Origin of the sequence: Lyngbya sp. PCC 8106 (assembly GCF_000169095.1) — a bacterium.
Taxonomy (GTDB): domain Bacteria; phylum Cyanobacteriota; class Cyanobacteriia; order Cyanobacteriales; family Microcoleaceae; genus Capilliphycus.
Window position 1 is genome coordinate 1 of the sequence record NZ_AAVU01000052.1, and the last position, 45,336, is coordinate 45,336.

General features: G+C 40.8%; 47 protein-coding genes and 1 tRNA gene. 26 read left to right on the forward strand and 22 right to left on the reverse strand.

Features of this window, described 5'->3' with window-relative positions:
• The first annotated feature begins 253 nt into the window (after window positions 1-253).
• A complete protein-coding gene (locus L8106_RS33225; RefSeq protein ID WP_009787325.1) occupies window positions 254-409 on the forward strand; it encodes a hypothetical protein in 156 nt (51 codons plus the stop codon).
• Between the two features lie 56 nt (window positions 410-465).
• Here L8106_RS33225 and L8106_RS25100 read toward each other — a convergent pair whose 3' ends face one another.
• The 3 genes from L8106_RS25100 to L8106_RS25110 form a co-directional block, all read right to left on the reverse strand.
• Window positions 466-1,842 (reverse strand): TldD/PmbA family protein, encoded by a 1,377-nt coding sequence (locus tag L8106_RS25100; protein WP_009787326.1) that lies wholly within the window; start codon window positions 1,840-1,842, stop codon window positions 466-468.
• A gap of 93 nt (window positions 1,843-1,935) precedes the next feature.
• Window positions 1,936-2,020: transfer RNA gene (locus tag L8106_RS25105), tRNA-Ser, on the reverse strand.
• Window positions 2,021-2,123: 103 nt separating this feature from the next.
• Window positions 2,124-3,056, reverse strand: coding sequence for a TIGR04168 family protein (locus L8106_RS25110; RefSeq protein ID WP_009787327.1), 933 nt, complete (start codon window positions 3,054-3,056; stop codon window positions 2,124-2,126).
• A gap of 182 nt (window positions 3,057-3,238) precedes the next feature.
• On the opposite strand from L8106_RS25110, the gene nadA reads away from it, so the two are divergent.
• The 6 genes from nadA (at window position 3,239) to L8106_RS31035 (ending at window position 8,301) form a co-directional block, all read left to right on the forward strand.
• Complete coding sequence (gene nadA, locus L8106_RS25115) at window positions 3,239-4,207, forward strand: quinolinate synthase NadA (protein ID WP_009787328.1); 969 nt, start codon at window positions 3,239-3,241, stop codon at window positions 4,205-4,207.
• Window positions 4,208-4,312: 105 nt separating this feature from the next.
• A complete protein-coding gene (locus tag L8106_RS29995) occupies window positions 4,313-6,037 on the forward strand; it encodes a DUF4157 domain-containing protein (protein ID WP_009787329.1) in 1,725 nt (574 codons plus the stop codon).
• Between the two features lie 25 nt (window positions 6,038-6,062).
• Window positions 6,063-6,650: a TIGR04282 family arsenosugar biosynthesis glycosyltransferase gene (locus tag L8106_RS25125; protein ID WP_009787330.1), complete on the forward strand. Its 588-nt coding sequence runs from the start codon at window positions 6,063-6,065 to the stop codon at window positions 6,648-6,650.
• 107 nt (window positions 6,651-6,757) lie between these two features.
• Complete coding sequence (locus L8106_RS25130) at window positions 6,758-7,462, forward strand: TIGR04283 family arsenosugar biosynthesis glycosyltransferase (RefSeq protein ID WP_009787331.1); 705 nt, start codon at window positions 6,758-6,760, stop codon at window positions 7,460-7,462.
• Between the two features lie 121 nt (window positions 7,463-7,583).
• The gene (locus L8106_RS25135; RefSeq protein WP_009787332.1) at window positions 7,584-8,075 is read left to right on the forward strand and encodes a photosystem I reaction center protein subunit XI; all 492 of its coding nucleotides are present in this window, start codon (window positions 7,584-7,586) and stop codon (window positions 8,073-8,075) included.
• A 109-nt stretch (window positions 8,076-8,184) separates the two neighbouring features.
• Window positions 8,185-8,301, forward strand: coding sequence for a photosystem I reaction center subunit VIII (locus L8106_RS31035; RefSeq protein ID WP_009787333.1), 117 nt, complete (start codon window positions 8,185-8,187; stop codon window positions 8,299-8,301).
• A gap of 177 nt (window positions 8,302-8,478) precedes the next feature.
• Here L8106_RS31035 and L8106_RS30000 read toward each other — a convergent pair whose 3' ends face one another.
• Window positions 8,479-10,080, reverse strand: coding sequence for a hypothetical protein (locus tag L8106_RS30000; protein WP_009787334.1), 1,602 nt, complete (start codon window positions 10,078-10,080; stop codon window positions 8,479-8,481).
• 148 nt (window positions 10,081-10,228) lie between these two features.
• Window positions 10,229-11,362 (reverse strand): ABC transporter ATP-binding protein, encoded by a 1,134-nt coding sequence (locus L8106_RS25145; protein WP_009787335.1) that lies wholly within the window; start codon window positions 11,360-11,362, stop codon window positions 10,229-10,231.
• 172 nt (window positions 11,363-11,534) lie between these two features.
• On the opposite strand from L8106_RS25145, the gene L8106_RS25150 reads away from it, so the two are divergent.
• Genes L8106_RS25150 through L8106_RS25160 form a run of 3 tightly spaced genes read left to right on the forward strand, consistent with a single transcriptional unit; the run spans window position 11,535 to window position 14,862 of the window.
• Window positions 11,535-13,187: an iron ABC transporter permease gene (locus L8106_RS25150; protein WP_009787336.1), complete on the forward strand. Its 1,653-nt coding sequence runs from the start codon at window positions 11,535-11,537 to the stop codon at window positions 13,185-13,187.
• 48 nt (window positions 13,188-13,235) lie between these two features.
• The gene (locus L8106_RS25155; protein WP_009787337.1) at window positions 13,236-14,009 is read left to right on the forward strand and encodes a DUF4058 family protein; all 774 of its coding nucleotides are present in this window, start codon (window positions 13,236-13,238) and stop codon (window positions 14,007-14,009) included.
• Between the two features lie 28 nt (window positions 14,010-14,037).
• A complete protein-coding gene (locus L8106_RS25160; RefSeq protein ID WP_009787338.1) occupies window positions 14,038-14,862 on the forward strand; it encodes a mannosyl-3-phosphoglycerate phosphatase in 825 nt (274 codons plus the stop codon).
• 3 nt (window positions 14,863-14,865) lie between these two features.
• On the opposite strand, the gene L8106_RS25165 is transcribed toward L8106_RS25160, so the two are convergent.
• The 4 genes from L8106_RS25165 to L8106_RS25180 form a co-directional block, all read right to left on the reverse strand.
• Window positions 14,866-15,489, reverse strand: coding sequence for a cupin (locus L8106_RS25165; protein WP_009787339.1), 624 nt, complete (start codon window positions 15,487-15,489; stop codon window positions 14,866-14,868).
• A 106-nt stretch (window positions 15,490-15,595) separates the two neighbouring features.
• A complete protein-coding gene (locus L8106_RS25170; protein ID WP_009787340.1) occupies window positions 15,596-16,705 on the reverse strand; it encodes an FAD-binding oxidoreductase in 1,110 nt (369 codons plus the stop codon).
• Between the two features lie 147 nt (window positions 16,706-16,852).
• Window positions 16,853-17,308, reverse strand: coding sequence for a photosystem II protein PsbQ (gene psbQ / locus L8106_RS25175; RefSeq protein WP_009787341.1), 456 nt, complete (start codon window positions 17,306-17,308; stop codon window positions 16,853-16,855).
• 139 nt (window positions 17,309-17,447) lie between these two features.
• The gene (locus L8106_RS25180; RefSeq protein ID WP_009787342.1) at window positions 17,448-18,233 is read right to left on the reverse strand and encodes an SDR family oxidoreductase; all 786 of its coding nucleotides are present in this window, start codon (window positions 18,231-18,233) and stop codon (window positions 17,448-17,450) included.
• Window positions 18,234-18,351: 118 nt separating this feature from the next.
• On the opposite strand from L8106_RS25180, the gene L8106_RS25185 reads away from it, so the two are divergent.
• The 3 genes from L8106_RS25185 to L8106_RS25195 all read left to right on the forward strand — a co-directional run bounded on the left by L8106_RS25185 (window position 18,352) and on the right by L8106_RS25195 (window position 20,303).
• Window positions 18,352-18,978 carry a class I SAM-dependent methyltransferase gene (locus L8106_RS25185; RefSeq protein WP_009787343.1) on the forward strand — a complete coding sequence of 209 codons (627 nt, stop codon included), beginning with the start codon at window positions 18,352-18,354 and terminating at the stop codon, window positions 18,976-18,978.
• Between the two features lie 110 nt (window positions 18,979-19,088).
• Window positions 19,089-19,703 carry a CHAP domain-containing protein gene (locus L8106_RS25190; protein WP_009787344.1) on the forward strand — a complete coding sequence of 205 codons (615 nt, stop codon included), beginning with the start codon at window positions 19,089-19,091 and terminating at the stop codon, window positions 19,701-19,703.
• 24 nt (window positions 19,704-19,727) lie between these two features.
• Window positions 19,728-20,303, forward strand: a complete 576-nt coding sequence (locus L8106_RS25195; RefSeq protein WP_009787345.1) for a DUF924 family protein — start codon at window positions 19,728-19,730, stop codon at window positions 20,301-20,303.
• Between the two features lie 21 nt (window positions 20,304-20,324).
• Here the strand turns inward: L8106_RS25195 and hpsL are convergent, their stop codons facing one another.
• The 5 genes from hpsL to ftsH form a co-directional block, all read right to left on the reverse strand.
• Window positions 20,325-21,983: a hormogonium polysaccharide biosynthesis protein HpsL gene (hpsL, locus tag L8106_RS25200; RefSeq protein WP_156803824.1), complete on the reverse strand. Its 1,659-nt coding sequence runs from the start codon at window positions 21,981-21,983 to the stop codon at window positions 20,325-20,327.
• A 43-nt stretch (window positions 21,984-22,026) separates the two neighbouring features.
• Complete coding sequence (locus L8106_RS25205; protein WP_009787347.1) at window positions 22,027-22,242, reverse strand: hypothetical protein; 216 nt, start codon at window positions 22,240-22,242, stop codon at window positions 22,027-22,029.
• Window positions 22,232-22,414, reverse strand: a complete 183-nt coding sequence (locus tag L8106_RS25210; RefSeq protein ID WP_009787348.1) for a hypothetical protein — start codon at window positions 22,412-22,414, stop codon at window positions 22,232-22,234. Before L8106_RS25210 ends, L8106_RS25205 begins: the two co-directional genes overlap by 11 nt.
• A gap of 56 nt (window positions 22,415-22,470) precedes the next feature.
• Window positions 22,471-22,878, reverse strand: a complete 408-nt coding sequence (locus tag L8106_RS25215; RefSeq protein ID WP_009787349.1) for an MAPEG family protein — start codon at window positions 22,876-22,878, stop codon at window positions 22,471-22,473.
• 94 nt (window positions 22,879-22,972) lie between these two features.
• Window positions 22,973-24,895, reverse strand: a complete 1,923-nt coding sequence (ftsH, locus tag L8106_RS25220) for an ATP-dependent zinc metalloprotease FtsH (RefSeq protein WP_039897212.1) — start codon at window positions 24,893-24,895, stop codon at window positions 22,973-22,975.
• A gap of 618 nt (window positions 24,896-25,513) precedes the next feature.
• Here ftsH and L8106_RS25225 point away from each other — a divergent pair.
• From L8106_RS25225 to L8106_RS34645, 5 genes are all read left to right on the forward strand, one after another.
• Window positions 25,514-26,935, forward strand: a complete 1,422-nt coding sequence (locus L8106_RS25225) for a sodium/proline symporter (protein ID WP_009787351.1) — start codon at window positions 25,514-25,516, stop codon at window positions 26,933-26,935.
• 139 nt (window positions 26,936-27,074) lie between these two features.
• Window positions 27,075-27,569 carry a DUF427 domain-containing protein gene (locus L8106_RS25230; RefSeq protein WP_009787352.1) on the forward strand — a complete coding sequence of 165 codons (495 nt, stop codon included), beginning with the start codon at window positions 27,075-27,077 and terminating at the stop codon, window positions 27,567-27,569.
• A gap of 218 nt (window positions 27,570-27,787) precedes the next feature.
• Entirely contained in the window at window positions 27,788-28,714 is a 927-nt protein-coding gene (locus L8106_RS25235; RefSeq protein ID WP_009787353.1) for a hypothetical protein, read from the forward strand.
• A gap of 108 nt (window positions 28,715-28,822) precedes the next feature.
• Window positions 28,823-29,605: a hypothetical protein gene (locus L8106_RS25240; protein WP_009787354.1), complete on the forward strand. Its 783-nt coding sequence runs from the start codon at window positions 28,823-28,825 to the stop codon at window positions 29,603-29,605.
• Between the two features lie 37 nt (window positions 29,606-29,642).
• The gene (locus L8106_RS34645; RefSeq protein WP_369749624.1) at window positions 29,643-29,708 is read left to right on the forward strand and encodes a hypothetical protein; all 66 of its coding nucleotides are present in this window, start codon (window positions 29,643-29,645) and stop codon (window positions 29,706-29,708) included.
• A gap of 77 nt (window positions 29,709-29,785) precedes the next feature.
• Here L8106_RS34645 and L8106_RS25245 read toward each other — a convergent pair whose 3' ends face one another.
• The 5 genes from L8106_RS25245 to L8106_RS25265 form a co-directional block, all read right to left on the reverse strand.
• Window positions 29,786-30,595 carry a TIGR03943 family putative permease subunit gene (locus L8106_RS25245; RefSeq protein ID WP_050779178.1) on the reverse strand — a complete coding sequence of 270 codons (810 nt, stop codon included), beginning with the start codon at window positions 30,593-30,595 and terminating at the stop codon, window positions 29,786-29,788.
• A 48-nt stretch (window positions 30,596-30,643) separates the two neighbouring features.
• Entirely contained in the window at window positions 30,644-31,006 is a 363-nt protein-coding gene (locus L8106_RS25250; protein WP_009787356.1) for a four helix bundle protein, read from the reverse strand.
• A 32-nt stretch (window positions 31,007-31,038) separates the two neighbouring features.
• The gene (locus tag L8106_RS25255) at window positions 31,039-32,139 is read right to left on the reverse strand and encodes a permease (RefSeq protein ID WP_009787357.1); all 1,101 of its coding nucleotides are present in this window, start codon (window positions 32,137-32,139) and stop codon (window positions 31,039-31,041) included.
• Window positions 32,140-32,886: 747 nt separating this feature from the next.
• Window positions 32,887-34,728, reverse strand: coding sequence for an aspartate kinase (locus tag L8106_RS25260; protein ID WP_009787358.1), 1,842 nt, complete (start codon window positions 34,726-34,728; stop codon window positions 32,887-32,889).
• Window positions 34,729-35,073: 345 nt separating this feature from the next.
• Window positions 35,074-36,861 (reverse strand): metallophosphoesterase family protein, encoded by a 1,788-nt coding sequence (locus tag L8106_RS25265; protein WP_156803825.1) that lies wholly within the window; start codon window positions 36,859-36,861, stop codon window positions 35,074-35,076.
• Between the two features lie 204 nt (window positions 36,862-37,065).
• Here L8106_RS25265 and L8106_RS32610 point away from each other — a divergent pair, with 204 nt between their 5' ends.
• The 3 genes from L8106_RS32610 to L8106_RS33235 all read left to right on the forward strand — a co-directional run bounded on the left by L8106_RS32610 (window position 37,066) and on the right by L8106_RS33235 (window position 37,916).
• Window positions 37,066-37,248 carry a hypothetical protein gene (locus tag L8106_RS32610; protein WP_156803826.1) on the forward strand — a complete coding sequence of 61 codons (183 nt, stop codon included), beginning with the start codon at window positions 37,066-37,068 and terminating at the stop codon, window positions 37,246-37,248.
• Window positions 37,249-37,315: 67 nt separating this feature from the next.
• On the forward strand, window positions 37,316-37,474 hold the full coding sequence (locus L8106_RS33230) for a hypothetical protein (protein WP_023067425.1): 159 nt from the start codon (window positions 37,316-37,318) through the stop codon (window positions 37,472-37,474).
• Window positions 37,475-37,571: 97 nt separating this feature from the next.
• Window positions 37,572-37,916, forward strand: a complete 345-nt coding sequence (locus L8106_RS33235) for a hypothetical protein (protein WP_009787361.1) — start codon at window positions 37,572-37,574, stop codon at window positions 37,914-37,916.
• A gap of 12 nt (window positions 37,917-37,928) precedes the next feature.
• Here the strand turns inward: L8106_RS33235 and L8106_RS25275 are convergent, their stop codons facing one another.
• Window positions 37,929-39,224, reverse strand: a complete 1,296-nt coding sequence (locus L8106_RS25275; protein ID WP_009787362.1) for a recombinase family protein — start codon at window positions 39,222-39,224, stop codon at window positions 37,929-37,931.
• 7 nt (window positions 39,225-39,231) lie between these two features.
• A complete protein-coding gene (locus tag L8106_RS25280; protein WP_009787363.1) occupies window positions 39,232-39,594 on the reverse strand; it encodes a VOC family protein in 363 nt (120 codons plus the stop codon).
• A 161-nt stretch (window positions 39,595-39,755) separates the two neighbouring features.
• Between L8106_RS25280 and L8106_RS25285 the strand changes: the two genes are divergently transcribed.
• From L8106_RS25285 to L8106_RS25295, 3 genes are read left to right on the forward strand one after another with little or no spacing between them, the layout of a single operon-like run.
• Window positions 39,756-40,430 (forward strand): hypothetical protein, encoded by a 675-nt coding sequence (locus L8106_RS25285; protein ID WP_009787364.1) that lies wholly within the window; start codon window positions 39,756-39,758, stop codon window positions 40,428-40,430.
• Window positions 40,431-40,485: 55 nt separating this feature from the next.
• Window positions 40,486-42,393, forward strand: a complete 1,908-nt coding sequence (locus tag L8106_RS25290) for a hypothetical protein (RefSeq protein ID WP_009787365.1) — start codon at window positions 40,486-40,488, stop codon at window positions 42,391-42,393.
• Window positions 42,390-43,796, forward strand: coding sequence for a DUF1802 family protein (locus L8106_RS25295; protein ID WP_009787366.1), 1,407 nt, complete (start codon window positions 42,390-42,392; stop codon window positions 43,794-43,796). The genes L8106_RS25290 and L8106_RS25295 overlap by 4 nt, the downstream gene beginning before the upstream one ends.
• A 21-nt stretch (window positions 43,797-43,817) precedes the next feature.
• On the opposite strand, the gene L8106_RS25300 is transcribed toward L8106_RS25295, so the two are convergent.
• Window positions 43,818-44,405 carry a Uma2 family endonuclease gene (locus tag L8106_RS25300; RefSeq protein ID WP_009787367.1) on the reverse strand — a complete coding sequence of 196 codons (588 nt, stop codon included), beginning with the start codon at window positions 44,403-44,405 and terminating at the stop codon, window positions 43,818-43,820.
• A gap of 42 nt (window positions 44,406-44,447) precedes the next feature.
• Here L8106_RS25300 and L8106_RS33955 point away from each other — a divergent pair, with 42 nt between their 5' ends.
• Together L8106_RS33955 and L8106_RS25310 are read left to right on the forward strand one after the other, a co-directional pair.
• Window positions 44,448-44,723, forward strand: a complete 276-nt coding sequence (locus L8106_RS33955; RefSeq protein ID WP_232228568.1) for a hypothetical protein — start codon at window positions 44,448-44,450, stop codon at window positions 44,721-44,723.
• A 129-nt stretch (window positions 44,724-44,852) separates the two neighbouring features.
• A partial coding sequence (locus L8106_RS25310) for an ATP-dependent metallopeptidase FtsH/Yme1/Tma family protein (RefSeq protein ID WP_009787369.1) occupies window positions 44,853-45,336 on the forward strand: 484 nt, incomplete at its 3' end.

Here is a 45,336-nt window from a genome sequence, read left to right on the forward strand (position 1 = left end):
TCCCCCCCGGCAATTTTTAACTCGGGAATCGAGTCAACTGCAAGCCCCTGCTTGAAAAGCCGGGGAACGGTTTACTGAGAATGAAACGGCCCCCTGACAACCTGGGGGCTTTTTTTATAACAAACTATATCTAAAAGCTGTAGCTAAAGTTACAAAGTTTGAAGTTTTTGAGCGACAGTCCTCCCATCATTTAGAAGAAAGGCTATACTAGAAGTAATGACATACCACAACAAAAAAGTAAAAACTGTCCACCATGAACAAAAACTCCAACAAGAACTCAAACCAACTGGCTCAAACTCACCGAGCCAATATTCAGAAGCGTTTAGAACACCGTCTCGAAGTTGCCAGAGCCAATGGCGATCAGAACTTAGTCCAGCTTTTAGAAGCCGAGAAACAAAAGCTTCTTTGAAAACAATAGGCGGGTTAACTCACGCACCCGCTTCAAATTGCGATTTAAAATGACGATTATCGACCGCCAACCACAACATCTTTCATCCTAACGTGCGGCCCCCCGACACTGACCGGGAGAGGCATTTGACCGCTTTTCCCACAACCGCCATTAGAATAGCTTAAATCATTACCGATCGCTTCAATATCCTTGAGCGTTTGAAACACATTCCCCGTCAAGGTAACATCGCTTACAGGTTCGGCTAACTGACCATTACGAATCATATAGCCTTCGGCTGCCGCAAAGGTAAACATTTCACCGTTCGTTTGGCCGCCTAACATTCGCACTGCATAAACCCCTTCATCGATATCGGCGATCATCTCCTCAAATGAATGATCACCTGCTTCGATCGCAGTATTCGTCATTCTGACAATGGGGGGATAAGTCGCATTCAAAGCCCGAGCATTTCCGGTGGGAGATTCTTGAAGTTTACCTGCGGTTTCACGATTGTGCAACCGTTGAGTTAAGACCCCATTTTGAATCAAATATTTCCGTTGGGCGGGAACTCCTTCGTCATCGTAAAGAATTGAACCCGGTAAGTCAGCAATTGTGGCATCATCAATCACATTTAGCTGTTCAATTGCCATTGGTTTACCCAGTTGCAATAACTCCTGCATTCGAGGGTTTTCATAAACAAAATCTGCTTCTGAAAGATGACCAAAAGCTTCGTGAATAAATACACCTGCTAAATAAGGATCGAGAACAACCGTATATTGACCGCCTTTAACAGACTGGGCTTCTAACTGACGAATGGCTCGTTCAGCCGCACTTTTAACTTGATCTTCGATGCCGATTAAAGCGTTATAATCCGAGCGAGAATTAATCGATTCAAAGCCTTGTCTGACAGTACCATTGCTTGTGGCGATCGCTCCAAATCGACCATTAACATCCAGCCGTTCTTGGGTGATACAACTGCCTTGAGAATTGACAAAATAAGTGGTACTAAAGCGATCACTGTAACTAACAGCAGTGGTTTGAATGCGAGAGTCAAAATCTAAAAGAAGTTTATTATAATTTTCGATGAGTTGACGTTTTTCTTGGAGAGAAATTCCTCTGGGATCGCGACCTAACTTAACTGAGACTTGATCCTCAATCGCTTCAATCTCCGCCAGTTGAGTTGTTTGTTGACCGACTAAATAGGCTTGAGAAATCGCTTCTGTAATGCGAGTATCAAGTTCAGATAAACCATTAAAGGTGACAAAACTCCAACCCCCTTTGTGACAAGCGCGAACTCCACCCGCTAGGGAAAAGCTACGATTGACTGAATCTAGCTGAGAACCCCGAAAGGAAATTGATGTGGTTTCGCTTTGTTGGAGTCGAATTTCGAGATAGTCTACGCGATCGCGATGGGTTTTGATCTGATCTCGTAATTGTTCTTCGATAGCCGTATTCACCTGTTCCAGTCCTTACGAAAGTGTTACATCCTTTACGATAACGTGTTGGGTTCCCAGGAATAAAATCTCGTCTTTTAGCAAGACCTCAAAGAACGGAGAGGGGGGGATTCGAACCCCCGGAGACTTTCGCCTCACTCGATTTCAAGTCGAGCGCATTCGACCACTCTGCCACCTCTCCAATTGATATTTTGTTTTGAGCTAGAGATCAGGAATTTGAGATTTCGTTTTCGAGTTGAAAAACGTTCTCAGCCCTTATCTCTAATTTCAAAGCTAATTTAAGATTATACCATAGGTGCAGCTTCGACAACAGGCTGAGGTTGACGATACAAAATTTCGGCTTCGGCGATCTGGAAATGGGGGTCAACCCATACTAATTTCGCTTCAGAGACCTGACCTTCTTCGAGTCTGACTAGAGAAAAGTTGCGTTGCTTCTGGCTGTCTCTGTCTTCAATACGGTTGACTCGGGCGGCATTGAGATACACAGTTCCCTCTGAACCCACGTCAACACATTTCCGCAGACGAGTTTTGGTATGGCGGAGGTTATGGTGCATATGACCAAAGGTGACTAACGGAATTTGTTTTCCTAAAGCCCGAGTTTGAGCGATCGCGGTGGCAAAATCAGGATCACCGTAATCTCCTCCGATGGGCTTCCAATCACGGCCACAGGGGTCTTCTGGTGTCTCTCCGAGTCCGGTGGGGCCTGTATGACCTAAGAAAATCACTGTATTCTGAGTTGAACTTTGGGCGGCTTCGACCATGCGACGGGTTGAGTCTGCAAAACTATTGACTCCAAACCATTCTTGATAAAATTGTCCATATCTCCATTCTGGCCCTCCCCAAGTAAAGGGGCGACTGCCGACAACTGTTAACCCAAGTTCGGGGAAATCTCGCTTTCCGTAACCGACATGGGCTTCTCCCAACAGATCCATTTGCTGCTGTACCCAATTTTCCTGTTCGGGGTCATAGGGACAATGTTTGCGTCCCCAGTCGGTCATCGTATACCAAGCGTCATGGTTGCCAAAAACGGCGGCTTTTGGTATGTCTAAGTCTGCGATCGCTCGGACGACTTCAACGGCTTCGTTACCATAATCCCCCACAAACAGCACTAAATCAACGCCTAACTGTTTGAGGGCGATTTTGTCTTCTTCCTCCCATTGGTTGTGTACATCACCAACGACAGCAATCTTAATCGCTTTTTTACAATTTTGATTCATCTGTTACTCTCTTGCCTCTCTTGATCTAGGATAGGCAATTCCAGACCTTTTTTGAACTGTATTTTTGAATTGTGGTGTCGATCGCAACAGACAAGTCACCTCGATCTACGGCATATTTTGGTGAAATCAACTATAATTAGAAGTTACGTTTTGTTAACTCATTGAATGAAAAGGACGCATTTATGTTTACAACCACAGTCTATCAACAAGCAAAACCCCAAACCACCCCAGATGACTTGTTTACCGCTATCAATGATCTCAAGCGAGAGTTAAACGCGGTTGTCCTCGCCCACTACTATCAAGATCCTGACATTCAGGATGCTGCTGATTATATCGGAGATTCTCTCGGTTTGTCTCGCCAAGCTGCCGAAACCAGCGCGGATGTGATCGTATTTGCGGGGGTTCATTTTATGGCTGAAACGGCTAAAATTCTCAACCCCGAAAAATTAGTATTATTACCGGATTTAGAAGCAGGATGTTCACTGGCGGATACTTGTCCACCGTCAGAATTTGCCCAGTTTAAAGCAGCACATCCTGATCACATTGTTGTGTCTTATATTAACTGTAGTGCAGCCATTAAAGCGATGAGTGATATTATCTGCACCAGTTCAAATGCAGTTGATATTGTGCGACAAATTCCTGAAGATCAACCGATTATTTTTGCCCCAGATCGCAATTTAGGTCGTTATGTAATGACCGAAACGGGTCGAGATTTAGTCTTGTGGCAAGGGGCTTGTATGGTGCATGAAAACTTCTCAGAAAAGAAGATTGTTCAGCTAAAAATCGAATACCCTCAAGCTGAAGTGATTGCCCATCCTGAATGTGAAGAACCTGTTCTGCGTCATGCGGATTATATTGGTTCAACGACAGCATTGTTGAAATATGCCAAGCAAAGCGACAGTTCAGAATTTATTGTCGCCACTGAACCGGGAATTATTCACCAAATGCAAAAAGAAGCCCGTGATAAACAGTTTATTCCTGCACCTCCGATGAATAGTTGTGCTTGCAATGAATGTCCGCATATGCGTTTGAATACGCTAGAAAAACTTTATCTAGCGATGAAAAATAGAACGCCAGAAATTACCCTTCCTGAAAATATAAGGGTTGCTGCTTTAAAACCTATTCAACGAATGTTAGCAATGAGTCATTAAAGTGATCAGAAAGTTATAGAAAAGTTATAGGGTGGGCAATGCCCACTCTAAATCTAATCTAAATGTAAAATTCACTTCAGTAATTGTTTCTTATTGAAGACTAAGATGAGAACAGTGATAGCCGAGAGTTTTTCACTGGAACAGTTACAGGAATTTTTAATGACTTATCAGCAGTCGAACCCGAATTCAAAAGGTAGCCGTTGCTTTTTTCAGTGGACAGTTATTCGCCAATCTCCTCAACAGCAAAAACAAGGACAAGAAACTGATCATTCTGTAGCTGTTCCCATATTCGCGACTCTAGAAAATACAACGGGTATACCGGATGATCTCAAAGCAGGTATTGAACATCTTTGCGGCTTTTCTATTGATGATGTAAAAGTTCATTATAATTCTGCTAAACCTGCGGCATTGCAAGCATTAGCCTATACTCAAGATCAAGATATCTATATTGGGCCAGGTCAGGAACAACATTTACCCCATGAAGTTTGGCACGTTGTTCAACAAATGCAGGGTCGAGTTCAGTCTACTTTGCAAGTTGAAAATACATTAGTCAATGATAATGAACTGCTGGAAAAAGAAGCAGATATCATGGGAAAAAAAGCAGATCAATTTATTGTTGATTTAGAGAATAGCTTAAGTTTTCCAAAGCCTGTTAAAGAATTAGAAAATATTGTTCAAAGAAAGATCGGTCTAGAAATCGAAGTTCCGATGGATTTACAGAAGGGAAATCTCAAAACAGAACAGGAAAGAAAAGAAGTCTCTCCCTTTAAAACCAAAAGCCGAGAATTACCTTTTATTCCGACGAATGATCGGCACATTAAAAAGGGTAAATCTGATCTTATAAATGGTAACTCTTGGAAACTAACGCCTGATGGTTACGAGGATAGTTGGTATTGTGAATATATTACTGATGCGGTTAATGAGACGCAAAACCCACAAGAATTAACTCATATTGTTGAAGATTTAGAAAACTGGATCAGTGATAATTTAGTGAATTTGCAAACCGGGGAATATATTCAACTCCCTGAAGATTATGTTGTCGGATGGCATCCTTTGCAAAAGGGTAATGATATTTTAGGATCATTTCATGTGACGGCGGGTTTGAGGATTGATCGCATTTTTGAGATGTTACAAAAGCTTGCTGAAATGATCGAAATTACAGATATTAAAAATGAGGAAGATTATCAGGGATTAGTCATCGGAAAAGCCGATCAAGTTGTGATTAGTCAGGCGGTTAATCAAACTCAAACTCTGAATGCGTCTTTAGAATATAAAGGTCTTGTTGCTTTGATGGGATGTTATGTTGGGGGTCAATATCGATTTGTTAACCATGAAAATCCTGAAATGAGTTTACACCCTAAAATTAGAACAGGTAAAATGTTAGTACCTGTGTTAAGCCGGACTAATCTGGGAAAGATTCGACAAGAGGTGAATATTGACAAGCAAGAAGATTTTTTAAATCATATTTTAATCGCAGCAGGAATGACTACCAAACAAGCCAATATACCTCTTTTTCCTCATAGTTTGACGGCCGGAAAAGAAACAGGTCGAAGTATAGATGCTAATCCAGAAATCAGTATTTCTGAGTGGGTGAATGGAGTGTTTAACGGTGAAGATCAACAATGGTCTGATCAAGATTTTTCGATGGAATCTGTTGGCCCAGAATGGGAAACGACTTCTCCTGAAAGAGTTTCTGTAACTCACCGCAAGCAAGGTGCCGTTTTGGAAATTCGCAGTTTTGACTCTAATAACCTTCCTGTTGATCAATGGGGAGACTTTACAACTGAGGTCGTTTTGTTGTTTACTAAGTTGAATGAATTGCGTCAATAGGTGATTTTGATTTGACCTGGGATTAATGCAACATCTGATTATTTTTACTCGCTATCCGGAACCGGGAACAACAAAAACCCGATTAATTCCAGCTTTGGGGGCAGAAGGTGCGGCTAAATTTCATCGCCAAATGACTGAAAAAACAGTTAAAATGGTGAGAGAATTTGCTGCATCTTATCCGGTTTCTACTGAAATTCGTTATACAGGCGGAAATCTGGAATTGATGCAAGCATGGTTAGGTGTAGATTTACGGTACAATTTGCAGGGAAGTGGAGATTTAGGTGATCGCCTACGAGAGTCATTTCGAGAAGCTTTTGAGTTAAAAAAAACGGCGGTAATGGCGATTGGAACTGACTGTCTGGATTTGAGTCTTGAGATTTTGTCTGAGGCATTTGATCAGCTAAAACAACAAGATATTATTTTAGGGCCGGCGGATGATGGTGGTTATTATTTAATTGGATTGAGTCGATTAGTTCCAGAATTATTTGCCGGGATTAGTTGGGGAAGTTCTGAGGTTTTTCAGCAAACATTAACGGTTTGTCAACAGTTAGATTTATTAGTTGAATTTCTACCGCAGTTAGCTGATATTGATCGTCCTGAAGATTTAAAATAATCTTTTATCTATCTCTCATCTGAGTTGAGGGCATTTCTCAGTCAGAATAATTAAAACAACAAACAGAAACGTTATGGGTGTTCCACTTTGAACCCTCAAAAGACCTAATGAATGAAGCAAAGATTTCTATCATTATTCCTGTTTTAAATGAGGAAGAAACTCTTAAATCTGTCTTGTCAAAACTGCCTAATTATGCTGATATTGAAGTGATTATCGTAGATGGGGGCAGTGTAGATAATACTGTAAAAGTCGCCCAGATATTCAGGCAAAATACAGAGATTGAAGTGCAAATTTTAGAAACAGTTCGAGGACGCGCCCATCAGATGAATATGGGGGCAAAATTAGCAACAGGGGAGATTTTACTATTTTTACACGCCGACACACAATTGCCCGAGAGGTTTGAGAAGTGGGTGCGTCAGGTACTTGACCAAGCAAAAGTGATTGCAGGGGCGTTTGAACTGAAAATAACGGCATCTGTGACGGGGTTGCGTTGGGTGGAACAGGGTGTAAAATGGCGATCGCGCTTTCTACAAATGCCTTACGGAGATCAGGCGATTTTTTTGAAAGCTAGCACTTTTTGGGACGTGGGTGGCTTTCGGGAACTACCTCTGATGGAAGATTTTGAACTGGTTGGTCAGTTACGGCGACGGGGGAAAATTGCCCTTGTCCCTGTAGCGGTGACGACTTCGGGGCGACGTTGGCAAAAGTTAGGGGTATTGAGGACAACGTTGATCAATCAAATGATTATTATCGCCTATTTGTTGGGTATTTCTCCTCGCAGACTCGCGAATTGGTACAGAAGTAAACATTAATGAACAAAGATGTGAACTTTTTTAACGCTCCTGTTGATTTGTGCGACTAGATGACTCATGGATGCGTAAAATATGAGCTTAAGTTTACTACAAATTGTCAAGCATACAGGAGAAAATCAATATGAGTGCGGCTACTGACGCCAGAGATACAGGGTTTGTTCAACCCTATAAAGGTGATCCCTTCACTGGACACCTATCTACACCTATCAGTGATTCTGATTTTACACGGGCATTTATCGGTAATTTACCCGCCTATCGCAAGGGCCTTTCTCCCCTACTTCGGGGCTTGGAAATTGGTATGGCTCATGGCTATTTTCTGATTGGCCCCTGGGTTAAACTTGGGCCATTACGCGATAGTACAACTGCGAACTTGGGTGGATTAATTTCCGGAATTGCTCTGATTTTAATTGCAACTGCTTGTCTGTCGGCTTATGGGTTAGTTTCCTTCCAGAAAAAATCTGAAGGTGCTGATTTCTTACAGACTTCTGAAGGTTGGAGTCAATTTGCGGGGGGTTTCTTTATTGGTGGAATGGGTAGTGCTTTTGTTGCCTTCTTCCTCTTAGAAAATTTCTCGGTTGTTGATGACATTTTCCGAGGAATTGTTAACAACTAATTTCCTTCTGAGTTGAATTTTATCACTTGACTTACCTTGAACACAGGTGAAAGCAACTCAGAGCGAATTTCGGTTACAATCTTGCTACTGTGAAATAGGAGAATTTAAGATGACAGGTTCATACGCTGCTGCATATCTGCCCTGGATTTTGATTCCAGTTGTTTGCTGGTTAATGCCCGTTGTAATTATGGGTTTGCTGTTCATTCACATTGAAAGCGAAGCCTAAAACTATCGCTTGAGTAAACTGAAAAATCCTCCACTAAACAACAGTTGGGGGATTTTTTGATGTATACCATCAAGAGAAATAAGAAAAACCACTATAGGGTACATCAAAGACTAGATATCTTTACTTCAATCTAATAAAGAATAACTGTTTGATGCGCCCTATTTTCAACTCAATAATCTAATGGGAGAACGTGTTATGACGCCATTTTCCGAGATGAGATTCTGCAATATTGGCTAGACGTCTTAAGTCGATCATTTCTTGTCGTAAATTGTTGATTGTTTTTTCTTGTTCTTCTGCTTTTTGTTTTAATGCTCCATAACTTTCTCCTGAGTCATTGAACTCAATGTTTGTATTTAAGTGATTAGAAATAGTCTGAGGTTGGTGATGTATTTGAGTCTGACTTGGAGAATGTTCTACAGAAACAACCGCATGAGATTTTGTAGTTGCTGAAGCTAGACTCTGAGCGAGTTGGGTTTCAAGTTCAGGAATGCGGGTGAGTTGATGTTCTAAGTCAGTTATTGAGACATTTTGATGTTCTAATTGATGTCTTAACTCAGAAACTGTAGCTTTCTGTTGTTCTAATTGTTGTTCAAGCTGTTTTTGTAACTGTTGATAATCTTCAGTGGGAACAGTTTCAGCCAGTTGCAGTTCTAACAATTGAACATTTTCTAATTGCTGTTCTAACTGTTTTTCTAAGTTTTGAACAGTTTTGAGTTGTTGTTCCAACTGTTTTTGTAACTGTTGATAATCTTTAGTGGGAACAGTTTCAGCCAGTTGTGTTTCCAACTGTTTTTCTAAGTTTTGAACAGTTTTGAGTTGTTGTTCCAACTGTTTTTGTAACTGTTGATAATCTTTAGTGGGAACAGTTTCAGCCAGTTGTGTTTCCAACTGTTTTTCTAAGTTTTGAACAGTTTTGAGTTGTTGTTCGAGCTGTTTTTGTAACTGTTGATAATCTTTAGTGGGAACAGTTTCAGCCAGTTGCAGTTCTAACAATTGAACATTTTCTAATTGCTGTTCCAACTGTTTTTCTAAATTTTGAACAGTTTTGAGTTGTTGTTCGAGCTGTTTTTGTAACTGTTGATAATCTTCAGTGGGAACAGTTTCAGCCAGTTGTGTTTCCAACTGTTTTTCTAAGTTTTGAACAGTTTTGAGTTGTTGTTCGAGCTGTTTTTGTAACTGTTGATAATCTTTAGTGGGAACAGTTTCAGCCAGTTGCAGTTCTAACAATTGAACATTTTCTAATTGCTGTTCTAACTGTTTTTCTAAATTTTGAACAGTTTTGAGTTGTTGTTCCAACTGTTTTTCTAACTGTTGATAATCTTTAGTGGGAACAGTTTCAGCCAGTTGTGTTTCTAACTGAGAGAGTTTAGCGAGTTGTTGTTCTAAATTTTGAATAGTGTTTGCTTGTTCCTCTGATTGATGTTGAAGCGTTTGATAGCGTTCTTGGAGTTGAACAAGATGATCAGTATCTTGATGTTGAGAGGGTTGAATTGCTACACTTTCGACTTGGGGATCAACAGAATTTTGCTCTGAACTGGTGACTGAGTTGATGATTTTTGCGTCTGCTTTTGTGGCTAATGTAATAGTTGTTTCGTTACCACTTTCCGAAACATCAAACTGACCTCTAGCAATGCGCTCAACGAACTCAGATCTTGATAAACCAAGCTGTCTAGCAATGTCACCCAACCGCTTCGCTCCAGTAGGAGTCAAAGATACCCCAACTTTTACCTTGCTTTCAGAATACAAGGTTGGAACACCACGTTTTTTCTTTCTTGACATTGCTTTCTCCTCAGCATTTTAACGTTAATACTGTATTAAAAGTATAGTTGCTGATTGGGATCAAAGATTTCTAAGATTTGTAACGTTATGCTCCTTGTTGATTAAAACTTCTGATTGAGATCATAAAAAAATGATTTTGATGCTATTGTCACCTCTTGACGCGAACAAAAGGTTTCCAATTTGATTGAGTTGATTTTGACTTCGCAGGAAACACTTGTACAGCATCGTTAGCAACAGAGACATGAACTCGCGTTCCAATTGATAAAGCGGCGCCCGCTCTCGTTCTAGCGACTAATTCTCGTCCAGAGGGAACTTGTAAACTATAATGAAGTTCTCGCCCTAAAAATTGACGATCTCTTATGATTACAGGTGCGTCTTTATCCGGTTCGAGAATAAAATCTTCCTGACGCACCATCAGTTCAACCTGATCGAAATTGTTGCTATTGCCATTAAATGCACGTTCAATTATATTACCATCAATGGCAATACATCCGAGTTCTGTTTCCCACAGATCCCCCCGACGTTGAGCGGGAATAAAGTTAGCCTGAGTCACAAATTCAGCCACAAACCGAGAAGCAGGTTGTTGATAAATTTCTTCAGGAGTGCCACATTGTTCGAGACATCCAGAACGCATTACCGCCACCCAGTCAGAAATAGACAGCGCTTCTTCTTGGTCATGGGTGACAAATATTGCAGAAGTTCCTGCTGCTTTGATAATATCTCGCAACTCTTGGCGAAGTCGATGACGAACCTGAACATCAAGGTTACTCAAGGGTTCATCGAGAAGTACCAAAGCTGGACGAGGGGCTAAGGCTCGGGCTAACGCGACCCGTTGCTGTTGACCCCCAGAGAGTTCGTGAGGGTAACGGTTTCCCAACCCCGACAACCCGACCAAACCTAAAGCTTCACTGACTCGTTGTTTCAGGTCTTCTTTTGACTTTTTCTTGATATTTTGCAAGCCAAACGCCACATTTTTCTCAACACTCAAATGCGGAAACAGGGCGTAGTCCTGAAATACCATTCCCACATCCCGTTGTTCTGGAGGAAGCCAACAGTCTGGACTCGCAACAACCTGTTCGGCTATTGTAATAATTCCAGATTGAGGTTGCTCAAATCCAGCAATCATTCTCAATAGTGTTGTTTTCCCACAACCCGATGGCCCTAACAATCCTAAGATGTCCCCTTGATCTAAGGTCAGCGAGACGTTTTGAACCGCAGGGATATCTTGACGCGAGAACTGCTTGCTGACTTGCTCTAAATGTAAAATCACAGACTGGCCCATGTTTAACTTGACTAACCCAACTCCTATCTTTATACTAGCTTATTGCAATTTTATATCAAGTAGTCCCAATTAATACTACTCTGTTCTTAAGATATCTTCGCATTAATCTTCTGTTAAATTTTGTAGAGTGTGCTACAACGAGTCATCATTGTCAACCCCATTGAGGAAAAGAATGTTTCGGGTTTTTCGCTTTAACGCTTGGACAGCTTTTGTGACGGTTATCGCCCTGCTGATCGCCAGTCCGGTTTTATTTGTTCTCAGTAGTATTTTCACCAACTCTAGCCAAATTTGGGGTCATCTAGCAGCAACTGTCCTACCCGGTTATCTCAAAAACTCATTCATTCTCATGTTGGGTGTCGGTTTGGGCGTTTTTATCGTTGGAGTAGGAACGGCTTGGCTCGTGACAATGTGTCGTTTTCCGGGGAGTCGTTGGTTTGAATTTCTGCTGTTGCTACCTCTGGCGGCGCCGGCCTATATATTAGCCTACGTCTACACCGAATGGTTAGAATTTTATGGCCCGGTTCAAAGTAGTTTGAGGGCTGTATTTGGTTGGACTGCGGTAGGAGACTATTGGTTTCCAAGTATTCGTTCTATGGCCGGAGCGATCGCACTACTCATTTTAACACTTTATCCTTACGTTTATCTATTAGTTCGGGTATCATTTTTAGAACAAGCAACCTGTATGTTAGAGGCGAGTCGATGTCTCGGTTGCAACCCCTGGCGAAGTTTTATTACTGTTGCTTTACCCCTCGCTAGACCTGCAATTATGGCGGGTTTGGCTTTGGCGTTAATGGAAACGTTAAATGACTTTGGTACCGTCCAATATTTCGGAGTTGATACATTTACAACTGGAATTTATCGCACCTGGTTCGGGATGGGAGAACGGGTCGCTGCGGCTCAACTTGCGGCTGTTTTAATGTTGTTTATTTTAGGTTTAATTTTACTCGAAGTTTGGTCACGCCGTCAAGCTAAATATTATCAAAGTAACAGCCGATTTAAACAGTTGAATCCGTTTAAACTTCAGGGAATGAGAGCGGGACTTGCTTTTTTAACTTGTTTAATTCCAGTATTTTTTGGGTTGTTTCTTCCGGGAATATTGCTCTTTAAAATGACGCTAGAAAATCTAGAAACTGTTTTTGATAGACGCTTCTTTGAGTTTGCCGGAAATAGCTTACTGGTGGCGACTCTAACCGGATGTTTCGCGATAGTAATTGCTCTCGTTATGGCTTATGGCGTGCGACTTCAACCCAGTTTAGGAATGCGGTTATCGGTACAAATTGCCGCGATGGGTTATGCAATACCGGGTTCTGTGATAGCGGTGGGAATTTTAATTCCTTTGGGTCGCTTTGATAATGCTATTGATGGCTTGATGCGGGCAACGTTTGGCATTTCTACCGGGTTGTTATTCAGTGGAACCATTACCGCTTTAATCTTTGCTTATTTAGTGCGATTTTTAGCCGTTTCTTTTGGGGCGGTTAACTCCAGTTTGAGTAAAATTAAACCCAGTTTAGATGATGCAGCCCGCAGTTTAGGTCATAACCCCAGCAGTACCTTAGTCAAGGTTCATGCACCCATTATGTGGGGCGGTTTATTAACAGCCGGAATGCTAACCTTTGTTGATGTAATGAAAGAATTACCTGCAACTTTAGTCGTGCGACCTTTTAATTTTGATACCCTAGCGGTGCGCGTTTATAATTTAGCCGCAGATGAACGCCTCGCTGAAGCCGCAGGGCCAGCATTAGCCTTAGTTGGTGTGGGAATGCTTCCGGTTCTTTTTATGAGTTGGAAAATTGCTCAATCTCGTCAGAATTCGGTTGATTTGTAACAGGAAAATGATATAATTTTTCTAAATAAAGTTGCAGGAATTTGAGTAATGCTTTCTCCTTTTCCCGGAATGAACCCCTATTTAGAGCAATTTTGGTCTGGTGTTCATCATCGACTGATTACTGCGATCGCAAATTCTGTTGCACCTCAAATTCGACCCAAATATATTGTTGCAGTCGAAGAACGAATCTATAAAACAGTTGGGGATAGTTCGGTATTAGTTGGAATTCCTGATGTTTCAGTTCATCGTTTAAATACCGTTAAAACCCCAATTGATTTAAGTCTGCTTTCCGCCTCAAAACAACCGATAACAGTATTAGTTCCTCAGACCGAAAGATTAACCGAAAGCTATTTAGAAATTCGTCGAGTTGGAACAGAGGAAGTCATTACAGCAATTGAAATTCTATCTCCAATTAACAAAAAAACAGGAATTTGTCGTCAACAATACGAAGCTAAACGTCAGAAAATTTTAGATAGTTTAACCCATTTTATTGAAATAGATTTATGGCGACAGGGAAAACCGATGTTAGTTTATGGAGAGGAAATTGTTAGTGATTATCGAATTTTAATCAGTCGCAGCAATTCTCGTCCTCAAGCTGATTTGTATGCTTTCAATCTCCGTGATGAACTTCCCAAAATCCCGCTACCCTTAGAGTTAAAAGATTCTGAACCGATAATTAATTTAAGAGAAATCTTACAGGAAATTTATGAACAAGGCAGTTATGATTTAAGAATAGATTATTCTCGTGAACCTGTACCCCCATTAACAGAAGAAGATGCAGCCTGGGTTGATCGTCAACTTTGCGATCGCCAATTGAGGTAAACTGAATATTGGTGTTTGGTGTGGGAATATGCTACTGATTTTTACCGATTTGGATGGAACGTTACTCAACTCTGATGATTATGGCTATGACGCAGCTTTACCTGTCCTCAAACAATTACAATATCTAAAAATTCCCGTTATTCCTGTGACCAGTAAAACCCGAACAGAAGTTGAAGTTCTCCGCGAACAAATTGGATTAACAGATTCGTTTATTGTGGAAAATGGGAGTGCGGTTTTTATCCCCATTTCAGAACAACATTTAGCTTCTTCCCAAACCCAACACCAGGAAGATTATTATTTAATGCAGTTGGGCTTTAACTATACAGAAGCCCGTCAGGGACTCCAGAAAGTTGCAGAGGCTTTAAATCAACCGTTAAAAGGGTTTGCAGACTTGAGTGAAGCCGACATTCATCAGTTAACAGGTTTACCCCCCGAAGATGTAAAACAGGCGAAAAGTCGGGAGTTTAGCGAACCTTTTGTTACCCCGAAAAACTTCACCAGTCTAGAAATTGAACAAACGGTAAATAAGTTAGGATTTCAAGTGGTTGTTGGAGATCGCTTTTCTCATCTCATTAGTCGAGAAGCAGGAAAAGGAAAAGCAGTACAATGGTTAGTTCAACAATACCATAATTGTCAACCCGAAGCTAAAATTATGACAGTAGGTTTAGGAAATAGCCCGAATGATTTGGCAATGTTAGAAGTTGTTGAAATTCCTGTAATTATCCCCGGTCACAAAGGCCCTCATCCAGGTTTAGAAAATCGAGGATGGGAAGTGGCGACTGCATCCGGTTGTCAAGGTTGGGCGAATGCAGTCATAGAAATTTGCAACTCGTTCAAGATTAACCTCAGTTAGCGATTAAAAAGGCTTGGCTAAACGACTCTCGACATCAAATTGAAACCGCTTAGAAGGATTGGTTTCACCGTACAAATTAAAGGTAAAAGACGGTTCATCTCCCACTGCTTCGATGTGATGAATGGCGTCAGAGGTAAAACTAATAATTTCCCCTTCAGTGAGAATTTGTTCTCCGACTTTTTCAATATTACCCGGAAAATCAGCAGAGGGTTGACGCTTCCAAAAGACATTTTTTTGTTGTCCTTTTAACACCGCCACAATTCCCCAAGTACCATGATTGTGAATGGGAGAACCTCGACCGGGTAAAACCGTTTCTGTCTGAACAGTGAGGGGAAATCCCAACTCATCATACAACATAATAATCGAAGTTCCAGTTTTGGTGCAGGGTTCAGGAACTTGGGTTTTTAACCAATAGGAATTGGTGATTAATTGACGAACTAAGCGGCGTAGGTCTGTTAAAAAATCAACTTCAGTTAGACCTTTTTCAAACCCTTCATTCAGCACATCTTCTATTTCGGTGAGAAACCGATGTAAGCGATACTCATTTTTGAGTAAATCCCATTCTCTGGCTGATTTACAACGGTTACAGTTGCCATCTTCCCCGACCAGCCAATCCCGATTATTCATAGATTTCCTTTTGATAAAGACTTCAGGTGGCTGTTAACAGCGAACACTTTTTAACAATTAGTTTACGTTAACGTTTCCTCACTCATATATCTTAAGACTTATAACTTCAAATCCCTAATTTTTTTACAATCATTTTATGAATGGTTTCCGCCGTTGCTGGGGCTAATAAAACGCCGTTGCGATAATGTCCGGTTGCCAATAAAATATTTTCAAATCCTGACAAATAATCAATCACGGGTGCAGGTCTTCCATCAGGACGAGGACGTAACCCCGACCATTGACGAATAATTTTCGCTTTAGATAACGCCGGACAAAGACGAATTGCCCCTTCCATGACTTGATTTATTTGGGTTGTATCTGCTACAATTTCATCACTATCGACGGGAAATTCAACCGTTGCACCGACCCAATATTCAGCATTTCCCAGGGGGACAATATGCACATCATCCCCGGTAATTACAGGTTCAATCTTACCCAAAGGTTGAGACAATTTTAACTGGATTGCTTGTCCGAGAACTGGACGAATTTTTACCGATTTTTGATGATTTTCTGTCGGAAGTAAGGGGGTTGTTCCGAGTCCAGCAGAGACAACAATCCAATCGACATTTAACTCTCCAACTGTGGTTAAAAGTTGTGAACAAATTGATTGAGTTTGGGAATTATTAACTGTTTGAAAAGCTTGAACTTTTACCCCAAACTGAAAGTTAACCCCGTTGCGTTGGGCGGCATCTACTAATGCTAAAGTTAAAGCAGTCGGATCAACTTGTCGATCTTGAGACGAATGAATCGCCCCGATCACATTTTCACAGTTAATTTGAGGATAGTTTGATTGAATTTGAGCAATATCTAACAGTTTTAAATCCCAGCCTTGAGTTTGACGAATTGCTATTAATTCTTGCCATTTTTGTAAATTTTCTCCGGCGAAACATAACATTAAAATCCCTTGACGGTTAAACAAAATCGAACGACCTGTAATGTGTTCCAATTCGGGAATTAAGGTTTCATAACGCTGTAAACTCGACGATCGCATTTGCCACGCCCGTCCTTTGGTTTTGTGGCTAATAGCTCCCATTAACACCCCTAATGCCGCTCCTGTAGAGGCTTGGGCAGGTTGTTGTTGGTCGATAACCGTGACTGTGAATTGAGGAATTTGACTCAGTTCGTAAGCAATAGTCGCCCCAACAATACCACATCCAATGACAACAATATGAGTCATAGTATTTCAACTTTTGCTGTCTTTTTGACTAGATTTTGGGATTCAAAAAAACCAACAATTAACCGCAGATTAATACCGATCAATACAGGAAATTAATATAACTCGTATTCACCGATATTCATCTACGGTCAATAATTTAATCGGGTTTTATGCTTGAGAAGCTTGAGGAACTAAATCCAAGAAAGCATTCAGATCTTGTAATGCAGCTTGATAGCTAGAAGCAGCTAAAGGTTGATTTGCTTTTTCTGCGGCTTCACCGACTTGAAGCAAATCTTCAAACACTTCTCGGGCTAATTTACGAGCGCCAGGTTGATCATTGGGTAGGAGATTTTTGGTTAAATAGTTCATCTGCTGAAGCAGAGATCCCAACGGCCCATGAACAAAATTATCCACCTCAACCCATTTACGGTTATTAATGTAGGCGGGTAATTCACTGGTCATGCGATCGCGTAACTCCAAAATATCAGATTGATAGCCCTGAATTTGTTGGAGTTGAGCATTGCTATAAGTGGGGGGTTCTTTAACTTCTGGAGAACCACAACTGACGATAAATGCCATGACAAACGCCAATAGGCAAGCGAGAATAGAACGATAACGTTTCATAGCTCGAATTCTGATTAATGTGACATCCTCTACCCGATCTATTGTTACAGACTATGCGATCGTAGTGAACACCGGAGACTTGATCAAGTACCAGTAACCCCTTGGGGAAATTCATCAATTGTCCCCACTCGTAAACTGACTATTTTGGGGTTTTAAACTGTTTCCCCACTAAACTGACCACCATATCTCTAGGAACAAAGCGTGAGATATTGGCGATAATATGATTTCCAAAGCCGCCTGTCACGAGGGTAGACTGATTTTTCTCTAACGCCTGGAGTGCATCTCTAACCACCTCCTCCGGCGGAACAAGGTCTTTTTTATTACCACTTCCCAACGAGGAAGGAAACTCAGCCGTCTCAAAAAAGTTAGATTCTGTCGGCCCCGGACAAAGTGCTAAAATATGAAGACCCGCGTCTTTGTTTTCTTCCCATAATGCCTCGCTGAAATGCAGAACAAAAGCTTTTGTGGCCGAGTAGATCGACATATAGGGAATGGGTTGATAGGCTGCAATTGAAGCAACATTAATGATTGATCCTGAACGTCGTTGTCTCATGGGTGTCAAGAACAAATGGCTGAGTTCAACTAACGCGGTAATATTGAGTTGGATCATCTTTACCTGTTTTTGGAGATCCCGTTCCGCAAAGAGGCCGTAATCTCCGAAACCTGCATTATTGATCAACAGGTCAATGGTGATTCCTTTTTGAGTCACCTCGTCAAAAACGGCTTGGGTTGCTCCCGGTTCAGTCAGATCTTTGGCAATAACTTCGGCTTGGATTTGGTATTTTTCTTGGAGTTGTTGGGCCAGCCCGTCTAGTTTATCTTTTGAACGTGCCACTAAAACGAGGTTGGTTTGACGGGAAGCCAATTCTTGAGCAAACGTTTCACCAATACCAAAGGAAGCTCCTGTAATTAATGCAGTTTTCATTTTTATTTTATCGTTAGGAGGTTAGCCATTACAAAATTTTACACTTTAGATATTAACACTCTGAGAATCAAAGGGATTTACCTAAAGAAAGAATTTCAACAAATAAGAGAAAAATACAATGACGGAAACATTCTTAAGAAACAAACAATGGTTTTTTGATCGTTGGGCGCCGAGTTATGACTGTTTGCTGACAACGGTATTTTATCAAGCGGTTCACAAGCGGTTGTTAGAATACGCCTCCCTTCCAAATCAGGCAAATATTCTTGATCTCGGTTGTGGAACAGGTCGTTTGTTGGATCGGATCGCTAAACAGTTTCCCACGGTGACTGCAACGGGACTCGATCTTTCCGATGAGATGATTTTGCAAGCCCAATCTCGAAATCTTTATCCCCAACGCCTAACATTTACAACCGGAAATGTAGAGTCATTACCTTTTGTAGAACATCAGTTTGATGCGGTATTTTGTACGATTAGTTTTTTACATTATCCTCATCCTCAATTAGTTTTTGAACAAATTAATCGGGTTTTGCATCCGGGTGGTTACTTTTTTTTAGCAGACTATCAAGTCAATGAGCAAACTCGCCAAGCCCTAGTTCCCTTTTCTCCGGGCGGACTGCGGTTTTATAGTCGCTCACAACGCGCAGAATTTGGTCAAGCTGTCGGATGGTCTTGTGAAGGTCATTATCATTTGTTGGGGCCGATTTTGCTGACTAAATTTCAGAAGATTAAGGTCGAAAAGAACTAAGTATTAAGACTTTAGAAAAACCGAGACAATTGTGGTAAAACAGAAAGAATAGTTCAAACTAGATGATCGATATTCCTCACCTTTTCACTCAAACAATAGGAGATTCCTCAATGACCACCTCTGCTCGTGTTATTCAAATCGCAGCAAATGAAGTGGGATATACTGAATATCCACCCGGTAGCAATACTACTAAGTATGGTCAGTGGTATGGAATGAATCATGTTCCTTGGTGTGCAATTTTTGTCTCCTATTGCTTTGATCAAGCCAGGATTTCTTTACCGATTCGGACTCCAAAAGGGTTTGCTTATTGTCCTGATGGGGTGCGATGGTTTCAAAACCAAAGTCAGTGGTATTCTCAACCCCAAGTCGGAGATTTAGTGTTTTATTGTTGGCGAGGCGATGGGATTGCCGATCATATTGGTATTGTCGAGTCGGTGAATCCTGATGGTAGTATTATTAGTATTGAGGGAAATACCGCGATTGGTAATGATTCTAATGGCGGAGAAGTGATGCGGCGACGGCGTGATCCTTGGTCTTTTTTAGGGTTTGGTCGTCCTTATGCAATTGTGCAATCTGTTCCTCAACCGTCTACTTCTCAACCCGATAAAGAAAAAGAGAAAGACACCACAAATTCACCCAAAACACCCGATGAAGGAACAAAAACCGCACCAGAGTATCATACTAACTTAATTAATAAATTATTAGGAAAAGAAAAAGTCAATTAATCCTCAATAATTAACCCAGAATTAATGTCAAGAGTTGCAGAAATTTTAGCGTTCTGGTTTGGGAGTCCCCAAAACTTAGATTATGGGAAACCTCGTCAAGTTTGGTTTCAGAAAAATTTCGAGTTTGATGCACAAATCAGAAGTTATTTTTTAGCAGACTATGAGTTAGCCGCACAAGGTAAATTAGAAGATTGGAAAGAATCGCCCGATAGTTGTTTAGCCTTGATTTTGCTTTTAGATCAGTTTCCCCGAAACTTATTTCGAGGTGAAGCGAAAGCATTTGCGACAGATTCTCAAGCTTTAGAAGTTGCTAAATATGCAGTTAGTCAAGGTTTTGATAAGCATTTATTACCTGTACAACGGTGGTTTATTTATTTGCCTTTTGAACACAGTGAAAATTTAGTGGATCAAGAAAAAGCGGTTGAGTTAACTCGTCAACTGAGTGATCATCGAGAGAGTCAATCCTCGATAGACTATGCAATTCGTCACTGGGATGTCATTAAACAATTTGGGCGTTTTCCTCATCGAAACTCAATTTTAGGACGGGAAAGCACACCCGAAGAAAAAGAGTTTTTAAAACAACCCGGATCTTCCTTTTAGGATCATAATTAACATCAACAATTAATTCCCTTGAGAAGATGATAATTCCGGTTTTTGTTCATCCATGTTTTCTGATTCTGCTAAAGTTTTTATTTCCTCTCGTTCAAGATGGGGTAACTTCAATAATACCCCGGCAAAAAACCAATAATAAACTGCAACGGGATCAGTATCAAGAGGATACCAATAGGAATTATAACTAATCAGAAAAACAAATACCCAGAAAACAACTCCATAACCCCGTAAACTCGGGTCTTGAACTTGATGATAAGCCCTAAACCCCTGAAACGTTAGGGTTGTGACCACCGCAAAAAAGGCAATAACCCCGAGTGGCCCAATTTCATAGAGTAACTTCGGATAATAGGTTTCAACCAGTTTGGTATCCCCCAACGCACGCGCCGAATTTGTCGCCCGTCCTAGACCATTTCCCAAAACTCCCTGATGTTTTCTCACCGTCCATTCTGCTTGTTCCGTCACAAACTCAGCCGGAGGAGAAGCATTCCAACGAGACACCAAACTCTCTAAACGTTGAGAAATAATACTGGGAAACAGCAAATGAGTTCCCCCCATAAACAAAACAATTCCTAATAAAATAATCACTAAGCGTTTGAGTTGAGGAATGTGACTGGTGGCAATCACTAAGACAACAAAAATAATCGGAACGGCTAATAAAGCGGTCCGTTGACCACAGAGAATAGAGTTGAGTACCACCAGAGATAAAGACAACCAACCTGCTGTCCGCCAGTAGAGTTTGGGGTCACTAAATGCGGTGGCAAAGCAGAAAAAACTACTCGAAATTAAAAACCAAGCCCAATGCCAAGGAGCAACAAATGTACCCGGTAAACGAATAAAGTTATTGGCGGGATAGTAACCTAATGCTCCCCCGACTAAACATTTTCGTTGAAGGTTAGCTCGCAGTAGTAAATGATCTGGAAGTCCGGTATTATCGGGGCATTTCCCAGTGACGACTAACCAATACTGAATGACTCCTAAAACGCAGCAAATAATCGCCAAAACAACCTGTAAACGAGTCAAAAAATGAAGTTCTTCTCGATTTCTAATCAGGACATAAGCACAGAGAATTAGGGGAATATATCCCATCAACACTTTCAAACCAAAAATCCCGATTAATAAAGGCTGTCCATCTGGATTGGAACTCAATTGTTGTCCACCGTTGACGTAGACAAATGTGAGGAGAGCAATTCCGAATAAGCTCAATAACGGTATTTTTAACGACTTGGGAATAATCAGAGGTAAACGCTGTTGACGTGCGGTTTGAATTATGGCAATTAATGCGGGAAAATACAGGCCATCTTTTGCCAAGTGAAAAATCGGATGATCGTTACCAATCCAGTAAGCAACAGTACCCGCAAAGGGGGTATAAATAAGAAATACCCAAAGGGCTTGGCGAGGATGTCGGTAAGATAAAGTCAGGCAAAAAATGGCAGCGATCGCCACAAAAATTTGACTGATAGAGTTGCCATTTCCAAACATCAAACAAGCAACGATAAAACCGATGCCGATCACCCAAAGAATAAAAGGAATTTTATTCAGTGTTTCAGTGTTTTGATACTCAAAATCATTCTCAAAATCATTCTCAAAATTCTCCTCATCATGATGACTTGCAGAGTCTAAAAAATTCTGCGACAGAGGGGGTGGGGGTTGGTTTTGGGGAGTTGACATTGAAGCACTCTGGTTATCAGTAAAATAACTTGAACTCAACCGTTCACCTGATTTCAAATCCGGTGCGTAGGGTTGAGTCGATTCCCAACTCAAGTTCTCCTTGCCAAATTTTCTGAACTTTTATCTGTTGCTCTAGGGGGAGCCTATCATAAGCTTGCAGAATTTCTTGATGGGTGTAATAAACAATTAATGCCTTGAGTTGAGCGGGAGTTTGAGCCTTGAAGAGGGCAATCTTTAGAACATCAAGCTTAGTGGTCATTTTGATTGGTTTGGGTTCCTCGCGGGTTAGGGTTTTCTGTTGAGTCACTGTCTGGGGAAGCTTGATTTTCCGGTTGAGATTGTTCGAGCTTTTGTTGCCATTTTAGCAACTGTTGATACATTTTTTCGTTGATTTGAAAGAGGGGACGTTCTGTTGAATTTTGCTCAGACATTTTAACGGTTGATCTCAACTCAAACTTGACGGGTACAATGATTTAATGTTAAAGTTCTATTTCGATGAAATTAAAGGTTGAACGAGAGGTAAAATAATTCCAACTAACGAGCCTCCGAGTAAAGTCAAAAGGGTAAGACTGCCGATCGCAAAACCCAGAGTTCGTTTTTCTGCCGCTTGATAGTAACCCCAAGCGTAGATAATGCGCCCAACCACCCAAACAGCGCCGATACTTGCGCCCCAAACCGGACTAATAAACTCTGAAAATAGCCATAAGGCGGGTAAGAAAAGCGCCAGTTGTTCTAAAGTATTTTGTTGAACTCGGACAACCCGCTCAAAATTGGGATCTCCACTCATTTGCGGTGGCATAATCTTATATTTAGCTCGAGATCGACCGACATTAATGGTTAAAACTAAATAGACCAGTAGAGCGATCGCGGTGACGAGACTCGGCCAAGGTGACATCATAACCCCCTTGTTGAATTGCTGTTTTCTCTCCCTATGCTAACCCGCGCGCAGTAGTCTTGGAGAAAGAATTTTAACAAGGAGGTTGCTGATTTTAACTGTGAGTTTGAGTCAGTTGCTTTTCGGGGAGAGTTGTATATTCAGAAACAAGGCGGCGGAATTCATCCCCTTCGATAGTTTCTCGTTCGAGAAGTAAATCGACGAGTCGATCAATTAACCCCCGATTTTCCCGGATAATTTGACAGGCTCTCTCATAACAGTCAAAAGCAATTTCCCGAACTTTTTGATCGATTTGAGTTGCCACTTTTTCAGAATATTCTGACTGAGCCGGCCATCCCCGACCGAGAAACACTTCTCCATTGGGACTTTCTAACGATAGTGGCCCCAAGTCAGACATTCCGTAACGAGTCACCATTTCCCGAGCCAAATTTGTTACCCGTTGGATATCATTACTCGCCCCGACGGTGACTTCTGAATCCCCAAAGATCACGTCTTCTGAGGCTCGTCCCCCCAAAGCAATCGTGATTTGATCAATCAACCAAGATCGGGTATACAAACCGCTATCAACCATTTCTTCATTGAAGACTTGTTGAGCAAAGCCTCCCACTCCACCCGAACGAGGAATAATGGTGACTTTATTGAGGGGATCGGAGTTTTCCAACAGCGTCATTAATAGAGCGTGTCCGATTTCATGGTAAGCAATCAGCCGTTTTTTCTTACTATCGAGTAAGGGGGCTAAAGATAAACCAATGGTAATCCGATCAACTGCATCATCAATTTCCCCCAGAGAAATCGCCTCTTTCCGACGACGAGCGGTGAGAATTGCCGCTTCATTTAATAAGTTCGCCAGATCCGCCCCTGAGAAACCCGGAGTCCGGCGAGCGATCGCTTCTAAAGAGACATCATCATGGAGTTTTTTATTGCGGGCGTGAACCTGTAAAATACCTAAACGACCGTTATAGCTAGGTAAATCAACAATCACCTGTCGGTCAAAACGACCTGGACGCAATAAAGCAGTATCTAGGACATCAGGACGGTTGGTAGCAGCAATGATAATAATCCCGGTATTGCCTTCAAAACCATCCATTTCGGTGAGTAACTGGTTGAGGGTTTGTTCGCGTTCGTCGTTCCCTCCGCCAATTCCTGCCCCTCGCTGACGGCCTACCGCATCAATTTCATCGATGAAGACAATACAAGGAGAGTTTTCTTTGGCTTTTCTAAATAGATCTCGAACTCGCGAAGCTCCCACCCCAACAAACATTTCTACAAATTCTGAACCCGAAATACTGAAGAACGGAACCCCCGCTTCTCCGGCGATCGCTTTAGCTAACAGAGTTTTTCCGGTTCCAGGCGGGCCGACGAGTAAAACGCCTTTGGGAATTTTGGCGCCGATGGCGGTAAAGCGTTCCGGTTGTTTCAAGAAGGTGACGACTTCCTGCAATTCTTCCTTGGCTTCTTCAATTCCGGCAACATCATCAAACAAAATCCCCGTCTTGGCTTCCATTTGAAATTTTGCTCGGGATTTGCCAAAATTCATCGCCTGTCCAGATGCTTGAGTGGAACGACGGAGAATCATCAGCAAAAATGCCAAGACGACAAAAATCACCAATAAGTTGACAATTAACCCCATTGCCGCACTATTATCAGCAGTGGGTGTCACCTCGTAACCAACGTTTTGCGTGCGGGCTGCCTGTAACAGTTCGGGGTTGCGGTCAAACAACCGGACAACGTAGGGAGAATCACCTTCTTCACTGCCTTTGAGTGTAACTTTAGCAATTTGTCGAGCGGGATCTTCTTCGATACGTTCGACTTCCCCCGCCTCAATTTTTTGCAAGAGTTCACTGTATTCTAGGGATTTGGGTGTGTTATTGGCTAGGGCAGGGGTTCCCAAGAGTATCCCTTGAGCAATAATCCAACTGCCCAAAATTCGCCATAGGTGTCGGTTTGTCATGGATCGAACTGTGAAAGCACCAGTCGCAAGCTGTTCTTTCCATACTTGTCTCCAGCGGCTTTTCATATTTCTATGCCTTTTTTCGGTGTTGTTATTACGTCATTATTACTGGGGGTGTAAATATCAGTGTAGCGTTCTGTTCTACAAAACCTGTACAAAACGTCGCATTACAACACTTTTGCACTGTTTGCTTCCTGTTTCAAACCAGGACTGTCGGCAGCACCCTGTCCACAGGCTGAAAATCGGCTGGAACCCAACCTATTATTGAGTTTTCAATCACAACTTTGGATCTCTACTCCACTATTTTCAGGAAATTTAAAACTGATGGCTTTACTCAGTTACCTTTTTACAGGCTGCCCACTAGACAAGAATTCTCTGGGATGTCAAGCCTTAAATGCTTTAATCGCTTGGTTTTCGCGTTTTTTGATTGTATCACATTCAGAAAATACCTTGAAGCCACTCAAAGTAACGCAAATCGTATACTAGATTACATCTCTGGCGGTCAAGGTTTTGTCAAGTCTCAATTTCGGTTAGGATCTTTGAGTTGGGTCAATGGGGAACTCAGGATCTAAGTTAAAGTGAGAAAGCAAACAAAATCCGATTTTGATCACTCACGGAGACGAAAACGGATGGGTTCTGCTCAAGTCTTCTTGGAGTATGCCTGTTATTCATAATTTTTAGCTCATGTCAAATCAAAGCATTATTGCCATTTGTTTTATTGTTTTTTTGTTGTTATTTGCTGGTGTTGGTATTTATTCAGCGACTCAAAAACAAGATAACACCCGTGACTATTTACTCGCAGGTCGTAATGTTAACCCCTGGCTAACAGGACTTTCAGCTTTTGCTACTGCTCACAGTGGCGGGATGTTTATTAGTATGATTGGCTTTACCTACCAAGCCGGAATTTCCTCCGCGTGGCTACTTCTGGGATGGTTACTCGGAGATTATTTAGCTTGGTTTATCGTTCACAAACCGTTACGAGAAGTGTCTGAAGAAAATGACTCAGAAACTATTGGTTCTTTTTTGAATAATAACCCTAAAGGAAATCAGTCTATTGCAGTTGTTTCTGCTGTCATTACTATTCTATTTCTTGGTGCCTATGCAGCCGCTCAACTCATCGCGGGAGGGAAAGCCCTTTATGCTGTTTTTGGTTGGGATTATTCACTGGGAATTATTGTCGGGGCCATTATTGTTGTTTTATACTGTTTTTCGGGTGGAATTCGGGCTTCGATTTGGACAGATGCGGTGCAGTCTGTGGTGATGATGTTTTCGATGATCATGTTGTTAGTTATTTCTATTGCAGCTTGTGGAGGGATGGGAGAACTTTGGTCAAAACTTGAACAAATTGATCCCACTTTAATTAGCCTCGTTCCTCCTAATCTTCAGTTTGGATTTGGGCTGTTTTTACTGAGTTGGTTATGTGCAGGGTTTGGAGTGGTGGGTCAACCGCATATTATGGTTCGAGCGATGGCACTTGACTCCCCGAAAAATATGGCTTTAACCCGCAATATTTATGCTGTTTTGTATTTGATTTTTTCGACTGCTACGATTGGCGTTGCATTGGCTGCTAGAATTCTAATTCCTGATTTAATCACCAATGGAGATCCAGAATTAGCCCTTCCTCAAATGGCTATCCAACTGTTACCTGCGGTTTGGGTCGGCGTGATTTTAGCGGGATTATTTTCGGCGGTGGTTTCTACTGCTGATTCTCAAATCTTATCCTGTTCGGCGGCTTTAAGTCAAGATATTTTTCCCCAAATAGCTCACTCCTATAAATTTGCAAAACTCGCAACTTTAGTGGTGACTTTCATTATTCTCACGATTGCTTTAGGAAGCGATAAAAATATGTTTGCGTTGGGTGTTTTTGCTTGGTCTGCACTGGCTGCTGGTTTAGGGCCATTGTTAGTTTTAAGAGCTTGGAAACGTCCAGTGAATTCAGGTGTGGGCGTGGCGATGATGATTACTGGAATTACCGTTGCAGCAGTTTGGAATGGAGTATTAGGACTCTCTAATTCGATTTATGAAGTGTTACCGGGAATGGTCGCAGGTTTCTTGGTTTATGGATGTTCTTTACTATTTATACAAAAACCAGAAAGCTCTGTCTAAACCTCCTCTAAAGTTGATTAACAATTCCCTGAAAAATGTTATCGGGGATAGCGTGTTCAGTCAAGCATAAAAATAGAACTTAAGTTATAATTCTAAGACGATAACAGTCTAGAAAACCTAAAGTCAAGCATCTGTTCAAATGAGACCACAACGAATTCCTCCGCAACCCGGTCAAGAGTCTGTTTGGGACTATCCTCGTCCCGCAATTTGCGAAGATGTCAGTCAACCGATTAAAGTGATCTTTAATGGTGAAGTCATCGCCGAAACTCAACAAGCAAAACGAGTTTTAGAAACCAGTCATCCTCCTACTTACTATATCCCCGCAGAGGATATTAAACTAGAGTATTTGATTGAAACATCTCGAATAACAATGTGTGAATGGAAAGGACGCTGTGTTTATTCTGATATTAAGGTAGGCGATAAACACGTCCGTCAAGCAGCTTGGCGTTACTTTAATCCCACTCCTAATTTTGTTTCCATTAAAGACTGTTATAGCTTTTATGCAAACGTTATGGACGCTTGTTATGTCGGCGATGAACTTGTTCAACCCCAAGCGGGTGACTTCTATGGCGGTTGGGTGACTAAAAATATTGTTGGCCCGTTTAAAGGTAGCCCTGGAACAATGGGTTGGTAAGTTGATTTTACTTTAATATTGTACCCGAATTTTCATCCCTTTTGACCTCTCCCCCAACCCCTCTCCTAGTAGGAGAGGGGAGTCATTTTTTGACTCATTTTATAGATTGAATCAAAGTTCCGTGAATCTACGGATGCTTAATGATAATCTAACGAGTATATTAAAGTTATCGGTTAATTGATCTAACTTTATAAATTTTCGTTCCAGGGGTTGAACTTATGCTTGGATGGATATTTGGTGGCTTGGTGAAAAAGCTAGAACGTTCGACGAAAAAAGTAGAACGAGATTTTGTTGATCGTTCGGCAAAAAAGTTAAATAAACTTGCTAATGACCTTGATTACATGGTCGCCAAACGAACTGATCACGTAATGAACCGGATGGAAAGTCTAGAAAATAAAACGGTTCAAGATATTAACAAAATAATAGATCAAGCCGATGAAAAAGTCAAGGAAAACCTGCGGGAAATTGATCGCATTCGCCGGGAAACTATCGAAGAAGTCAACCAGACCATTAAAGAAACCGATTATTATATTGAAAATCGCATCAATCAAATCTCGTTAGTGGTGATGGAATCAATCATTGAAGCCAAAAATTTAATCCGAGACGTTGAATTATTGGAAACTCAAATTTTTAACGATGCGAGTTATTTAATCGACCAAATCGAAGAAATAGTTGATAAAACTATCGAACAAGTACGCGGAGAATTGCGGCGACACAGTGCAGAATTAATTCCGAATCCTTTTGATCCCTGTCGTCAAAAATTGGGGTTGGGATTAAAACCCGGTTTTCAGTTATCAGATATTGAATATTATCGGTTGATAGAATGTTCTGAACTGACGAAATTAACCCCAACCACTCCCATACAAACTATCATTGAAACCTATGGTCAACTTCAACTCAATGCAGCTAGAATGGTCGCTTTAACTCGAAAAGCACCGGAGTTAAGAAAATTCGCCGTTGAAGATTGGTTAAAATATGGTGTTTTGTGTCAATTTTGGAGTAATACCATCAAAGTTTATGATTCAACTGAATTAAAAATTGAGTCTTCTCCTTCACAGCAACAACTAAATTATCAAGATATCAAAACACAAGTTTTTCAATCATTTTCAAACTTCCAGCAAATGTTTTCTAAACCGACTGAATAAGTTTAGTAATGTGTTGTTGTACTTCAGCACTATCATAGTTTTATTACTGCGCGTGCATCGCAACCCCGAACTTAATTATCAATAGAATTTGAATCAAGGATAAATCTAATGAACTCCAACGACAACAAAACCCCTCTCGAATATTACGAAAGAGCAATTCAAGAGTTAACAAACACTCGCGAACAGTTTCAAACCGAGTTAGAAAGTATCGCCGAGATAAGGACTTCCTATAAAACGTTAAAAAAAGAACTTGAAGATACCAAAGCCGAACTTCATCAAACCCGCAAAGAATTATCAGATACAAAAGAAGAACTTCAACAGAAAATAGAACCTTTGCAAACATCTAGTAATCAAATAGAAGCACAGGTTAATTATTGTTATTCAGAAAGTCAAAATGTCAAAAACAAGATGGATACTCAGTTAGAAACTCTCAGAAAAATGCAGGGTTCCTATCAAACCTTGAAGGATGAACTCGCACAAACCAAAGCTAAACTTGATGACAACCAAAGAGAATTATCAAACACAAAAGAAGAACTTCAACAGAAAATAGAACCTTTGAACAAATTGAGTAATCAAATAGAAGCACAGGTTAATTATTGTTATTCAGAAACTCAAAATGTCAAAAACCAGATAGATACTCAGTTAGAAAGTCTCAGAAAAATGCAGATTTCCTATCAAAGCTTGAAGGATGAAATTGCAACAACCCAAGTTAAACTTTACCACACCCAAAAGGATGAACTTGAAAAAAATCAAGCCGAATTTCAAGAACAAATCCAAGCTACAAACGCAGAACTACAAAAGCAAAAACAAAAGTTATATAGAATAGAAAATGGCATCTTTTCGGGAAATATAAAAACAACTAAAAGATGGAAAGAAACTTTTAAAAGTTAAAGCTGTTGATATTGACTGCAAAGGATTCTTTTTAGAAATTCATACTTGGGGACATACTGAAGTTTGGGGATGTGATGTTAACTGGTTGGCTTATGGTTTGTAGTTGTGCGGAGAGCGCAATTTTAGCTTGATTTGTGCTAAAGCACAACAACGAGCTTAATTCCAAGAAATTCTAATATTTTAATATTCGTAAGGATTTCTCGGTTCGGGAATTTTAGTTAATTTAGTTGCTTTTATCGTTAATCTTCGTTCACCGTCAATGGTTTGCGTAGTCATTTCCCCACCGACTTCTAGCCAACTATCTTGAGGATAATCTTGGCGGTTGCTATCAGGTGGAAGTAATACAGGGATACCCACTGGATAAGCATCAGCCGCACAACAAGTAATCACAAATCTAGATAACCACAAATACCCTTGAGGAAGGGAAGGCGGATAAATAATAAAACCCGTTACATTTGCCTTTTGACCCGTGTAAGCGTCGGGTTCGGGGTTAACATTCAACATCCGTACCCATTCTATCAGCGATCGCTCCTCGGGTGTGGCAGCCGTCCGAAATTCTTGGGGTTGAGTGCGAGTCGTCGGTAAAGATTCTGTTAGCCCCCGTTGTAAAGCCGTGTGACTGCCGAAAGTTCGGGGTGTGACCCATAAGCCCAAAATAGCCGCAGCGAGGAACAGGATGCTACTCCAGCCGGGAGGAAATAGGCTAATATGTTGAAGATTTTGGGAGGGTTTGGGTTTTTCCGACTCAACGGTATAGCTTTGAACAACTTGCCAAAATTTCACACTACCAATGCCAATTAAGCCAATTCCACCAATAATGGTTAATGCAAAATAATTCGGATGAATCAGAATATTCAGTTTACCTGTAATCCAATATTTTAATAATAAAATTCCCCAAGCCAAAATCGCAATCGGATCAAGCCAGGGTTGAACAGTTTCCCAGACGGGAAGCATCCGGCGACGGATAGTATTAAAGCGACGATTAACCATAAAGATCAAGGGAATAGGGAACAGGGAACAGGGAACAGGGAACAGATTTTAATTCTCTAATTTTTTGATTAGACTAATAATCATTCTACTTTCCTCTTTTAATAAATTCACAATCATTTCCAGATCTTTTTCTTCACATAATCTTACCCGTCTAGATAAAATGAGATGGGTTTCTAGTTCATTAACTGAACCTTGGGCTATGTTTAAAAATCTCACATACTCTGCCGTATATCTTCGTCCGTATCCTTCAGCTATGTTAGCAGGAATAGATGCGGCACTTCTTCTAATTTGTTGTACCATACCGTATAACTCATCTTTGGGAAAAAGTTTTGTAAGGAAATAACACTGTTCAGCGATATCCATACCTTTCTGCCAAATTCTTAAATCTTTAAAGTCATTAATATCTGACATTTTTGCATTTTTTTATTCTGAACTGTTCCCTCTTAGCTGATGTTTAAATTCACAATCAAGGTCAATAAAAAGGTCATTTGTGCGGCTAATACCATTAAGTAAACCACAGCTCGCGGCTTAAATACTGATAACATTAGACCAACCGTTTTAATATCAATCATCGGCCCAAATACCAAAAACGCTAACAGCGAACCACTGGTAAAGGTTGCAGCAAAAGACAAGGCAAAAAACGCATCTACCGTTGAACAGATAGAAACAATTCCTCCCAATAACAACATCGCGACAATGGAGGAAACGGGGCCATGTCCTAAACTGAGAATAATTTCACGGGGCATCGACACCTGTATAATAGCGGCGATCAAACTCCCAATCACTAAGATTCCCCCTAACTCCCGCAATTCTTGTACCATATTCTCAACCATCAAGCTTAGACGTTCTTTAGAAGGATGCAAGAATAGCGATCGCAAGTTAACTTTGGGGCGTTTTTCGAGTTTTACCGTTTTTTTGTCAGGTTTTCCGATACCTTGTCCGGCTTGCCAAAACGGAATAGACTCTAATCGAACGGGTTGTTCAGCCGAACCCAACAAATAAGTTCCGGGTTGTAGCAAAGGAGAACTTTCACTGGCCTCCGTTGTTTTGTTGTCGTTCCAGCGAGGCGGGGGTAACAGACGGGCCATAGTCGGTTGGACGATGGGGCGTAGGTCTTTTTGAAAACTAAACACCCAACCGAGTAAAGTGGCAATAATCAGCGATAAGAGGACTCGTAGAAAAACAATTTCCGGTTGGTCGCGAAAAGCTATCCAGGTAGACCATATAACAATAGGATTGATCGTGGGGGCAGCAAATAAAAATCCAATGGCTGCCGAAGTGGGTATTCCCTGAATCAGAAACCGACGGGCAACCGGAACGTTACCGCATTCACACACGGGAAAGAGAAATCCGACTAAACTCCCAAATAAAGCCCCTAATAGCGGATGAGAGGGAACTAATGATAGCAGTTTGCGTTCATCGACTAACTGATTGAGAATACTTGAAAATAAGACTCCCAATAGCAGAAACGGTAACGCCTCAACCAGTAAACTGAGGAAAAGCGTAAACCCGCTATTAAGTTGATTAATTAAGGTTGATTCCATGCCTCATCAAGCGTGAACAGGGCGCACCCAGTTGGGAATTGGCGTGGCATTGTACAGACGTGCCTCACCCTACGGGGAGATTGACGATTTTTGCAGAAAATATCACTCAAACGTTTGAGGGCGGGTCACATTATAAAAATGCGCTCACAATTTTTGACTCGAAACTCTTATTCTATCCGATAATACCATCAACAGGGGTAGGGAGCTTGGAACCCAAGGTTCTATTTGCGTTCTAGATGTAGCGAAAGTTCTCTCAGGAGAGGATGTCAAGGAAAAATCTTCACGGGAAATAGTCCGGTAGAGTGGAAGCCCCGTGTCTTTAGACCGGGGAGGAAACTCGACACGAGCGGTTTTAACCGCCTGTAAAAAAATTAATGGGGGTATGGTTGCCCCCAACACCCATTTCTGGGGTAATGTTTGCCTCGCATAAGTTATCGGTCGGTACTTTCGACAACACACTGTCTTACCCCTCGTAGGACTGTTTAATGCTGTGGTTCTAGAGCCGGAGACTGGCCACGCATCTCCGGGTCGGAACGTTAACTCTTGCCGATAACGTAGCCCTCAAGGGACTTAGGCGGGTACTAGCTACCTAAAAAGAGAAGCATGATGCCCCGTCTCTTTAGAGCGGGGTGCTGACCTGATACAAACTGTAGGGAGTGTTGGGTATAAACCCAATAACATCAGCCCAATCATTCAAACCCTGAATATTTTGGGGGTTAAATTACCGGGCGCAAACCTGACTACAGTTTAACGAACGGTAACGGGTTCAGGGACAATAATCGGGCGATCGCCAGACAACCCAAACGCCTGATGAACCGCTTGTAACGCTTGTGTACCCTGTTGTTCATCGACAACGCAACTAATCTTAATTTCTGAAGTGGCGATCATCGAAATATTAATCTTTTCTGCGGCTAAAGCCTCAAACATTCGCGCCGCAACTCCAGGATGATCGATCATTCCCGCCCCAACAACACTAATTTTGGCGATCGCTTTATTAACCACAATTTCCCCACAGCCTAACTCACCCATGGCTTGTTCTAACACCTTCTGGGCTTGATCGGCATCAACTTGGGCGACGGTAAAAGCAATATCCCGGCTTAACATCCCATTGACTTGATGACAACGTTGGGACTGAATAATCATATCCACACTAATATTATGTTCAGCCAAGAGTGCAAACACTTTAGCGGCCATTCCCGGACGATCAGGGATGTGACGAATGGCTAAACGGGCTTGATGGCGATCGAGGGCAACTCCGCGCACAGGCGGTAAAGGAGTCGTACTCACAGAAGCAGGGGAAGCCGAAGCCGCCAGGGAATTAGAGGAAGCTAAATTGACTTCAAAGTGTTGACACAACGCTTCTACAGCGCGATCGCAATCTCGCGCGGCAATTACACAACTAACTTTCACCTCGGAAGTGGAAATCATCTGAATATTAATCCCCGCTTCGGCTAAGGTGGTAAACATCCCCGATGCCACATTCGGACGCCCAATCATTCCCGCCCCGACAATACTGACTTTAGCAATAGGTGTTTGATCGCCTTTGACTTCTGGTTGTCCTAAATTCGCATCTTCGTTTTCGCCCAAAGTGGGTAATAAAGCCTCTGCTACGGCGATCGCTTGATTGTAGGAACCCTTGCCGACAGTAAAGGTGATATCGTTAATATTACCTTCGTGTATCGACTGAATAATCAAATCCACATTTAACTGTTGTACCGCAATTCCCCCAAACAATTTCGCCGCAATACCCGGACGATCCGGCACCCGCAATAGGGAAACCGCTGCTTGGTTGGTGTCAAATTCCACCGCATCAACAGGGTGAGTTAATTCTAGCCCTTCTAAGGGTCGAGGTTGACGAGTCGGGGACGTGACACGAGTTCCCGGTTGATCACTCCAACTCGATCGCACGACTAATGGCATCCCGTAATTTCGGGCTATTTCTACCGCCCGAGGATGCAACACTTTCGCCCCCAAACTAGCTAACTCCAACATCTCATCACAGGTAATTTCCGTCATCAACTGGGCTTCAGGAACCAAACGCGGATCGGTGGTTAGAATGCCGGGAACATCGGTATAAATTTCACATTGATCGGCTTGTAGGGCTGCCGCCAACGCCACGGCCGAAGTATCGGAACCGCCCCGTCCTAGCGTTGTGATTTCTAATTCTTCGCGGCCTGTAATCCCCTGGAAACCTGCGACAACGACAACTTTGCCTTTTTTGAGGTGACGTTCAATTCGGTCGGTTTGAATATTGAGAATGCGGGCGCGAGTATGTTCGGCTTCAGTGACAATTCCCACTTGGGCGCCAGTCATGGAAATAGCAGGTTGTCCGAGTTCTTGGATCGCCATACTCATCAGCGCAATGCTAACTTGTTCTCCAGTCGAGAGCAACATATCCATTTCTCGACGGTTGGGTGTTGTGGAAATTTCCGTCGCCAGCTTCACCAGTTGATCGGTTGTTTTTCCCATCGCTGAAACGACGACAACAACTGAATGTTCGCGGGCTGTTTTGATGATCCGTTGAGCAACAGCTTGAATGCGTTCAACTGATCCGACTGAGGTACCACCGTATTTTTGAACAATTAGCATAGCAACTTGAGAATATGGGGAATGGAATGCGATCGCGAAGCTTATCCTTCAGGACGTATCGCGCTTTGAGTCTGGGACATTGGACATCTGTAAATGGAGTTAAGTTCCTATTTGCTGTCCTCAACCCCTGACTTTATATAATTATGCGTCTCCACATTTTAGACGACAGGATACCACACTGAACGTCTTCTCTAAGTATTTTTAATGTTGTGATGGGAGGTGCGATCACTTGTGGTTTGACAGAAGAATATTGTTGGAGATTATTTAAACATCTGTATAGATTGCAGAAATCTCAATTTCAACCGAACATTCAATTAGAATCTAAGCGTTACTAGATTTTAAAGCTTACGGTTTTAAGACAAACTCATCAAATTTTACCACATCTGAATCCGGTTGTCGAGTATCAAAATAGTAGCTACTCACCGTTCCAGTGGCGGTATCAAAAATACTAAAAGCGGTAATATCATTACTGGCAATATAGGGTAAAGGTTGACCGTTTTCTGATAAAATTGGTTTGAGAGTGGGTTGAACGGGTTCAAGGTTATTCGGATCGCCAACAGCACTATAATAATTAGTTTGAAAACCGGGCGGAATAAATCGTCGTTTGTCTTCTAAATACGCCCCATAAGTATTTCCGACATTGGATGATTCTAAAAAGTGTATTCTGCTTTCACTGACAAAACGGTTCCACAAATGAGAATGTCCGTAATACACAAATTGTACTCCGGCTTGTTCTAATAAAGGCATCACATCTCGAATAATATAATCATCTGACTTGGGATATTCATAACGAATCATTTGAATATTTCCGGCTTCATCTCGATCAATAATTTGTACAGGATCGGTATAAGCAGGAAGAATATTATCACCCAGAGAATGAGGCGGATGATGAAACATAACCACTTTATATTTTGCTTGTTTAAACTCAGCACTATTTAATTCTTGCTGTAGCCATTTATATTGTTCGCTACCTTTTTTAATAGGTTCAAAGATATGCTGTCCATACCCCCAATTTTCGGGTTGGTTAAAATCTTGATCTCGTTCTCGATATTTCCCGCGAATATTTTGATTTAATCCCGGATTTCGCCAAATATTTGTAATATACAAGGTGACTAAGCGAATATCCCCAAAGGTGACAGCATAATAGTTTTTATTCTCGTTTGGCAAGGTAAAAATTTCAGTGTAGGTATCACTGTTAAAAGTATTGTTTTTGAGCCATTCTGTCTTGACTTCAGGTTTGTTTTCAGGGTTGCTAGTTTGCTGGTTTTGTTGATAAATATTCTCGGCTGCTTGACGAGGAGAAGGATTGTTAAACTGTTCGTTTAGTCCAACTTCTGTTGAGAACTTTCCCATCACTTCATGGTTGCCAATTGCCGGAAACAAAGGCATATTTTGAATAAGCGAACCTCCTTTGTATATTGTTACTACACCCTTTTTTTCAAGTTGATAATTTCCTCGCCCCTGCAAGAGTGGAAAGAATGCACCGCCTCGGTTATCGTCAAACCATTCGGAAGCCCGATCTGGAATATTAACTAAATCTCCAGCCAAGAAAACTGCATCAATATTATCAATGGTTTCTACAACTTTTTGTAAGTTTGCTGCGGTTAGTGGTTTTAATTGATGATCAGAAGTTAATAATATTTTTAAAGGTGTTCCTGCTTGGGGTTTAGCTGCTAAAGAAAAAACCTCACTCTTGACAGTTCCTCCTTGATTTGTTACACTACTAACTTGATAAGGAACTCGCACACCCGGCGTTAAATTTGTAACTTCAGCTTCATGTCGCCAAATATCACGTTGAGTTGGTTTTTGATAAACAGTTCCGTCTTCGGTTTGTTCTCCAACTCGGGAGTTTTGATCTTCACGAGTGCGACTCAGTTTAGTGGTTGTAGCAGTAACTTTTTGTTGGATATTTTCACCATAACTCACGAAATGACGAGAACCAGGAAATTCTGTAAACCAAACGACTCGAACTGAGTTTTCTGTCGGAAGTTGTAAAAATGGGTCTGTTAAAAGTTTGGGTTGCGGAAAAAGAACAATCATGGTTAAAATAAGGATGAACAGTGTAATAATTAGAACCCCGATAATCCAAAGATTACGCGGTGAGTCTGGGGTGATAGAAGTTGTCGATGACATAATGATATTCTAGTCGTATTTTAATCTCATAAAATAATCTGAAGACATCAAAAAAAATCCTCTCACTTTTTTAAAATTAGTAAGAGGAAGTTTAAGATTAACAAGTGTTTAAACTAAAGGAACTGTCAGGTAGGCGGCGAGAACGAAGAACGAAAATACACACATTGGAAAGAACATGACAATACCTCCTGAAGTTATAGGGTTATGATTAGATTTACCTCTTCTCAGTATAAATATTACTTAAACTTGGATTTTCGTCAAGGTGGAATTACGGAAATTTTCTGTCGGGAAACGTCTCAGCCTCTTACCTACGGGATGAACCGAGAACCCGGAGTTGAGGGCGACTCAAAATTCCCATTTCTGAAATTCTCAAATTTTCTTCGTTAAAAGCTCTCGAATGGTATAAGAATATAAAGTTAGAACACATGACGAAACTTCCTTATACTCAACTCTTATGGCCAGTTCAGACCAACAAAAGCAGAAAGTTAAAGAACACCTAGCCCGGAGTCTCGGGAAGTTCACTCAAGCTTCATCCACCTCGTACAACCCTTTGAGTTCATCTGACGAACGCAAACGTCGAGTCATGGAGCATATTCGCCTAACCAAAGGCTAGACTTTAAACTGGGGTGCAGTTTTCTGAATTAGCGTTAATCAGAACTGTACCCAACTTATTGTATCTTAGAATTAATAGAATATCTAAAATTTCGTCTATGTCTTTTCACAATCAAAACCTAGAAGCTTTTCTGAAATTGTTGAAAGAAAAACCTCAACTTTTTCCGGAGTCAAAACGTCAAGAACTAATTGAGTTGATAGAACCTTTGGAAGATAAGCTTGAAACCTTATCCGTTGCGATCGCGAAGTGGTATGAAAATCATGATGAAATTGTCGATGCTCAGTTAGAAATTTTAAATAGTTTTATTTTAGTTAATTATCACTCTGGACAAAACTCGACATCAGCCGCCGCGCTTGCTCGTTTTTCTAAAACTGAAGCGAGTTCTGTTTCCCAAGCTCAACCACAGTCAAAAAAAGAGGCTTTATTATTATATTTAAGTTAAGTGTTGGCTCGATTAAAAAATAAACTCAACATTTAATTTCCAGTTTTTTTCTGGTCGAATAATCTCGATTTTACGGATAAATTCTCGAAAATAAAAGCGTCGTTCGGTTTCCGATAAATCTAACCAAAATTGCTGAATAGAAACAGCTTGGGCGGTTTCTTTTAAACTCACTGGGGGGAATTGGGCGAATTTTCCTTGCAGTTGGGCTATTTCTGTTTTGAGTTTATAAATTCGCAGTTCGGTAGTTTCTTCATCTAATATTCCCGTTGCTGTTAACTGGGGTAACTGAGAGAGAATTTCTTGTTTTGTGGCAATAGCGTGTTGAATATCTATTTTGATTTTATCTAGGTTTGGCATTTTTAACTCAGAAACAGCACGGGGTAAATTCTCACAAATATGTTGAATTGTTGCATCTAATATGTTATTATAAGATAAGGCTTTACACTTGGGTTGACGGGGACAAGCGGTGGGGCGTAGATAAAGATATTCACGGTTTTTTCGATAGGTTGTGACTCGGCTAACTGTCATCAAACAACTACATTCACCACAGAATACTAAACCCGCTAAAGAACGAGGCGCACTTGCTGTTTTTGGAGACATTCGTTGGTTGCGGCGCAAGAGTCGATCTATTTGGGCGGCTTCTTCCCGAGAAAGAATAGCAACATGAGTATTTAGAATAGTTTCACCATTTTTGTATTCTAAATCTCCTCGATAAACAGGATTTGTTAACCATCTTCTCCCGGTTGTAACTGAAATTTTCTTGCTATATCGCTTTTCTAAATATCGCACGGCACCCCGCAACGAACCGTAAATTAAAAACCGTTCAAAAAACTCTTTAACCACTGGGGCAGTTGTTCGATCTAAAGTGTAGCGTTCTTTTCCCCGACGATAACCATAGGGGGCTTTTCCGGGGGGTGGTGTGGCTTTAATCCGGTTGCGGGCGTGTCCCTGACGGATGCGGCGACTACGTTGACTGGTTTGAATTTCGGCGATTAGTTTAATTAAATCAACTTGAGTCGCATCAGAAATAGAACGATTCAGATTAGATTCTATGGCAATTATTTTAACATTTAAAGCTTCTAATTGCAAGAGGCGATCGCTAACTTGTTTTAAATTATCTCCTAATTCTTCAAACCGTCGAATTAACAGATATTCTGTGGGTTCGGCTTCACAGTCTGCGAACAATTGATCGAGTTGTTGACGTTCTCCCAAATCTTGATAAACTTGATCGATTTCCCAACCCCAAATCATCCGGTTAGGCGGTGTTTCTAATAACGGATCGCTGTAGGAATAAGCAATAATTTTCATAAATGCTTTAAACTTGACTGAGTTCGATAATATTCCCATCAGGATCTTGAACAAATAACGCCGCCCTCCCCGATGAACTCATTTGAAAAGAGCAGTTATTTTCGCTTAGTTTTTGTTGGAATTCTTCCAAGTTATCGACAGAAAAAGCTAAATGTCTATTTCGCCCCCATTTCTCATTATTAACGACATCAGGGACTACCGCAGGCGCCTGAATTAAATGAATTTGAAAGTTTCCCACTTGATACCAACTTCCCGCAAATTTGAGAGAACGTTCAACTTGAGGAAGTTCGAGAATTTTTTCATAGAAATAATTGGCTTTTTCTAAATCAGCAACTAAAATCGCCGCATGGAGAGATTGAGTAATTTTCATAATTGACTACACCTAAGTAATATCAACACCCAAGTAATAAACAGTAACTAAATTTCCGTGATCTTACGGATTTTAATCTAAACTGACCTATTATACAATATTAGATGAAAGGAGAATCTAAGCTGATACCAAGATTTAACCTCATCAGTTAGTATAAAACAATGCCCAATTCTGTAGATTCAAAACTCAAAACTCGTTTGTTGCTGATGCTGTGGGACTTAGGCGGCACAACCGATGAAGTCAAAAAAAGTGATTTGATCAATTCGGTTAAAAAAAGTAAAGAGAAAGTCGCCACCTATCAACCTGTACTAGACGAATTGAATGAAAAAGGTGCGATCGCGATCACAACCAAAAACCGATCTGTTAAAGTTTCTCTAACCGATATCGGTTTGCAGATTTTAGAAGCCAGTCTGAAAAGTCTTGACTTTGAATATACAGCCGACGAGCAACGGGTGGTAAGCAGCAAGCAATTTAACGCCGTTTTGCGGTGGTTTCGACAGGTAGATAATAACACAAAACAGGTCAATTCTCAACCCTCTACTCGTGAAAATAAGATCGCATCTTATGATGAGTTTAAGTCTGTCGCTTTGGAGGTTTATGAGCGCCTCAACCGTGACTTTAATTATGACAATCTGGTGCCAATTTATCGGATGCGTCGGGAAATTGGGGAAAAAGTCACGCGATCGCAGTTTAGCGATTGGATGTTAGAAATGCAAGCTGAAGAAATTTTTAAACTTCAAGGTGGTGAGATGTCAGGTATTACATCTGACAAACAAGAAGATTCCATCTTAACTTCACTCGGCGAATTACGCTATTATACTACTCGGATAGGTTAACATCGATTGCCATTTCATCAATTTTTTTGAATCAAGTACATAATTAAAATTCCCAATGAATACATCTCCTCTAGAAAAGATACACGCTGCTATCAAAAGTTTTAATCCCTTTGAAACCTTAGCAATTGTCAGAGAGCAAAATATTTGGGACGGAGGATTTCCCGATGTCCCGACTTTTAATGCTCATGCTTCTGACGAAGTGATTAAAGCAATCAAGCAAGTTCAACAAACTAGCACAGGACATAGTAAAATCACTTCTAGGGTTATAGTTTCTGGGCAAGGAGAAGGTAAAAGTCATATTATTTCTCGCATTTTTAATCATTGTAGAAGCACAGAACAAGCCCTATGTATTTATGGAAATGTAGAAAAATATAATTTTGATTCAATCAACCGAGAATTTCAGGCAACTTTAGCCAAAAGCCTAGACCGAAAAATTGGTAGTTCTGAAGTAACGTCGTGGCAAAGACTTGCTACATTTATGGCTAATTCAACTTGGAAAGCTGCGAACCCAAGCACAAAGTTAGCATCCCCTCAACAGCTAGTTAATCACTTAAATAACCCAAATCAATCTCTTGAAAAAGTCAGTGAATGGATTGATATTATTACTCAGAAATTTTGTCAAGTTTCTCAAGGTAGACGAATTGATCCTGATCTGACTCGTGCTATTTTATGGACACTTGTGGAAACTCAAGCACCTTATGCGGTTAAGTGGTTATCTGGTCAAGAAATTGCTGAGAATAAAGCCAAGCAACTTGTATTACCAAATTCTGTTTTTGGAACAGAAAATACAGAATCTCAAGCTTTTGAGATCGTCTTACAAATGCTGACTTTAATTGCTGACTACAAACCAATACTTATATGTTTTGATGAATTGGATACGCCAGATATTAGTAGAAGTAAATCGGGTTTGTCTAGACCTCATGTTGTAGCTCGATTGATCAAGAGTTTAGTTGACAGTATTAACTTAAGTGAAACCAGTCAAGGTATTGTGATTCTAACAGTGATGATGCCCGATACATGGAATCAAAAAATTAAACAGATGCCTGGAGGAGTACCAGATCGAATTTCAGCAACAGGAAGTCCTATTAACTTAAAATTTATGAATGAGGACTCTGTTGTTGAGTTAGTTACTCTCTGGCTATCAAAGTTTTATCATTCTCAAAATCTGAAACCTCCCACTCCGATCTATCCCTTTGACGAGCAAAAAATCAGACAATTAGGAAAGGGTAACTCAGTCCGAAAAATTATCAAATGGTGTGCGGAAAATTTTAAAGTTCCTGATTCAATTGAGACAGATTCTTCAAATTCTTCTACGTCACCACCCAACTCCGAACTTAAAAATCCTGTCGAGTTAGCTTACAAACAAAAGCTGGAAGAATTAGAAAAGTCTACAAATGTTTGGATGGAAGATGAGACAAGAATTGCAAATTCTCTGAAGTTATGCTTCAATACAATAGCGGGAAAAGTAATTGATAGTGTGACCGTTCATAAAATAGAGTTAGTTGAACCTAAACAAGAAAATAGGGGCTACATTGCGTTTAAAATCATTGCCAAGGACAATGGAAAAATAATTAAGATAGGAGTAGTAGTGATGCAAAAGTCAAGTGGAAGAAGTGTAGGTGCTGCACTTACTCGGTTAATTAACTATAAAAAATTTGACATAACCAGAGGTTGCTTAATTCGTTCCAAGCAGATTAATCCTACAGCAGCACAAGCGCAAGATTATTTAAGTAAACTACTATCTCCGAAATGGGGTGGAGAATGGGTTCGGTTAACCGCAGAGGATATAAAACCCTTATTGGCTGTATACCAAGTTTATCGAAGTCGTCAAGATTATCAATTAAATGATCAACAAATCCGCAATTTTATTGAGCGGAATCAACTTGTAGTTAATAATCACCTAATTCGTGAAATTCTGAGCGCTCCATCTGGTCAAATTCCTACAGGGTTAATTGAAGAATGACAGATATAATTAGAATGATTGATACAGCGTTGTGTCTTCCAGCAGCAGATATTCAAGCCTTAATTCAAGGGCGAAGTCTTGTTGTGATACCTCGCCAATTTATTGAACTTGGAGAATTTGCTCTTTATGCTGATGAATTATCCAACAGTTATCCGCCCCCAGAACAATACTACCGATCAAGTTTTTTACCGATTGCTAAAACTGCAAAGACTGGAATAATTCAAGCCTGGGCTAAGTGTAAATCTTGTCATATGATAGATGATACGGAACAACTAGAAATTCTTTCTCAATTAACTGTATGGCGTTCTGAAGCACTGCGACAAATCCTATCCCAACAGGAGTATATCTTCCTTGCTTATTTGCGGGTTTATCTATTACCAGAATCTATAGAAGTTTCCCAATATTGTGAAGATCAATTTATTCCTCTGTTTCCAGCTTTAACGGTTGGCGAAGATCACCCAATTTTAAGTAACGAAGTTTTCGATCAACGCTATCGTCAAATACTCAACCGTCAGCCTCCATTACATCCCGAATTAGAAGAATTACAAACCGCAATTTCTCAGTTAGCTATAACTGATTCTAAAGCGAAACGATTAGATGAGCAAATTCAACAATTTCTCGGTTGGAAAATGCCAAAAACAACTAAACCTTTACCCGATTGGATTTCTACAATTAATCAAAAAGGAACAGCAGAAACAGGTGGAAAATATGAAAAAGGAACCGCCTTTGAAAATATCGTTCGTCAAAGTTTGGTATTTTTGGGTTTTGAGGTTGATACCGATGCAAAAGGAGGTGCGGGTGGAATGGATTTGTATTGTACTAAACCCTATCCAATGGTGGGGGAATGCAAAGCCGGAAAGGGTCTTGGAAATATGGCGGTTAAAGAATTAGTTGAACTTGGAGGTACTCATTTAGGACAAGAAACATTTATGAAGTCAGTAAAGTTAGTTATTGGCCCTGGAAATCCGAGTAGAAATTTATTAAAAGCTGCCCAAGAATGGAAAGTTAGTATTATTAATCCCATGAGTTTACAAAAATTAGTTGAACTTGAAGCAAAATATCCTGGTTCAGTTAATCTATTTGAACTGAAAGATTATCTAACAGCCGGACAAATTGATAGTAAAGTCGATGAATATATTGAGACAGTTAAACAAGACATTAAACTGCGAAGTCAAATCATTGAAGCTGTTAAAAAACTGGGAGAATTCGGAACCGATAAACCCACAGTTACAGAAATCAGAACCCAGTATAATTCGATGTTTGCAACCGATATAAATTCTGCACTGTCGGAAGAAAAAGTTCGAGAGTTGCTGATAGAGTTATCTTCTCCATTAACAGGTTATTTAGGTCGTGTTGACGAAACTGATCGATTTTATTTCCTGCGAGAACTTGAAATTGATTAAAGAGAGAAGTTCTAATTTTCCTTATTCTTCAACGTCTTTGAAATTAACTCGTTCGTAGATTTCCCCTAACGACATCTGTAACTCAACGGAATCTAAAGTTAACACTGAATCTTCGCCCTCATAGTCTGTTAACACCCATTTATTCTCGGTATTTTTAGAAAACTGTTCGAGATAATAGCCGGATTGATCGATTAAAATATATTCTTGAAAACTGGGAATCGAACGATAGGAACGGAACTTATCTCCTTGATCATAATCTTTCGTTGATTTCGATAAGACTTCCACAATTAACAGAGGATTTGTGACAATATCTCGGCGATTTTCTTGATAAATGGGTTCTCCTTCGATTACCATAATATCAGGATAAGTGTAAGTTTGAGTAGAAGGAATCCATAATTTTACATCACCAATATAAACCTCATAATCTTGTTCTTGAATGGTTAAGGGAAATCTTTTGTAAAAATTTCCAGCAATTTTGTTATGATTTGTGGTTCCACCAGCCATCGCTAAAATTTCTCCATTCCGATATTCGTTTTTAAATTCCGCTTGTTCTTCAAGTTCTAGGTATTCTTCTGGGGTATAAGTTTGTTTTTGAGTTTGTGTCACCATCAAACGAACCTCAGTGTTAGTTTCTTTTATTATATACAGGTCTTGCCACAATTTGAACTTTTTGTCAAGCCGAAAAATGCGATCGCAATGTCGAGAAAACCTCACCCGATTTTAAACAAATATCGCGTTATATTAAACAAAAGAAGTCAATATAATCAACCCATGAAAGGTAAACAAGTCTTACTCACTGGAGGAACTGGGGGTCTCGGCATGGGCGTTACTCCTCTGGCTATTTCTCAGGGTGCAAAAGTCACAATCCCTTATCGTAATGAAACAGAAGTTGAACGTTTAAAAAGCATTAAAACAAATCATGTTTAATTTCTGCGATTTCTTCTCTGTCTAAAGATAGACGAGTAGAATGTATCCAACCCATTAATCTTATAGAAGTCACCCAAACGTTAACGATTTGACGCACCCAATAAGACAGACCACAGAAAAACAAAAATTATGCCAGTAAAAGACGACCAACCCAAATTTCCGAACAATATCCCACTGGGGAGTATATTATTATGGTTAGCAGGTCTAGTCTTGCTTGCCAATACCTTTTTACCCGGTTTATTTGGACAAAATATTCCGCGTGTTCCCTACAGCTTATTCATAGACCAAGTTGAAGACGGAAAAGTTACTCAAGCTTACATCGAGCAAGATCAAATTCGGTATCAACTCAAACCCGAAGGCGAGGAAGAACAAGGACAAATGCTGTCTACAACACCGATTTTTGACCTCGAACTTCCTAAACGTTTAGAAGACAAAGGCATACAATTTGCAGCCGCCCCACCCCCTCAGAGTAACTGGTTTACCACCTTACTCGGTTGGGTGATTCCGCCGTTAATATTCGTGGGAATTTGGATTGGTGTCGGCCGCTTTTTACAAAGTCGAGGAGGCGGAGGTTTTGGAGGGCCGCAAGGGGCGCTTTCTATTAGTAAAAGTA

Coding starts and splice junctions, on each gene's coding strand:
- L8106_RS33225 (WP_009787325.1), top strand. CDS start 254: ATGAACAAAAACTCCAACAAGAACTCAAACCAACTGGCTCAAACTCAC.
- L8106_RS25110 (WP_009787327.1), bottom strand. CDS start 3,056: ATGAATCAAAATTGTAAAAAAGCGATTAAGATTGCTGTCGTTGGTGAT.
- nadA (WP_009787328.1), top strand. CDS start 3,239: ATGTTTACAACCACAGTCTATCAACAAGCAAAACCCCAAACCACCCCA.
- L8106_RS29995 (WP_009787329.1), top strand. CDS start 4,313: ATGAGAACAGTGATAGCCGAGAGTTTTTCACTGGAACAGTTACAGGAA.
- L8106_RS25125 (WP_009787330.1), top strand. CDS start 6,063: ATGCAACATCTGATTATTTTTACTCGCTATCCGGAACCGGGAACAACA.
- L8106_RS25130 (WP_009787331.1), top strand. CDS start 6,758: ATGAATGAAGCAAAGATTTCTATCATTATTCCTGTTTTAAATGAGGAA.
- L8106_RS25135 (WP_009787332.1), top strand. CDS start 7,584: ATGAGTGCGGCTACTGACGCCAGAGATACAGGGTTTGTTCAACCCTAT.
- L8106_RS31035 (WP_009787333.1), top strand. CDS start 8,185: ATGACAGGTTCATACGCTGCTGCATATCTGCCCTGGATTTTGATTCCA.
- L8106_RS30000 (WP_009787334.1), bottom strand. CDS start 10,080: ATGTCAAGAAAGAAAAAACGTGGTGTTCCAACCTTGTATTCTGAAAGC.
- L8106_RS25145 (WP_009787335.1), bottom strand. CDS start 11,362: ATGGGCCAGTCTGTGATTTTACATTTAGAGCAAGTCAGCAAGCAGTTC.
- L8106_RS25150 (WP_009787336.1), top strand. CDS start 11,535: ATGTTTCGGGTTTTTCGCTTTAACGCTTGGACAGCTTTTGTGACGGTT.
- L8106_RS25155 (WP_009787337.1), top strand. CDS start 13,236: ATGCTTTCTCCTTTTCCCGGAATGAACCCCTATTTAGAGCAATTTTGG.
- L8106_RS25160 (WP_009787338.1), top strand. CDS start 14,038: ATGCTACTGATTTTTACCGATTTGGATGGAACGTTACTCAACTCTGAT.
- L8106_RS25165 (WP_009787339.1), bottom strand. CDS start 15,489: ATGAATAATCGGGATTGGCTGGTCGGGGAAGATGGCAACTGTAACCGT.
- L8106_RS25170 (WP_009787340.1), bottom strand. CDS start 16,705: ATGACTCATATTGTTGTCATTGGATGTGGTATTGTTGGGGCGACTATT.
- psbQ (WP_009787341.1), bottom strand. CDS start 17,308: ATGAAACGTTATCGTTCTATTCTCGCTTGCCTATTGGCGTTTGTCATG.
- L8106_RS25180 (WP_009787342.1), bottom strand. CDS start 18,233: ATGAAAACTGCATTAATTACAGGAGCTTCCTTTGGTATTGGTGAAACG.
- L8106_RS25185 (WP_009787343.1), top strand. CDS start 18,352: ATGACGGAAACATTCTTAAGAAACAAACAATGGTTTTTTGATCGTTGG.
- L8106_RS25190 (WP_009787344.1), top strand. CDS start 19,089: ATGACCACCTCTGCTCGTGTTATTCAAATCGCAGCAAATGAAGTGGGA.
- L8106_RS25195 (WP_009787345.1), top strand. CDS start 19,728: ATGTCAAGAGTTGCAGAAATTTTAGCGTTCTGGTTTGGGAGTCCCCAA.
- hpsL (WP_156803824.1), bottom strand. CDS start 21,983: ATGTCAACTCCCCAAAACCAACCCCCACCCCCTCTGTCGCAGAATTTT.
- L8106_RS25205 (WP_009787347.1), bottom strand. CDS start 22,242: ATGACCACTAAGCTTGATGTTCTAAAGATTGCCCTCTTCAAGGCTCAA.
- L8106_RS25210 (WP_009787348.1), bottom strand. CDS start 22,414: ATGTCTGAGCAAAATTCAACAGAACGTCCCCTCTTTCAAATCAACGAA.
- L8106_RS25215 (WP_009787349.1), bottom strand. CDS start 22,878: ATGTCACCTTGGCCGAGTCTCGTCACCGCGATCGCTCTACTGGTCTAT.
- ftsH (WP_039897212.1), bottom strand. CDS start 24,895: ATGAAAAGCCGCTGGAGACAAGTATGGAAAGAACAGCTTGCGACTGGT.
- L8106_RS25225 (WP_009787351.1), top strand. CDS start 25,514: ATGTCAAATCAAAGCATTATTGCCATTTGTTTTATTGTTTTTTTGTTG.
- L8106_RS25230 (WP_009787352.1), top strand. CDS start 27,075: ATGAGACCACAACGAATTCCTCCGCAACCCGGTCAAGAGTCTGTTTGG.
- L8106_RS25235 (WP_009787353.1), top strand. CDS start 27,788: ATGCTTGGATGGATATTTGGTGGCTTGGTGAAAAAGCTAGAACGTTCG.
- L8106_RS25240 (WP_009787354.1), top strand. CDS start 28,823: ATGAACTCCAACGACAACAAAACCCCTCTCGAATATTACGAAAGAGCA.
- L8106_RS25245 (WP_050779178.1), bottom strand. CDS start 30,595: ATGGTTAATCGTCGCTTTAATACTATCCGTCGCCGGATGCTTCCCGTC.
- L8106_RS25250 (WP_009787356.1), bottom strand. CDS start 31,006: ATGTCAGATATTAATGACTTTAAAGATTTAAGAATTTGGCAGAAAGGT.
- L8106_RS25255 (WP_009787357.1), bottom strand. CDS start 32,139: ATGGAATCAACCTTAATTAATCAACTTAATAGCGGGTTTACGCTTTTC.
- L8106_RS25260 (WP_009787358.1), bottom strand. CDS start 34,728: ATGCTAATTGTTCAAAAATACGGTGGTACCTCAGTCGGATCAGTTGAA.
- L8106_RS25265 (WP_156803825.1), bottom strand. CDS start 36,861: ATGTCATCGACAACTTCTATCACCCCAGACTCACCGCGTAATCTTTGG.
- L8106_RS32610 (WP_156803826.1), top strand. CDS start 37,066: ATGATTAGATTTACCTCTTCTCAGTATAAATATTACTTAAACTTGGAT.
- L8106_RS33230 (WP_023067425.1), top strand. CDS start 37,316: ATGGCCAGTTCAGACCAACAAAAGCAGAAAGTTAAAGAACACCTAGCC.
- L8106_RS33235 (WP_009787361.1), top strand. CDS start 37,572: ATGTCTTTTCACAATCAAAACCTAGAAGCTTTTCTGAAATTGTTGAAA.
- L8106_RS25275 (WP_009787362.1), bottom strand. CDS start 39,224: ATGAAAATTATTGCTTATTCCTACAGCGATCCGTTATTAGAAACACCG.
- L8106_RS25280 (WP_009787363.1), bottom strand. CDS start 39,594: ATGAAAATTACTCAATCTCTCCATGCGGCGATTTTAGTTGCTGATTTA.
- L8106_RS25285 (WP_009787364.1), top strand. CDS start 39,756: ATGCCCAATTCTGTAGATTCAAAACTCAAAACTCGTTTGTTGCTGATG.
- L8106_RS25290 (WP_009787365.1), top strand. CDS start 40,486: ATGAATACATCTCCTCTAGAAAAGATACACGCTGCTATCAAAAGTTTT.
- L8106_RS25295 (WP_009787366.1), top strand. CDS start 42,390: ATGACAGATATAATTAGAATGATTGATACAGCGTTGTGTCTTCCAGCA.
- L8106_RS25300 (WP_009787367.1), bottom strand. CDS start 44,405: ATGGTGACACAAACTCAAAAACAAACTTATACCCCAGAAGAATACCTA.